Source organism: Polaromonas sp. YR568, assembly GCF_943369415.1.
In the GTDB taxonomy this organism is placed as follows: Bacteria; Pseudomonadota; Gammaproteobacteria; order Burkholderiales; family Burkholderiaceae_C; genus Polaromonas.
Genome location: NZ_CALRNF020000019.1, coordinates 55592 through 102203, shown reverse-complemented (window position 1 = coordinate 102203; position 46612 = coordinate 55592). Strand labels below are relative to the sequence as shown.

Sequence of the window (46612 nt, the reverse complement as noted above, 5' to 3'; positions counted from 1 at the left end):
CTCAGGTGCTGCTCTCGAATCATCTTGACGATCTGCACCTTGAACGCCGCATCGAACGATCGCCTGGTCTTGGCTTTGGTCATTTCTATTCCTCTCAGACATTGATTTCCCTCATCGGGATGTCTTTTGAAATTAGACCAGCACAGCTGTCAGCCCTCACCCCAACCCTCTCCCAGAGGGAGAGGGAGCGAAGAGCCAAGGATAGGACGCGGCGGATCTAAAGCGCCGCCGCTACGCGAGTCCCCTGGTCGATCGCACGCTTGGCGTCCAGCTCGCTGGCTTCGTCGGCGCCGCCTATCAGGTGGGTTTTGACGCCGGCCGCGCGCAACGGCTCCAGCAGTTCGCGCAGCGGTTCCTGCCCGGCGCACAGCACGATGTTGTCGACAGCCAGCACCGTGCCGTCCTGGCGTTTTTCGCCGAAGGTGATGAACAGGCCCAGGCCCGAATCCTGCTCGCCTATGCGTTCGTAGTTGACGCCCGAGAGCATCTCGACGTTTTTCATTTTGAGCGCGGCGCGGTGTATCCAGCCGGTGGTCTTGCCCAGGCCGGCGCCCAGCTTGCCGGGCTTGCGCTGCAGCAGCGTGACGTGGTGCGCGGGCGGTGTGGGCTGCGGGCGCACGACGCCGCCGCGCACTTCGGCCGGGTCGGCCACGCCCCATTCGGCCAGCCAGGCGGGAAGGTCCAGCGCGGTGGAATGGCCGGCGGGCGTGACCAGGAACTCGGCCACGTCAAAGCCTATGCCGCCCGCGCCTATGAGCGCCACGCGCGGGCCCACGGGCTGGCGGCCCAGTAGCACGTCGATGTAGCTGAGCACTTTGGGATGGTGTTGCCCCGGGATGCGCGGGTTGCGCGGCGTGACGCCGGTGGCGAGTACGACCTCGTCGAACTTCTGTGCAATCAGGTCTGCCGCGCTGACGCGCGTGTTCAGGTGCAGGCGCACGCCGGTGCCGCTGATGCGGTTGCCGAAGTAGCGCAGGGTTTCCTCGAACTCTTCCTTGCCGGGCACGCGCTTGGCGAGGTTGAACTGGCCGCCTATCCTGTCGGCCGCGTCGTAGAGGTCCACGCTGTGGCCGCGCAGGGCCAGCGTGGTGGCGGCGGCCAGGCCCGCCGGGCCCGCGCCTATGACGGCCACGCGCTTTTTGGCGGCAGTGATCTTGATGATGAGCTCGGTCTCATGCCCGGCACGCGGATTGACGAGGCAGCTCGCCAGTTTGGCCTTGAAGGCGTGATCCAGGCAGGCCTGGTTGCAGGCGATGCAGGTGTTGATCTCGTCGCGGCGGCCCTGGGCGGCCTTGTTGACGAATTCCGGATCGGCCAGGAAGGGGCGGGCCATGCTGACCATGTCGGCGCAGCCGTCTGCCAGTACTTGCTCGGCCACCTCTGGCATGTTCAGGCGGTTGCTGGTGACCAGCGGGATCGTGAGGCCGGCGGCGCGCAGGTCCGTGCGTAATTTTTTGGTGACCCAGGTGAAGGCGCCGCGCGGCACCGAGGTGGCGATGGTGGGCACGCGGGCTTCGTGCCAGCCTATGCCGCTGTTGATGATGGTGGCGCCGGCCGCTTCGACGGCCTTGGCCAGCAGCACGACTTCCTCCCAGCTGCTGCCGCCGGGGATCAGGTCGATCATCGAAAGGCGGTAGATGATGATGAAGTCGGGCCCCACCGCCTCGCGCGTGCGGCGCACGATCTCGACGGCCAGCCGCATGCGGTTGGCGTAGCTGCCGCCCCAGTCGTCCGTGCGCTGGTTGGTGTGGGTAACGAGGAACTGGTTGATGAAATAGCCTTCGCTGCCCATGATTTCGACGCCGTCGTAGCCGGCCTCGCGCGCCAGCAGCGCGCAGCGGATGAAAGCGCGTATCTGCCGTTCGATGCCGCCGGCGCTGAGCTCGCGCGGCGTGAAGGGCGAGATAGGGCTCTGGATGCGCGAGGGCGCGACGCACAGCGGGTGGTAGCCGTAGCGGCCGGTGTGCAGGATCTGCAGCGCGATCTTGCCGCCTTCGGCGTGCACGGCGTCGGTCACCTGTTTGTGGCGGCGCGCCGCGCCCGAGCTGGCCAGCATGCCGGCAAAGGGTTTGGTCCAGCCGGCGATGTTGGGCGCGAAGCCGCCGGTCACCATCAGGCCCACGCCGCCGCGCGCGCGCTCGGCGAAGTAGGCGGCCATGGCGGGAAAGTGCTTGCGCCCGTCTTCCAGGCCGGTGTGCATGCTGCCCATGAGCACGCGGTTCTTCAACGTGGTGAAGCCCAGGTCCAGCGGGGCGAGCAGGTGGGGGTAGGGGGAAGACCCGGAGGCCAAGGTGGAAGATGGGGTCGCGGCCAAAAGCAGGTCTCCTGTCAAAACTGCCTGCATCGTAGTCGCAAGCTGCGGCCGCTGACAGCCCGGCAGGTACTCTAGGGGACAGGCTCTATCGGGACCGGGGACTTACCCTGAAGCCCTTGCGGTGTTGTCCGACACGCGGGGCAGGGCGGTACTGCTACCTTGGAGCCATGCCTAAAAACACCAGCCCCACACGCGCCAAGACCGGCGAAGGCGCGACCGTGCCGCATCCTGCCCACACTGAACCCGACGACAAAGCCGACGGTAACGATGCCAGCACCCTGATTGAAAACCCGGTGAAGCCCGGGGAGGGCGGCGGCCTTAAACAGCACAGCTTTCCCGACGGCGGCGGCAGCGGCGGCGCTGAAGCGTTCCGGCGGACACCGCGGGGCAAACCTTCACCTGGCGTCTGAACGGCGTTTAACCGGCGTCTGATGAAACTCGCGACCTTCAACGTCAACGGCATCAAGACGCGCTTGCCGCAGTTGCTTGAATGGCTGGAGAAGGAAGCGCCCGACGTGGCCTGCCTGCAGGAGCTGAAAGCGCTGGACGGCGTGTTCCCGCACCAGGCCTTGCGCGAGGCGGGGTATGAAGCCTTGTGGAAGGGCCAGCGTTCGTGGAACGGCGTGGCGATTCTCGCCAAAGGCCAGGCGCCGGTGGAGATACGCCGCGAATTGCCCCGCGACCCGGCCGACGACCAGAGCCGCTACCTCGAAGCCGCGGTGGACGGTATCGTGGTGGCTTGCCTCTACCTTCCAAACGGCAATCCGCAGCCCGGGCCGAAATTTGACTACAAGCTCGCCTGGTTCAGCCGCCTGCATGCGCACGCCAGGGCTCTGTATGCCTCGGGCCATCCGGTGGCGCTGATGGGCGATTTCAATGTGATTCCGACAGACCTGGACGTGTACAAGCCCAAGTCATGGCAGCGCGACGCGCTGATGCAACCCGAAAGCCGCGCCGCGTACGAAACACTGCTGGCGCAGGGCTGGGCGGACAGCCTGCGCGCGCTGCACCCCGACGAGCGTATCTATACCTTCTGGGACTACTTTCGCCAGCACTGGCAGCGCAATGCGGGCCTGCGCATAGACCACATCCTGCTGAACGCGGAACTTGCGCCGCGCCTGAAGGCGGCCGGCGTGGACAGCTGGGTGCGCGGGCAGGAGCATGCCAGCGACCATGCGCCTGTGTGGGTGGAGCTGGGGGTGAATGGAAAAAAGGCGCGGGCGCCGCGCAAGGCCGCCGCCAAAAAAGCGGCGCCGAAAAAACGCGCGGCGGCGGCGAAGCCTTAACGGCTTTTCTTGATGGCCTGCGCGGCCTGGGTGACGAGTTCGGGGCCTTTGTAGATCAGCCCGGTGTAGATCTGCACCACGTCGGCACCGGCCTGGATCTTGGAGACGGCATCGGCGCCGCTCAAAATGCCGCCCACGCCGATGATGGGAAAGCCCTTGCCCAGCGCCGCGCGCAGCTGGGCGATGACGCGGTTGCTGGCTTCCAGCACAGGCGCGCCGCTCAGGCCTCCGGCTTCCTCGGCATGGCGCATGCCCTTGACGGCCTCGCGGTTCAATGTGGTGTTGGTGGCGACCACGCCGTCCATCGCGTGGCGTTGCAGTGTGGCGGCAATGACCGCGACCTGGGCCTCGTCGAGGTCGGGCGCGATCTTCACGAAAATCGGGACGCGCTTGCCGTGCTGCGCGGCCAGGGCTTCGCGGCGCTCGGCGATGCGGCCCAGCAACGCGTCCAGCGCCTCGTCGCTTTGCAGCGCGCGCAGGTTTTTGGTGTTGGGGCTGGAGATGTTGACGGTGACGTAGTCGGCATGCGGGTAGACGCCGTCCAGGCAGATCAGGTAGTCATCGACCGCGTTTTCCATCGGCGTGGCGGCGTTCTTGCCGATGTTCAGGCCCAGCAGCAGGCCGCCTTGCGCGCCCGGCTTGCGCACGCTGGAGCGCCGCACATTGGCCAGGAAGGCGTCCAGCCCTTCGTTGTTGAAGCCCAGGCGGTTGATCAGCGCGTTGGCCTCGGGCAGGCGGAACATGCGCGGCTTGGGGTTGCCGGGCTGGCCCTTGGGAGTGACGGTGCCGACTTCGACAAAACCGAAACCCATGGCGGCCAGGCCGTCTATGCAGCGGGCGTTTTTGTCCAGGCCCGCGGCCAGGCCCACGCGATTCGGAAATTTCAGGCCTGCCAGTTCGATCGGGTCGCTGACGCGGCTGGACAGGTAGGCCAGCGCCAGCGGCGTGCCCTGGGTGCGCGCCAGCGAGGCCATGGTCAGTTCGTGGGCGGTTTCAGGATCCAGTCCAAATAAAAAGGGACGGGCCAGGGCGTAGGGGAGCAGGGACATTGGATAATTCGGAGCAAGTGGCTGTGAAGGCCCGGGCAGCGCAGGCCCGGGCAAGAGCCCTGATTGTCGCAAAACCCCTGTTCACTCCTCCCGCCTCAATTCCCCCAACCTTTCCCAACACTCCCATGACCCAAGACGAACTCAAAACCCTGGTCGGCCAGGCGGCCCTGCACTACGTCGAAGAAGGCAGCATTGTCGGCGTCGGCACCGGCTCCACCGTCAACAAATTCATAGACGCGCTGGCCACCATGAAGGACCGCATCGCGGGCGCCGTGTCCAGCTCGGTCGCCTCCACCGAGCGCCTGCAGGCCCTGGGCATCAAGGTATTCGACGCGACCGACGTCGACGAACTGGGCGTCTACATCGACGGCGCCGATGAGATCGACAACGCGGGCTACATGGTCAAGGGCGGCGGCGCGGCGCTCACGCGCGAAAAAATCGTGGCCGCGCAGTCGCGCAAGTTCGTCTGCATCGCCGACGAGTCCAAGCTGGTGCCGGTGCTGGGCAACTTCCCGTTGCCGGTGGAAGTCATTCCCATGGCCGCCAAACGCATCGCGCGGCAGTTCGCGGCGCTGGGCGGGCAGGCCGTGCTGCGCCTGAAGGACGGCAAACCGCTGGTGACCGACAACGGTCAGCACATCCTGGACGTGACCGGCCTGAAGATCAGCGACCCGCTGGCCTTCGAGTCCCAGGTCAACCAGTGGCCGGGCGTGGTGACGGTGGGGGTGTTCGCCTTCCAGAAGGCCCATGTGTGCCTGCTGGGCGCGCCGGGTGGCGTGAAGACGCTGGTGTTTTAAGGCAGATCCAAGCCCGGACGGCGGAACGCCGGGTGGCTACCCGGCGTTTAAAAGAATCGAAACTGAGTTCAGAACTTGATGCCGGCCGGGTTATCCGCTGGAGGGGGCGGTGGGGCTACCGGTGTGGGCGCCGCTTCGGCTGGGCGCGCCGCGCCATTGCCCGCTACCGCGGGGGCGGTGACGCTCACCAGTGGCGCTGGAGCCGGCGGGCGGTAGTTTGCCGGCAGAACCGATGCCGCAGGATAGCCGGCGGCATTCAGGTATTGGGTCCACTCCGCGTCGGAAAAGCCCTTTAGTTGCTGGGACCCAATGGTGGCAAAGGGCACCGAGGCGTCGCCGCTGATGCGCTGGAGGGCCTTGATGTCATCGCTCGTGGTGACCGTTCTCTCGGAAAACGGGATGCCGCGGTTGATCAGCATGGCACGGGCGCCGCCGCAAGGGCCGCAGTTGGCGCCGGTGTACAGCGTCACGGGGAATTTCGTGGCGACTTGCCGCAGTTCAAAGGGGAGACCGGTGCTTGCCGGGGCGCCCCCGGAACCGGTATTGGCCGTGCTGACCCTGCCAGGAGTGGTTTGGGGCGGCGGCTGGTCGGAAAAGGTCACCTTGCCGTCGGCCCCGATGATGCGGTAGACCTGTTGGGCCTGCGAGAGGGGTGAAAAAAGACTGCCGGCGATAAGGGTGAAGGCCAGCAAGCCATTCGGCGCCAAAGATTTCACAGCGTTTGTTTTCATGGTTCCAGTCGCTCCGGTTGCAGGGATAAAAGACAAATCATCCAGAAATTGGAAGTCTGATAAGTCTACTAACGTTTTCAGGCCATGCCCTGATGACGCAACAGGGCGTCTATCGAGGGTTCACGGCCGCGAAAGGCCTTGAAAGACTCCATGGCGGGCCGGCTTCCGCCCGCCTCCAGGATGGCTTTGCGGTATTTTCTGCCGGTTTCCACGGTGACCGTGGTTTTGCCCGCATCGTCTCCCGCCGGCGAGGGGGAGGCTGTAGCCGTTTCCTCAAAGGCGGCGTAAGCGTCGGCCGACAGCACTTCGGCCCATTTGTAGCTGTAATAGCCGGCGGCATAGCCGCCCGAAAAAATGTGACTGAATGTGTGCGCCGTACGGCTATAAGCCGGCGAGGGGATTACCGCCACCTCCTTGCGCACCTCGGCCAGCAGGCCCATCAGCTCGTCGGCCGGGTTGTGCGAGGTGTGCAGCAGCATGTCGAACAGCGAAAACTCGACCTGGCGCAGCGTCTGCATGCCGCTCTGGAAGTTTTTGGCGGCCAGCATCTTGTCGAACAGCGCGCGCGGCAGCGGCGCGCCGGTGTCGACGTGCGCCGTCATGTGCTTGAGCACGTCCCATTCCCAGCAGAAGTTTTCCATGAACTGGCTGGGCAGCTCGACCGCGTCCCATTCGACGCCGCTGATGCCCGAGACATCGCGCTCGTTGACCTGCGTGAGCATGTGGTGCAGGCCGTGGCCGAATTCGTGGAACAGCGTGGTCACGTCGTCATGCGTGAGCAGCGCGGGCTTGCCGCCCACGCCGTCGGCGAAATTGCAGACCAGGTGCGCCACCGGGGTTTGCAGCTTGCCGGTGTCGGGGCGCAGCCAGCGGGCGCGCACGTCGTCCATCCAGGCGCCGCCGCGCTTGCCGGTGCGGGCCGGCTGGTCGAGGTAGAACTGGCCGACGAGTTCGCCGCCGCGTTCGATGCGGTAGAACTCCACGCCGGGCTTCCACACCGGGGCCGAGTCCTTGCGGATGGCGACTTCAAACAGGGTTTCGACGATTTTGAACAAGCCGGCCAGCACCTTGGGCGCGGTGAAGTATTGTTTGACTTCCTGCTCGCTGAAGGCGTAGCGCGCTTCCTTGAGTTTTTCGCCGACGTAGGCGTAATCCCAGGGCTGGATATCGGCCAGGTTCAGCTGGCTGGCGGCAAAGGCGCGCAGGTCGGCGACGTCTTTTTCGGCATAGGGGCGGGCGCGGCGGGCCAGGTCGCGCAAAAAGGCAATCACTTCGTCGGGCGACTTGGCCATCTTGGCCACCACCGACACTTCGCCGAAATTGTTGTAGCCCAGCAGCTTCGCTTCCTCGAGGCGCAACGCGAGGATTTCTTTCATGATCGCGCTGTTGTCGAATTTGCTGAATTCGGGCGCCGCCTGGTCGCTGGCGCGTGTCGTGTAGGCCTTGTACAGGCTTTCGCGCAGCTTGCTGCTGACGGCGAACTGCATGACGGGCAGGTAGCTCGGCATTTTGAGGCTCAGGCGGTAGCCGGCCTTGCCTTCGGCCTCGGCCTGGGTGCGCGCGGTTTGCAGCACGTCGGCCGGGATGCCGGCGATTTCGGCTTCGGTGGCGTAGTAAGCGAAGGCGTCGGTCGCGTCCAGCGCGTTTTCGCTGAACTTCTGGCTCAGCTCGGCCTGGCGTTCCTGGATTTGCGCGAAGCGTTCCCGGTCTGCGCCCTGCAATTCCGCACCCGACAGCACGAAGTTGCGGATCGCGTTTTTATGCGCCTGGCGCTGCTCGGCGTTCAGGTTGGAGACGTCGATGGCTTTGTACTTGGCATAAAGGCGTTCGTCGGCGCCCAGGCGGGTCCAGAACTCGGTCACGCGCGGCAGGGCCGCGTTGTAGGCGGCGCGCAGCTCGGGTGTATCCGCCACGCTGTTGAGGTGGCTCACGGCGCCCCAGGCGCGGCCCAGGTTTTCGGTGGCCACGTCCAGTACGCCGGAGATGCCTGTCCAGGAGGCCGGGAAGTCAGGCGCCGTGACGGTTTCGAGTGCCGTTTCGGCCTTGGCCATCAGTTCATCGACGGCGGGACCCACATGTTCGGGCTGGATCCGGTCAAACAGCGGGAGGTCGGAAAAATCGAGGAGGGGATTGGTCATGACGTATAGCTGTGGGCGGAAGTCTCGAATCTAAAGGCCTGGGGCCGCGCGGCCACAAGGAATGTGCCTGCCGGGGCCATTTGCCCGTGTTGCCATGCGGCGCCTGCGGGCGCCAGGGCAGGGCGGGCGGGTCAGCCTTGCGCGCTTTTCTTGGCGCTCTTGAGCTGGGGCTTTTTGGCGCGCTTGACGGTGCCGCCCGGCGTGAGGCGCTGGTTGCCCAGCACACGCAGGGTTTTCACCTCGGGCCGCTGGCCGTAGCGTGAGCTGTTTTTCAGCACCTTGACGTCGCGCGGGCCGGGCATGCGGTCTTCATTGACCTTTTTTTCCTTGGGCGGCATGGGGCGCCACAGCACCAGCAGCTTGCCGATGTGCTGGATGGGCGCGGCGTTGAGTTCGTCTGCCAGGGTCTGGAAGATCTCCTCGCGGCCGGCGCGGTCGTCGGACTGCACCCGCACCTTGATGAGCCCGTGGGCGTTGAGCGCGGCGTCGGTTTCCTTCTTGACGGCGGGGGTCAGGCCGTCGGAGCCGATCATCACGACCGCGTTCAGGTGGTGAGCATCGGCGCGGTGATCCTTGCGCTGGGCGGGGGTAAGTTGTATTTGAGCCATGCCCCAATTATCGGGCGAGTCGGGGAGAGGACAATAGGCCCCATGAAAGTAAATGCCAAGACCGGTTTCAAGCCCGGCGTCCAGACCGATGCCAAGGCCGCCGCCAAGGCCGCCGGTAAAACCGCAGTGAAAGCCGGCGGCAAGGGAAAAGTCAACAAGGCGTGGCTGCACGACCACATCAACGACCCTTACGTCAAACTCGCCCAGAAAGAGGGCTACCGGGCCCGCGCCGCTTACAAACTGAAGGAAATCGACGAAACCTTCGGCCTGGTGAAGCCGGGCGATTGTGTGGTCGACCTGGGCAGCACGCCCGGCGCCTGGAGCCAGTATGTGCGGCGACGCCTGTCGCCCACGGGTGCGGCGGCCGGCACGCTCAACGGCCGCATCATCGGGCTCGATTTGCTGCCCATGGAGCCTATCGAGGGCGTGACCTTCATCCAGGGCGACTTCCGCGAGGCCGAAGTGCTGCAGCAGCTCGAGCAGGCCCTGGCCACGCCCGAGGGGCAGGTCCGGGTGGACCTGGTGATTTCCGACATGGCGCCCAACCTCTCGGGCATCGAATCGGCGGACGCCGCCCGCATCGCCCATTTGATCGAGCTGGCCGTCGAATTCGCCCAGAACCGCATGAAGCCGGACGGCACGCTGGTGGTCAAACTCTTTCACGGCAGCGGCTACGACCAGCTCGTCAAACTCTTCCGGGACACCTTCAAGATCGTCAAACCCGTCAAACCCAAGGCCTCGCGGCCAGGTTCGTCGGAAACCTTTCTGGTCGGGCGGGGGCTGAAAAAGAGCGCTTAAGAACCTGGTCACGGCCTAAATGGGGTCGCGTTGGGATTTCACCCCAACCCGGAGGGCAAGCGCCTTCTCGGGCGGTCTGCGGTGTTGCGGCGCTAGCCCATAGATTACTATGGGCATCGCACCGCGCCTTGCATCCCATCCCGATAAGGGGCTTGCGCGACCCCATTTAGGCCGTGAGCAGGTTCTTTGCCCCACAATGAGTGCATCAGGGCCCATCGCGATGGCAAATGTCACGGTGTTGGCGCTCCTAATCCCGCTTTAAACCAAGGGCCGGGACCGGAAAACGCGGTTTTTGCCCTTGAAACGCCTAAAATCAGGCGCATGTGACTTTTGTTCTTACACCGGAGTAGTCCTTGAACAATCAGTGGTTTTCCAAAATTGCAATCTGGCTGGTGATCGCCATGGTGCTCTTCACCGTATTCAAGCAATTTGATACACGTGGCGGCGCCGGTTCCAACTACCTGGGTTACTCCGAGTTCCTGGAAGAAGTGCGCGGCAAGCGCATCAAGGCGGCGACCATCGCCGAAGGCCAGGGCGGCACCGAAATCTCGGCCACCACCGTGGACGACCGAAAAATCCGCACGACGGCGACTTACCTTGACCGCGGCCTGGTCGGCGACCTGATCGCCAACGACGTCAAGTTCGACGTCAAGCCTCGCGAAGAAACCTCCTTGCTCACCTCGCTGCTGATCAGCTGGGGACCCATGCTGCTGCTGATAGGCGTGTGGATCTACTTCATGCGGCAGATGCAGGGCGGCGGCAAGGGCGGGGCGTTCAGCTTCGGCAAGTCCAAGGCGCGCATGCTGGACGAATCCACCAATCCCGTCACCTTCGCCGACGTCGCGGGTTGCGACGAAGCCAAGGAAGAGGTCAAGGAAGTCGTTGATTTCCTCAAAGACCCGCAAAAATTCCAGAAACTGGGCGGGCGCATTCCGCGCGGCCTGCTGCTGGTCGGCCCTCCGGGCACCGGCAAGACCCTGCTCGCCAAGGGCATCGCCGGCGAGGCCAAAGTGCCTTTCTTCTCGATTTCCGGCTCCGACTTCGTCGAAATGTTCGTCGGCGTGGGCGCTGCCCGCGTGCGCGACATGTTTGATAACGCCAAGAAAAACGCCCCCTGCATCATCTTCATCGATGAAATCGACGCGGTCGGCCGCCAGCGCGGCGCCGGCCTGGGCGGCGGCAATGACGAACGCGAGCAGACCCTCAACCAGATGCTGGTCGAGATGGACGGCTTTGAAACCAACGTCGGCGTGATCGTGGTGGCCGCCACCAACCGTCCCGACATCCTGGATGCCGCCTTGCTGCGCCCCGGCCGTTTTGACCGCCAGGTCTATGTGACGCTGCCCGACATCCGCGGCCGCGAGCAGATCCTCAACGTGCACATGCGCAAGGTTCCGCTGGGCCAGGACGTGAACCCGAGCGTGATCGCCCGCGGCACGCCCGGCATGTCCGGCGCAGACCTCGCCAACCTCTGCAACGAAGCCGCCCTGATGGCCGCCCGCCGCAACGCGCGCACCGTCGAGATGCAGGACTTCGAAAAAGCCAAGGACAAGATCCTCATGGGTCCCGAGCGCAAGAGCATGGTCATGCCCGAGGAAGAGCGCCGCAACACGGCTTACCACGAGTCCGGCCATGCGCTGCTCGGCAAGATGCTGCCCAAGTGCGACCCGGTCCACAAGGTCACCATCATCCCGCGCGGCCGCGCACTCGGCGTGACCATGAGCCTGCCCGCGCAGGACCGCTACAGCTACGACCGTGAATACATGCTGAGCCAGATCAGCATGCTGTTCGGCGGCCGCATCGCCGAGGAAGTCTTCATGAACCAGATGACGACCGGCGCCAGCAACGACTTTGAACGCGCCACCGCGCTGGCCCGCGACATGGTCACGCGCTACGGCATGACGGAAGCCCTGGGCCCCATGGTTTACGCCGAAAACGAAGGCGAAGTCTTCCTGGGCCGTTCGGTCACCAAGACCAACAACATGAGCGAGTCGACCCTGCAAAAGGTCGACGGCGAAGTGCGCCGCATCATCGACCAGCAATACGCCCTGGCGCGCAAGCTGATCGAAGAGAACCAGGACAAGATGCACGCCATGGCCAAGGCCCTGCTCGAATGGGAAACCATCGACATGGACCAGCTTGACGACATCATGGCCGGCAAGGAGCCGCGCCCGCCCAAGGACTGGACGCCGCGCAACTCTTCCGTCGGCGGTGGCGGCGGCCCCACGGGCGGCACGCCCGCGGTCAGCACCGACCCGGCGCCTACCGTGGCCTGAGGCCGAGGCCGGTGAGCAACCAGGATTGACTGCCAGGCAGTCGGGAAAACCGGGGCGAGTCCCCGGTTTTTTTCATTTCAGACCGATCCGATGGCTGCGGTAACGCGCGGCACCAAGCTTTATCCTCAACCTGCCCAGCGGACTCACCACCATGATCTGGCAAACCTCCCGCTTCCAAATTGATTTGTCCAGGCCCCGCGTCATGGGCATCGTCAACGTCACGCCCGACTCCTTCTCGGACGGCGGCAAGTACTTCACCGAAGGCAGCGGCTTTGCCAGCGTGTTCGCCCACTGCGACAAGCTGCTCAAGGACGGCGCCGACCTGCTGGACATAGGCGGTGAATCCACCCGCCCCGGTGCGCCGCCGGTGCCGCTGGACGAAGAACTCGCGCGCGTGCTGCCCGTGGTGCGCCACGCGGCCAGGCTGGGCGTGCCGCTCTCCATCGACACCTACAAACCCGAAGTGATGCAGGCCGTGCTTGATCTCGGCGCTGACGTCATCAACGACATCTGGGCCCTGCGCAAGCCGGGCGCGGCCGAAGTGGTGGCCAGACACCCCAGCTGCGGCGTCTGCCTGATGCACATGCACCGCGAGCCGCAGACCATGCAGGTCGCGCCCATGGAGGGCGACGTGGTGCCGCAGGTGCTGGCATTCCTTGAAGCCGCCGCGGCCGGTTTGCAGGCCGCCGGTGTCGATAAATCCCGCATCGTGCTCGACGTAGGTGTGGGCTTCGGCAAAACCGTCGCGCAAAACTTCGCGCTGCTGGCGCACCAGCGGGAGTTTCTTGCGCCCGGCTACCCGTTGCTGGCCGCCTGGTCGCGCAAGTCCTCATTGGCCGCCGTCACCGCCACCTCGCTGGCCTCCGTGGCCCAGCTCGACGTGGCCGACCGCATGGTGCCCAGCGTCGCGGCGGCCCTGCTGGCCGTGGACCGCGGTGCGCGCATCGTGCGCGTGCATGACGTGAAAGAAACTGTTCAGGCGCTCAAAGTCTGGATGGCCGCAAGCTGAGTTTCCAGGTTTTGGCTGACAGGCGGGCAGGGCGGCGCGCCCTAAAATAGCCCCAGATTCTTCAGAACAACATTCACAACAACAAGCTCCACAGGGACAAAACTCCATGACCAGAAAATACTTCGGCACAGACGGCATTCGCGGCACGGTGGGCCAGCCGCCCATCACCCCCGACTTCGTGCTGCGCCTGGCGCACGCCGTGGGCCGCGTGTTGCGCCGCACCGAATCCCGCCCCACGGTGCTGATCGGCAAGGACACCCGCATCTCCGGCTACATGCTCGAAAGCGCGCTCGAGTCGGGCTTCAATTCCGCCGGCGTCGACGTCGTGCTGCTGGGGCCCCTGCCCACGCCGGGCGTGGCCTACCTCACGCGGGCCCAGCGCGCCAGCCTGGGCGTGGTCATCAGTGCCAGCCACAATGCCTATCCCGACAACGGTATCAAGTTTTTCAGCGCCCAGGGCACCAAGCTCGACGACGCCTGGGAACTCGCCGTGGAGGCCGCGCTTGAAGAGCCGCCCGTCTGGGCCGATTCGGCCTCCCTCGGCAAGGCGCGCCGCCTTGACGACGCGGCGGGCCGCTACATTGAATTCTGCAAAAGTACTTTTGCCAACGACCTCACCCTCAAGGGCCTGAAGATCGTGGTCGACGGCGCCCACGGCGCTGCGTACCACATCGCACCCATGGTCTTCCATGAACTGGGCGCCGAAGTCATCGCCATAGGCTGCGCGCCTGACGGCCTCAACATCAACCACGAAGTCGGTGCCACGCACCCCGACGCGCTGATCAAGGCCGTCAAGGCCAACAAGGCCCACTACGGCATCGCGCTCGACGGCGACGCCGACCGCCTGCAGATGGTGGACGCCGACGGCCGCCTCTTCAACGGCGACGAGGTGCTCTTCCTCATGGTCAACGAGCGCCTGGCGCGCGGCGAAAAAGTCCCCGGCACGGTCGGCACGCTGATGACCAACATGGCCGTCGAAGTCGCGCTCAAGAAAAAAGGCGTCGAGTTCGTGCGCGCCAAGGTCGGCGACCGCTACGTGCTCGAAGAACTCGACAAGCGCGGCTGGCTGCTGGGCGGCGAAGGCTCGGGCCATTTGCTTGCGCTCGACAAGCACACCACCGGCGACGGCCTCATCAGCGCGCTGCAGGTGCTGCAGGCCTGCGTGCGCAGCGGCAAGACCATTGCCGAACTGCTGGGCGAAGTCGTGCTGTTCCCGCAAACCCTCATCAACGTGCGCCTCAAGCCCGGCCAGGACTGGAAGAGCAGCAAGGAACTGGCCGCCATGAGCAAAACCGTGGAAGCCGAACTCGGCGACTCCGGCCGCCTGTTGATACGCGCCAGCGGCACCGAGCCGCTGCTGCGCGTGATGGTCGAGGCGCGTGATGCGGCCCAGGCGAAGAGCTGCGCCGAGCGGGTGGCGGATACGGTGCGCAGCTAGCCCGTTCACAAGCCAGATGGCACCCGGACCGCGCAGGCCTGCGCGGATGAGTTTCGCGTTGCGGCCGAAGCGACCTGGGTGATGGCCGATCCCGGCTGAGAATCCGCAAAAATCCCACAACGATTGTCGACCGCAAGACAATTTGCAAATGGATGCCTGAACGGCACTGATAGCCTGAGCACCAGCTTCGGGCCGGCTGCGATTTTCCAGAACTCCGGCCCGCAAGGCCCGGCCTCCCGGCCGTGCAAAAACCGCTCAAGCCCGTTCATGCCATGAAACCCACGATCCGTGCTCGCCCTGGTGCGGGCCACAAGAAGCCCGAAACGCCAAAACCTCCACAGGCGCCGCGGCGCCGCTACCTGTTTGTCCACCAGAACTTCCCGGGGCAGTTTGTCCATGTGGCCAAGGCCCTTGCGGCCCAGGGGCACCAGGTCCTGGGGCTGGGCATCACGCCGCGGCCGGTGGACGGTGTGCAACTTGTGCGCTACCAGCTTCCCACCTTCAAGACGCCCAGCCAGCTGGCGTTGGTCCGCAATTTTGAGGTCAAGGCCTTGCACGGCCAGGTATGCGCACAGGCCATGCAACAGCTTGCCGACCAGGGATTCAGTCCCGACCTTGTCGTGGCGCATCCCGGCTGGGGCGAGGCGCTTTTCTGCAAGGATGTCTGGCCGGGCGCCAGGCTCATGGTGTTTTCCGAGTTTTACTATTCCGCGCGGGGCCGCGATTATGGGTTTGACCCGGAGTTTTGCCGTGAAAGCCTGTTGGCACATTGCGCTTTGCGCTTGAAGAACACCGCCCTGCTGCATGCCTTGAGCACGGCGGATACCGCGTACGCGCCCACCGAGTGGCAGCGCCGGCAGGTGCCGGAGGAATACCGCGGCAAAGTCCGGGTCATCCACGACGGCATAGACACCAACGTGGCCAGACCCGATCCGGGCGCCCGGTTTTCCGTGGCCGGCACAGGCCTGGAATTCAAACCCGGCGACGAAGTCCTGACCTACATCAACCGCAACCTGGAGCCCTACCGCGGCTTTCACATCTTCATGCGGGCTTTGCCGGCCATCCTGAAAGCACGTCCGCATGCGCATTGTGTGCTGGTGGGCGGCGACGAAGTGAGCTACGGCACCAGGCCTGCGGGCGGCGGCACATGGCGCGAAGTCCTGCTCAAGGAGGTCGGCGGGCAGCTGCCGATGGACCGCGTGCATTTCGTCGGGACACTGCCTTATGCGCGCTACCTCGAGCTGCTGCAGGTGTCACGCTGCCACGTGTACCTGACCTATCCCTTTGTCCTTTCATGGAGTTGCCTGGAGGCCATGAGCGCGGGCTGTGTGGTGGTCGCCAGCCGTACCGCGCCTGTCGAGGAGGTCATGGCACACGGCGTCAACGGCCTGCTGTTTGATTTTTTCGACGTGCGGGCGCTGGCCGATACCGTTGTGGACGTTCTTGCCGACCCGGCCGCCCATGCGCACCTGGGGCATACGGCACGCCAGGCCATGCTGGCGCGTTTTGACCTTGCCACCCGCTGCCTGCCTGAATTGCTGGCGCTGGTGGAGGAGGCATTGAAGGTCTAAACGGCCTGCATCAAGCGTGCCCGCTCATCCGGCGTGAGCACCCTGGGCGATACACGCGATGTCCCAGTCTGCGGGTCAAAGAACGGCGTGTTCTTGTAGCTGCCGTCCAGCCTTGCGCGTATCAGCCTGGCCATGAAGCGCAGGATGGACACGGTGGTGCTCGCCGCCATGGCCTTGGGTGTGCCCTTGGCACTCTTCATGCCGACCCGCATGCGCACGGGGCCGAAGGCGCTGTCCAGGCTGGCGGATGGATCTTGCAGGCAGTTGTGCAGCAGGCCGACGTGCGAAACCTTGAAGTCGCGCGAGGTATTGCCGATGGGCGTGTTGCAGCAGCTGGCGTACCAGCGCAGCATGCCCTTGTCGCTGAGGGACATGCAGGCCAGTTTCTCCACACCCTGGATGAAACTCACGTATTGGGGCAGCGTGGCAACCACGTCCGATCCGCCCATCTCATCCAGAATCTCATCGGCCTTGCCCAGGAAGTGCGCATAGGCCTGGCAGTCCTTGCAGTAGCAGACGCCGCGGCATACGGATTCGGTATGGCTGACGTGGCCTTGTAGAGTGCCGCATTGGCAGCGCAGGGGGTGGTTCATGGGGAGAGCTTACACACGAATCCGGTCTTCAGGCCAGCCATCGACAGACGCAACTTCTTCCGTCTTGAAGTCCCCGGGCAGCACGATCTCCAGCATTTCAATGTCCGCGCTGTGGCCGACTTCCCGGTGGCGGATCTCAGGCGGCTGGTGCACGCAGGAGCCGGCTTCGAGCCGGACTATGCCCTGGCCCTCGTATTCGAATTCGATCCATCCCTTGAGCACGTAGACGAGCTGGAAAACCGTCTTGTGAATATGTGCCTGGCCCGAAAAATCGGTGCCCGCCGCCGCGCGTATGACATGGGCCTCAACCCGCCCCTCGGTGGCCTGTTTGATTCCCAGGTCGCGATACTCAAAAAATGAACGAAGCCCGCGCTCGAAGGTCGCGCCATCGGCGTGGGAGACGACAAATCCTTGGGTGCTCATGGGTTCTCCTGTCCGGTGAGGGTGAGACCTGTATCAGCCGGTGGGGCTTTTCGTGCTGCGGAGCATGTGCAACGCCAGCAAGCACAGCACCACCGCCAGCAAAAGGGCGGCGGCAAACACTTCCGAAAGAATGGTGACGTTGGCCATCAGGGGGTGCAGTTCGATGGGCGCCAGCGCATAGTGGCCCAAACCGTCAAAGCCCAGCGCGGCGTAAACGGCCACCAGCAACAGGCCCGTCGCCACGTATCTCTTGTGCATCAGCAGCAAACCCGTCACGCCCACGGATGTGATGGCAGCCCACACCGCATACACCTGCGCACGCGTGAGCCATGCCGGCAGGTTCGGGTATTGACAGATGAACTCGGCGTTGTGGCTGAAGTGGCCGAGGCTGGCGAGAAAATAGGTCGCCGTCAGCGCCAGGAGAACTTTCGGCAGCCCCCGCATCGTCCCCGCCATGCTCAAGCCAGCGTATACGCCGTCTTCACCGTCGTGAAAAACTCCTGCGCATACTTGCCCTGCTCGCGCGGGCCGTAGCTCGATCCCTTGCGGCCGCCGAACGGCACGTGGTAGTCCACGCCGGCGGTGGGCAGGTTCACCATGACCATGCCGGCCTGGCTGTGGCGCTTGAAGTGGGTGGCGTATTTGAGGCTGGTGGTGGCGATGCCGGCCGACAGACCGAAGGGCGTGTCGTTGGCGGTGGCCAGGGCCGCCTCGTAGTCTTTCACGCGGATGATGCTGGCGACCGGGCCGAAGATTTCCTCGCGGTTGATGCGCATGCCGGCCGTGCTTTCGCTGAAGAGGGCCGGCTGCATGTAAAAACCTTCGGCGCCGCTGCCCGTGTGGCAGGGGATGCGCGCGCCGCCGAAGGCCAGCGTGGCACCTTCGGCCTTGCCGATTTCGATGTAGCTCAAGTCCTGCTCGAGTTGCGCCAGCGAGGACACCGGGCCCACGTCGGTGCCGGCCGTGAGGGCGTCGCCCACCTTGATGCGTGCCATGCGTGCCTGCAGCGCTTCGACGAAGGCCGGGTAGATGCCGTCGGTCACGATGAGGCGGCTGGACGCCGTGCAGCGCTGGCCGGTCGAATAGAAGGCGCTCTGCGCGCTGAGTTCAACGGCTTGCGTGAGGTCCGCGTCGTCGAGGATGACCTGCGGGTTCTTGCCGCCCATTTCGAGCTGCACTTTTTTGAGGTTCTTCGCGCAGGCCTCGGCGATGCGGCCGCCCACGCCGACCGAGCCGGTGAAGCTGATGGCGTTGACACCCGGGTGGTTGACCAGCGCGTCGCCGATCACGCGGCCCGGGCCCATGACCAGGTTGAACACGCCGGCCGGAATGCCGGAGCGCGAGATGATTTCGGCCAATGCCCAGGCGCTGCCGGGCACCAGGTCGGCGGGCTTCAAGACCACGCAGTTGCCAAAGGCCAGCGCGGGGGCGATTTTCCAGGCCGGAATGGCGATGGGGAAATTCCAGGGCGTGATCAGGCCGACCACTCCCACGGGCTCGCGCGTGATCTCGACGCCTATGCCGGGGCGCACTGAGGGCAAGGTCTCGCCCGACAGGCGCAGGCATTCACCCGCGAAGAACTTGAAGATGTGGCCGGCGCGTGTGGCCTCGCCTATGCCTTCGGGTTTGGTCTTGCCTTCCTCGCGCGAGAGCAGGGTGCCAAGTTCTTCGCGGCGCGCGAGGATCTCGGTGCCGATTTTGTCCAGCGCGTCCGAGCGCGCCTGTATGCCCGAGGTAGCCCAGGCCGGGAAGGCCGCCTGCGCCGCCTGCACCGCCGCGTCCAGCCCGGCCGCATCGGCCTGCGCGTACTGGCCTATCACGTCCGACAGATTCGAGGGATTGAGGTTGGGGCTGGCGCTTGTGCCTTCGACCCATTTGCCGTTGATGAGGTTGCGGTGCAGCGTGTCGGTGGAGGGGGTCGAGGTGGTCATGGATGTCCTGAAGGGCGTGTCGGTTTTAGCGGGCCCATCGCAGGACCAGGGGGTCCAGCCGGCGGGCGGTTTCAAGGAGGCCGGCGCGCACCGCTGGGTGCATTTTGGGGAAGGGGTGGCGCGGCGCTTCAGACGCAATGATGCCACCTTCTTTCATCAGCGCCTTGGCCGTGAGGATTCCCCCCTGGCGGTTCTCGTAATTGATCAGCGGCAGCCAGCGTGTGTATTCAGCGACGGCCTCCTCGCGTTGGCCGGCCGTCCAGGCGTCCATGATGCGGCGTATGCCGTCCGGGTAGCCGCCGCCCGTCATCGCGCCTGTCGCGCCGGCCTCCAGGTCGGGCAGCAGGGTGATGGCTTCCTCGCCGTCCCAAGGGCCTTCAATCGCGTCGCCGCCCAGGCGTATCAGCTCGCGCAGCTTGGAGGCCGCGCCCGGCGTCTCGATCTTGAAGTAGGCGACGTTGCGTATCTCCTTGGCCATGCGCGCGAGGAAGGCGGCCGAAAGCGTCGTGCCGCTGACGGGCGCGTCCTGGATCATGATGGGAATGTCGATGGCGGCCGACAGCGTGGCGAAGAATTCGTGGATCTTTTCTTCCGTCACGCGAATCGTCGCGCCATGGTAGGGCGGCATCACCATGACCATGGCCGCGCCCAGGTCCTGCGCGCGCCGGCTGCGTTCGGCGCAGACCCTGGTGCCGAAGTGCGTGGTGGTCACGATCACCGGCACGCGGCCCGCCACGTGCTGGAGGATGGTCGCGGTCAGGACTTCGCGCTCTTCGTCCGAGAGCACAAACTGTTCGGAGAAGTTTGCGAGTATGCACAGGCCCGTTGATCCGGCATCAATCATGAAATCGACGCAGCGCTTCTGGCTGGCAAGGTCCAGCTCGCCCGCGTCGGTGAAGGTGGTGGGCACCACCGGAAACACGCCCTGGTACCTGGCCGTCATGGTGTTCACTTGATGTTTATTCGACGATGTTGAAGTCTTTGAGGAACTCGGTCTTCATGGTCAGGCCCAGGCCGGGCTTGTTGTCGTCAAGCTGCAGGAAACCGTTTTCGGCCACCGGCTCGCCGTCGAAGATGTAATAGAACAGTTCGTTGCCGACTTCCACGTCGAACATCGGGAAGTATTCGCTCATGGGCGAGGCGATGGTGCTCATGGTCAGGTGGTAGTTGTGCATCTGGCCGGCGTGCGGCACCACCGGAACGCTGTAGGCCTCGCACAGCGCGTTGATCTTGTGCGCGGCCGTGATGCCGCCCACGCGGTTGGTGTCGTACTGCACGACCGATACGGCTTTTTTGTCCAGCAGCTGCTTGAAGCCGTAGAGGCTGAACTCATGCTCGCCGCCCGAGATAGGGATGCTGGTGAGCTGGTTCAGTTCGGCATAGCCGTCGATGTCGTCGGCGATCACCGGCTCCTCGACCCAGCGCGGCTGGAACTTCTCCAGCTTGGGCAACATGCGTTTGGCGTATTCCAGGTTCCAGCCCATGTAGCACTCAAGCATGAGGTCGTTGTCGTAGCCGATGACTTCGCGCAGCGCCTCCACGGCCTTGAGGTTTTCCGCCACGCCCTTGGTGCCGTGCGCCGGGCCGTAGCCGAAGCGCGACTTGAACATGGTGAAGCCCTGGTCCAGGTAGGTTTGCGCCTCGTCCTGCATGGCCTTGATGTCGGTGCGGTAGAGCTTGGAGTAGTAGCAGGGAATCTTCTCCTTGGTGCGGCCGCCCAGCAGCTTGAACACCGGCTTGTTGACCGACTTGCCCAGGATGTCCCAGATGGCGATGTCGATCGCCGAGATCGCGGCCATGGTGACGCCCTTGCGGCCCCAGGCATGCGTGCCGCGGTACATGCGCTGCCACAGGTATTCATAGTCCCAGGGGTCCTGGCCCAGCACCAGCGGCGTGAGGTACTGGTCGATGATGGCTTTGGCGATGTGCGGCGCCAGCGCCACGTTGCCCAGGCCGACGATGCCGTCATCGGTTTCAATCTCCACCACCGTCCAGGAATGGAAACGGAAGGTGCTCATGGATTCGGTGTTGGAGTACACCAGGTCCATCGCGTTGGAGCAGAAATTGCCCTGCGGTGGGACGGTCTTGCCTTTCCATTCGAACACGCGGGCGCGCACTGATTTGATTTTCATGATGGTTTCCTTGGAGAACTGAATAAACGGGTAGTCAGGTAACCGTTCGCACTGAGCTTGTCGAAGTGCATGCAGGCTTCGACAGGCTCAGCCCGAACGGCCGGGTTAACGGGAGAGGGCTGCTTGCCCCATGCGGCAGGCAATCCTGAAAGCGTTGAGCGTGGCGTTCACGTCGGCCACGCCCTGGCCGGCAATGTCATAGGCCGTGCCGTGCGCCGGCGTGGTGATGGGCACCGGCAGGCCGCCCTGCACCGTCACGCCCTTGCTGAAGCCCATGAGCTTGATCGCGATCTGGCCCTGGTCGTGGTACATGGTGACGATGGCCTGGTAGAGGCCGTCGCGCGCCTTCAGGAAGATGGTGTCGGCGGGGAAGGGCCCGTCCACCGGCACGCCGGCGGCGCGCAGTTCGGCCACGGCCGGCGCGATGATGTCGATCTCTTCTCGCCCGCAGACGCCGCCGTCGCCGCCATGCGGGTTGAAGGCCGCCACCGCCACCTTCGGTTGTGCCGTGCCGCTGGCTTGCAGCGAGGCGTAGATCAGCCGCGCCGCATCGACGATGCGCTCTTTGCTCAGCATGGCCGCCGCGTCTTTCAGCGGAATGTGCGACGACACGCGCGAGGTCCACAAATCGCCCAGGGTGTTGAACTCGCAGAAGTAGCCCGTCACACCCAGGTATTCGGCGAAGTGGTGCAACTCGTCCTCGTGCTTCAGGCCGCCCAGCTTCATGGCCTGCTTGTTCAGGGGCGCGAAGCAGATCGCGTCGACCTCGCCGCGCTTGGCGCCGTCCATGCAGAGGTTGAGCACCTGCAGCACGGCCGCCCCGCAGGCGGCCTGCGCCTGGCCGCGTTGCACCTGAACGGATTGAATCGTGTGTGTCGCGAGGAAGGCCGGCAGGCGGGTGTCGGCGCGGCCGCGCACCTCGGCCAGGCTGGTGACGGCCTGTGTGGCCACCACCCGTTTGGCCGTGAGCTGGCCTTGCTGCCACAGCCAGGCATCGCCCACCAGCACGACGTTGGCGCCGGTCGTGATGTCGGGCTCGCTCAGCAGCCGGGCGACCAGCTCGGGGCCTATGCCGGCCGCGTCGCCCAGTGTGAGGGCGATCACGGGCAGGGCTGCGGGCTTGTGTGTGTTGCTCATGGCGTCTGTCCAGTCAGTCAATCGTTGCGCTCAATCGAGTTTGATGTTTTTCCGGGCAATCAGCTCGCCATAACGCTTGTTTTCGTCGGCGTGGAACTGCGCGAACTGGGCCTGCGTCATCGGCGTCAAATCCGCGCCTATCGCGCCCAGGCGGGTTTGCGTTTCGGGCATGGCCAGCACCTTGGTCACTTCGGTGTAGACGCGCTCCTGCACCGCCTTGGGCGTGGAAGACGGCATGTAGATGCCGTACCAGGCGCTCATCTCCACGCCCTTGAGGCCGGCCTCGGCCATGGTCGGCACATTGGGCAGTTGCGGGTTGCGTTTGGCGCTGGCCACGGCCAGCGGCTTGATGCGGCCGTTCTTGATCTGGCCTATCACCGAGGGCATGGTGTCAAAGCTCAGCTGCACCTGGCCGCCGACCAGGTCTATCAGCGCCGGGCCGCTGCCGCGGTAAGGGATGTGGGTGATGAACACGCCGGCCTGGTCCTTGAACAGCTCGGCCGCGATGTGCTGCGTGCTGCCCGAGCCGCTGGTGGCGTAGTTGAGCTGGCCGGGCTTGCTTTTGGCCAGCTTGATCAGCGACTGCACCGAATCGACCGGCAGCGCGTTGTTGACCACCAGCACATTGGGCACCGCGCCGACGAAGACCACGGGCACCAGGTCCTTGTTGTTGTCATAACCGAGCTTGAGCAGGTGCGGCGCGATCGCATGCGCGGTCGACACGCCCATCAGCAGGGTGTGGCCGTCGGTGGACTTGGCGGTCAGGTCGGCCGCCAGGGTGTTGGAGGCGCCGGGGCGGTTTTCCACCACCACGGGCTGCTTGAGCAGTGGGCCCAGCCGGTCGGCCACGGCGCGCGCCATGGCGTCGGTGCCGCCGCCCGGGGCCGAGCCCACGAGGATGCGCACGGATTTGGTCGGCCACTCCTGCGCGAGGGCAGGGGAGGCGGCGCTGAAGGCGCAGGCGGCCGCCAGCAGGGCGGGCAGAAATTTGAGGGATTTCAGGTGGCGCATTGTCTTTGTCTCCGGGTCATTGTTTTAAGGAAAGGCACAAGAAATCTTGAACCGATGCCCAGATGGTAGAGACGCCGACACTTAACGTAAATTGAAAATCCCTGATTATTTGATAACCTAGGGTGATCAATTGACATCAGCACCCGGAAAGGCACTCTCATGCCCGCCACACCCCGTACCTCCTCCATCCCCCAATTGCTCAACCGCCTGCGCATGCGCCAGGTCGCTCTCATCCTGGCCGTGGGCGAACACGGCACGCTGCGCAAGGCCTCGGCCGATCTCGGAATGACGCAGCCGGCCGCCACCAAGATGATCCAGGAGTTGGAGTCGGCGCTGGGCCAGCGCCTGTTCGAGCGCGTGGGCCGCGGGCAAAAACTCACGCCGGCCGGCGCCAGCGTGCTGCGCTACTTCCGCGGCATGCGCGGCTCGGTCGAATCGATGACGCGCGAACTCGCCGAGCTGGAGCAGGGCGGCTCCGGCCGGGTCTCGGTCGGCAGCATCATGGCGCCGTCGCCCAATTTGCTCACGCAGGCCATCATCGCGCTCAAGAAGGCCTACCCGCTTCTGTCCGTCGACGTCACCATGGACACCAGCGACCGGTTGTTTGAACTGCTGCGCGAAGGCGTGCTCGACGTCGCCATAGGCCGCATACGCGACGAGCACCGCGCCGACTATGCTTTCACGCCACTGGAGAATGAGGCCCTGGCCCTGGTCGTGGGCGTGAAGCACCCGCTGGCCAAAAAGAAAACCGTCAAGTTCGCCGACCTGCTGGGCTACGGCTGGATCCTGCAACCCCACGGCAGCCCCATGCGCGAGGTGCTGGAGCAGGAGTTCCGCATGCTGCAGGCGCCCTCGCCCAAGGGCCTGATCGAAACCGCCTCCATCCTCACCACCACCAACCTGATCGCCGAGACCGACATGGTCGGCGTCATGCCGCAGTCGATTGCCGGCACTTATGCGCAGCACGGCATGCTGGTGATCCTGCCCTGCTTTATCCGCCACAAGATGGAAGCCTTCGGCAGCATCACGCGCAAAGACAGGCCGCTGAGCGAGGCGGCGCGGTTTTTTCTGGCGGCCTTGCACCGCAAGTAGCTACCGGGGGCCTGAGGGGTGCGGCGCCGGGTTGCCACGGTGAATGCGCTTTCCATGACGTGGATCAAGTCTTTTTACCGCACCCTTGTTTACGCTTGTGCATTGCCAACGCCGGAAGCAAACACATGCACATGCCGAATCTTCAATGGTCTGACGCCCTCGTGCTCGGACTGCCCCAGATGGATGACACGCACCGGGAGTTCGTCGAATTGCTGGCGCAGGCGGAAAACGCTTCGGACGATGCGCTGCCGGGTCACTGGCGCACGCTGGTGGAGCACACCGACGACCACTTCAGCCGTGAAGACCGCTGGATGCTGGACACGCGGTTTTCCTCTTCCAATTGCCATACCGTGCAGCACAAAGTGGTGCTGCAGGTCATGCGCGAAGGCCTTGTGATGGCCGAGGCCGGGGACTTCACGTCCTTGCGCCATATGGCCAGGGAGCTGGCCCTGTGGTTTCCGCAGCATGCGCAGACCATGGACGCCGCGCTGGCCCTGCACCTGCGCGGCATAGGCTACGACCCGGTGACGGGTGTGGTGGGCATGCCGCAGGCTTTGCCCGCGGACGTCATTCAGGGTTGTGGCGGTCTCGGTTGTTCCCCCGAGCGCCCGGTGCTAGAGCCCAGCGCATAAAAATAAACGCGGCTTCCCGTTTGAGCCCGCGGTGAAGGCGGTCTGTGGCTTGGCCCAGGCAGCCGCCACCCAGCGACTGGATCAGCGCCACGGCAGTCACCCGGCGATCGGCCGTGGCCTGGGCGGTGATGACTTCGGTCTAGCGACCTGGCCGCTGCGGTAGCGGTTCAGGACTTGCTGCTCGACCTGGTCGGCCGCCACCAGTAGTCTCGCGCTTGCGCGGGCGACTGAAGACGACAAATCCCACAAAAAACATCCGCGCGCGGACATTTGCGTGGCATGCCCGCCGTGAACTCGCATATGGTGCGGTGAACTCACAGGAGCAGCCATGCGCAATTTCATTTCCGGCAGCAAGTTCAACGACAGCCTTCCGGGCAGCACCGGCGAGGATTGGTTTTATGGCAGCCCGGGCAACGATACCTTTGACGGCGGAGGCGGCATCGACACCGTGGACTACAGCACCCTGCAGGGCAAAACCTGGCCGGACTACACCCTGATGTCGGGGATAGAAGCCAACCTGGACGTCGGCAGGGTCAAGAAATTCTTCGTCTCCTATGCCACCGGTTCCACGAAATTTTTCACTTTCACCGATGTGCTGCGCAACATCGAGAACCTCGTGGGCACCGGATTGAGCGACGTGATCACCGGCAGTAGCGGCAACAACATGCTGGATGGCGGAGGCGGAAGCGACACGGTGTTCGCCGGCGCGGGCAACGACAACCTGCTGGGCCAGTTGGGGGACGATGTGCTCTACGGGGAGGGCGGCGACGACAGGCTGGACGGCGGCCCCGACAACGACACGATATGGGGTCAAGACGGAAACGACACGCTGGACGGAGGAGACGGCAATGACCAACTGTCCGGCGGCCCAAGCATTGACATGCTCAAGGGCGGCAAAGGCAACGACACTTACCAGTTCTGCACGATGACTTTGTCGCCGGTGCCCATGATGCTGATCCGCAGATCGTTGCCCGTGACGCTCACCTTTTGCGCCGTGTCCACCCTGCTGAACCATAGCTGGTTGGCCTTGATATCTCCCGTGAACAGCAGCACGTCGGTGTTGCCTTGCGTGGCATCGTTTTCCACTATCGTGTCGGTGGCATCGTTACGCTTGAAAAGGTACGGGCTGAATGCTTTAATGGAGATGAGTGACGGCTGGCAGGCGGCGAAACAAACCAGCAGAAGAAAAGCGGAAAAAAGCCCGCCGCGCAATCAGCGCGGCGGGCTGGCAAGGCTGCATGAAGCGTTGCCCATCTATGCCGACCTCCGTTTGGGCGTGGTGAACAAATATCGCGAGTCCGGGGGGCCTGCAGAAAGTACAGACAGCATGGCGTCTGTGGAAGTGGTGAGTGGCTCGATGGCTGCCGATACGATGATCGGCAACTCCGCTGGCAACTTCCTGGTTGGTGGAGGAGGCAATGACGTGGTGCAGGGCCTTGGCGGCAATGACAGGCTGGAAGGCGGGTTTGGCAATGACACCCTGGACGGTGGGGCCGATAACAACAAGTTGTACGGGAATGAGGACGACGACATCCTGTACTCCGGTTTGGGCATCAACATGCTGGATGGTGGAGCCGGGGTAGATACCGTGGACTACAGCCGCGCTGGCCTGGCCCGCATCAATGCCAACCTGCTGACTGGCAAGGTGCAGAAATTCCCTGTGGCTGGCGGCAACGCCATAGTAGACACGGTAGTGGGCATCGAAAACGTGGTGGGTACCGCGGGGGACGACACCATCACCGGTGATGCCAGTGCCAATAGCCTGTCTGGCCTGGGTGGCAGCGACAAACTGGACGGCGGGGCCGGCAACGACACGCTGGACGGGGAAGACGGTAATGACCAACTGTCCGGCGGGCTGAACAATGACGTTCTCAAGGGCGGCAAAGGCAACGACACCTACTTCTTCAAGCGTGGCGATGCCGCCGATAGCATCGTGGAAAACGATGCCACACAAGGCAACACCGACGTGCTGCAGTTCACAGATGTCAAGTCCGCTCAGCTGTGGTTCAGCAGGGTGGACAAGGCGGGCAAGGCAGACAAGGCGGGCTCTAGCCTGCAAGTCAGCATCTTGGGCAGCACCACCGACAAAGTCATCATGCAGAACTGGTATCTGGGCAATGCTTATCACGTGGAGCAGATCAAGTCCAGCGACGGCAAGACACTGCTGGACATGAAGACGGGTAAGGGCGCGAACACGGATCTGGAACTGCTGGTGCAGGCCATGGCCACCTTTGGCGCCGCGCCAAGCGCAGCCATCAACACGCTGCCACACAACGCCAAGAACGACGCACTCATGAATGCACTGGCTGCCAATTGGCATTGAGGGTGGTTTGGCCGCCGCGAAGGCGCAGCGACGCGGTAAGCCCGGCTCCCATTGCCTGGCGTCGCCATCCTTGTTTAGGCCTGCCGCGCTTGATTGCGTGGCGGGCTTTTTTTCGCTTTTCTTCTGGTTGTTTATTTCCCCGCCTGCCAGCCGCCACCCAGCGACTGGATCAGCGCCACGGCCGTGGTCTGGCGGTCGGCCATGGCCTGCACCAGGGCGCGGCGCGCGCTGAGAGCCGTGGCCTGGGCGGTGATGACTTCCGTGTAGCCGACCTGGCCGCTGCGGTAGCGGTTGAGCACTTGCTGCTCGACCTGGTCTGCCGCCTCCGAGGCCTGGCGGCGTAGCTCCTGCTGGGTCAACAGCACGCGGGTGGCGGCGAGCTGGTCTTCCACGTCCTGGAAGGCAACCAGCACGGTCTGGCGGTAGCGGGCCACGGCCTGTTCGTGCGCGGCGCGTGCGCCGTCCACGCGAGCGCCGGTGGCGCCGGCATCAAAAATCAGCTGCGCGGCCGACAGGCCCAGGGACCAGACGCTGCTTGAGGCCTTGAACAAATCGGCCACGCGACTGGCGCCTGTGCCGGCCGAGGCATTGAGCGACAGGCTGGGGTAGTAGGCGCTTTTGGCGATGCCGATCTGCTCGTTCGCGGACGCCACGCTGCGCTCGGCGGCGGCGATGTCGGGCCGGCGCTGCAGCAGGTCCGATGGCACGCCGATCGGCACCTCGGGCACCAGCGGGTTCCACGCCACGGGCGGCAGGCTGAAATTGCCGGGCGCTTCGCCGACCAGCACGGCGATGGCGTGCTCAAGCTGGGCACGTGTGCGCACCAGGCCGGCGTTGTCGGCCTGGGCGTTGGCAAGCTGGGTTTGCGCTTGCAGCACGTCGGTCTTGGCGGCGATGCCGGCGGTGTAGCGGTTTTGCGTGATCTCCAGCGCGCGCTGGTAGCCCGTCAGCGTGCTTTCGAGCAGCGCCTTTTGCGCATCGGTCTGGCGCAGCGAAAAGTAATTGGCGGCGAGTTCGCCCTGCGCCGAGAGCTTGGCCGAGGCCAGGTCGGCGGCGCTGGCCTGTTCGCCGGCCGTGGCGCTGCTGACCGCGCGGCCCAGCCGGCCCCAGACGTCGGGCTCCCAGCTGCCGCCTATGCTGAGCTGGTAGTTGTTGCCGACGCGGCCCGTGGTGCCGGTGGTGACGTTGCCGCTGGAGCGCGAACGCGTGGCGCCGCCGTCCAGCGAGACCGAGGGAAACAGCGAGGCGCGCTGTTCGCGCACCAGCGCGCGCGCCTGCGCATAGGAAGCCACGGCCAGCGCGACGTTCTGGTTGGAGACGTCGACGCGCGACTGCAACTGGTCCAGCACCGGGTCCTTGAAGAGGCTCCACCAGGGGCCACGCTCCAGCGCGTCGGCCGGCACGGCGGGCATCCAGCCTTCGGCCTCCTTGAAGCGGGTCGCCTCGGCAGTGGCGGGTACCTTGTAGTCGGGGCCGACGGCGCAGCCGGTGGCGAGCAGGGCGAGTATGGCCGCGAGGATATAGCGATGGGATTTCAGTGGGTGGTGCATAACTTGTTGACCTTCTCAGTCATTCTTGCTCCTTCCCCCGCTGGGGGAAGGTTGGGATGGGGGCCAGTGGCGCTTGATGGTGCGGCCGGGATTGGATTGAGGGCGGGGTGGCCCCCATCCCTGCCTTCCCCCAGAGGGGGAAGGAGTCAGAGGAAGAGCAGGGGCGCGCCTTGCCCATCATGGCTGCTCTTGCTCCTTCCCCCGTTGGGGGAAGGTTGGGATGGGGGCCGCCGCTGCCAGTTCGGCCAAACGGTTGTGTATTGCCTGGACCATCGACGTCAAATCAGAAAATGGCACATTGGCCGGAAAGAGCAGCACGTCAAAACCGAGAGACTTGAAATAAGCATCGCGCTTCATGTCGTAGGCCTGTTGGCCCGCATGCTGCGACCCATCAACTTCCACAATCAGTTGGGGATCCAGGCAGGCAAAGTCAGCCACATACGGGCCGACCGGATGCTGGCGCCTGAACTTGACGCCTAGTTGCTCTGTACGCAATCGCTGCCATAGCAGCCGCTCGCCGTCGGTCATTTCCCGGCGTAGGGACCTGGCGAAGGTCCTGGCGTTAGAGGTGGCCTGGTGTTGCATGTTGTGGCGGGGGATTCACTCCTTCCCCCAGAGGGGGAAGGAGTAAGAGGAGATGCGGCTTGTCCATCATTGCGCTTGCGGCGTCGCATCAAGCTCGCCGGGATGGCGGCTGAGCTGGCGCTCCAGGGGGCTGCGGCGGCGCAGCTTGTCCATCAGCACGTAGACCACGGGCGTGGTCAGCAGCGTCAGCACCTGGCTGGCGATCAACCCGCCGATGATGGCGATGCCCAGCGGGCGGCGCAGTTCGGCGCCTTCGCCGAAACCGATCGCCAGCGGCAGCGCGCCCAGGATGGCGGCCAGCGTGGTCATGAGGATGGGGCGAAAGCGCAGCAAACAGGCTTCACGCACCGCCTCTATCGCCGAAAGGCCGCGCGCTCGCTCGGCCTCCAGCGCGAAGTCGATGATCAGGATGGCGTTTTTCTTGACGATGCCTATCAGCAGGAACACGCCTATCAGCGCGATGATGGAAAAGTCGAGCTTGAACATCAGCAGCGCCAGCACCGCGCCCACGCCGGCCGAGGGCAGGGTGGAGAGCACGGTGATGGGGTGGATCAGGCTTTCATACAGGATGCCCAGCACGATGTAGATCACCACCAGCGCGGCCAGGATCAGCAGCGGCTGCTGGCCTTGCGATTCCTGCGCGCTGCGCGCCGTGCCGGCGAAACTGCCGCGCACATTGCTGGGCAGGTGGATGTCGGCCTCGGCCTGGCGCACAGCCGCTTCGCCGTCGCTCAGCGTGGAGCCGTCGGCCAGGTTGTAGGAGATGGTGGTCGAGAGTTCGCCGTCTTCATGGGCGATGGAGGCGGCCGTCGGGTTCTCCGTGAAACGCGCGATGGCCGACAGCGGCACCATGGTGGTGGCGGCGGTACTGAGCACATTGCCGCTCGAGGAGTCGCGCAGGCCCGGGTTGGCGCTGCTGGTGCTTGTGCTGACCGTGGTTCCGGTTGTAGTCGTCGTACCCGAAGTACCCGTCGTGGCGGTACTGGATGAGGTGCTTGCAGCGCTCGTGGTGGTGGCGGTGCTCGCGCCGCCCCCGCCCTTGGCCGGCACATAGATGTCCTTGAGCGACTCGGGGCTGCGCGTATAGCGCGGCGCGACCTCCATGATCACGTGGTACTGGTTGAGCTCGGCGTAGATGGTGGCCACCTGGCGCTGGCCGAAGCCGTTGTAGAGCGCGTTGTCCACGTCGCGGGAGCTGATGCCCAGGCGCGCGGCGCTTTCCTTGTCGACGGTGACCATGGTTTCCACGCCGTTTTCCTGTTGGTCGGTGTCCACGTCGGTCAGCGCGTCCTGGGTCTTCATGCGTTCGGCCAGGCGCGTGGCCCACAGGCTCAGGTCGGCGGCGTTGTCGCTTTTCAGCGTGTACTGGTAGGTCGAGTTGGTCTGGCGCCCGCCGCCGCGCAAATCCTGCACGGTGTTGAGGAAGAGGCTGATGCCCGTCACCTGCGCCAGCTGCGGCCGCAGCCGCGCGATCACGGCCTGGCCGCCGTCCTTGCGCTGGCCGACCGGCTTGAGGTTGATGAACATGAAGCCGCCGCCGGCGCGCGAGCCGCCGGTAAAGCCGACCACGGTGTCCACCGCCGGGTCGGCGCGGATGATGTCGACCAGCTGTTTCAGTTTGGCCTGCATCGCCTGGAAGGAAATGCTGCGGTCGGCGCGCAGGCCACCGTTGATCTGGCCGGTGTCCTGCTGCGGGAAGAAGCCCTTGGGCGCCTTCACATAGAGGTAGACGTTCAGGCCCACCACGGCCGCCAGGATCAGCATCACCAGCAGCTTGCTGTGCAGCGCCCAGTCCAGGCTGGTTTCATAGCTGCGGTGCACGCGGTTGAAGCCCCGTTCAAACCAGCGCGCAACGCGGCCGGGCGGCTTGTCGTGCGCATCGGGCTTGAGCAGCCAGGCGCACATCATGGGTGTGGTCGTCAATGAGATGACAAGAGAAATCAGCACCGCCGCCGACAGCGTGACGGCGAACTCGCGGAACAGCCGGCCGGTTTGCCCGCCCATGAAGAGCAGCGGGATGAACACCGCCACCAGCGACAGGCTGATGGACAGCACGGTAAAGCCGACTTCGCGCGCACCCAGCAGCGCGGCCTTGAAGCGGTCCATGCCGGCCTCGATGTGGCGGCTGGTGTTTTCGAGCACGACGATGGCGTCGTCGACCACAAAGCCGGTCGCTACCGTGAGCGCCATCAGGCTCAGGTTGTTGAGTGAAAACCCCATCAGGTACATCACGCCGAAGGTACCCAGCAGCGAAGCCACCGTGGCCACCGCCGGGATGATGGTGGCGCGCGCGCTGCGCAAAAACGCGCTGACCACCAGCACCACCAGCACGATGGAGATGATCAGCGTGATCTCGATCTCATGCAGCGAGGCGCGTATCGAGTTGGTGCTGTCGGAGGCGACCTCCAGCTTGACGTCCTGCGGCAACTGCGCCTGCAGCTCGGGCAGCAGGTCGCGCACGCCGTTGACGGTTTCGATCACGTTGGCCGCCGGCTGGCGCGTGACCAGCACGATCACGGCCGGCTCGCCGTTGAACAGGCCCAGCGTGTTGACGTTCTCCACGCCGTCCTGCACCTCGGCCACGTCGCGCAGGCGTATCGCCGCGTTGTTGCGCCAGGCGACGATCAGGTCCTGGTAATCGGCCGCGCGCCGCCCGCCGCTGGCGGTGCTGGAGCCGGTGTAGATCTGGAAGCGCTGGCCGTTGCCCTCGATGGCACCGCGCGGCCGGTTGGCGTTGGAGGCCTGCAAGGCCGCGCGCACGTCTTCCGAACTCACGCCGTAGCGGTTCAGCGCAAAGGGGTTGAGTTCCACCCGCACGGCAGGCAGCGAACCACCGCCCAGCTCCACGTCGCCCACGCCCGGGACCTGGGCGATTTTTTGCTGGATGAGGTTGGAGACCTCGTCATAAATCTGCCCCGGCGAACGCGTCTTCGACGTGAGTGCCAGGATGATGACGGGCGCCGAGGCCGGGTTGGCCTTGCGGTAGGTCGGGTTGCTGCGCAGGGTGGCCGGCAGGTCGGCCCGCGAGGCATTGATCGCCGCCTGCACTTCGCGCGCGGCCGAGTCGATCTTGCGGTTGAGGTCGAACTGCAGGCTGATGCGCGTCGAGCCGCTGCCGCTCGAAGACGTCATCTCATTGACCCCCGCGATCACCCCCAGGCGCCGCTCCAGCGGCGTGGCCACACTGCTGGCCATGGTCGCGGGGCTGGCGCCCGGCAGCGAAGCGCTGACCGAGATCACCGGGAAGTCGACTTGCGGAAGTGGCGACACCGGCAGGACGAAGAAGGCGCCTATGCCGGCGAGGCACAGGCCTATGGTTAGGAGGACGGTGGCTACCGGGCGGCGGACGAAGGGCTCGGAGAGGTTCATGGGGTGGTTCCTCCCCCGCCCTTGCTGAGCTTGCTTTTGCCGGTTCTTGCCCCGGCGGACGCTTCCTCTGCATAGGCTTGCTGGCCGGGAGTGGCCCGGCGGCCAGTAACTTTCTTTTGCTTCGCCAAAAGAAAGTCACCAAAGAAAAGGCGACCCTGGTTGCTGCGTCCCTCCGCTTCGCTGCGGGCAACCTGCGGTGCTCGGTTCAGGCGGGGTCTCGCTAAACTCGCTTCGCTCAAACAACGCGATCCCTGATCCGCCTGAACCTGCGCTCCTCGGCGCATCCACAAGGGGCAATCGGGATCGGGCGCGGGGACAGAAGAAAAATACCAAGACAAACAAGGACACGCCAAGGCGTGTCCTTGTTTCTTCAGGTATTCGGTACTGGTATTCGGCTGTTGGGTATTTGGCTGTTCGGTATTCCTGCTCCCACCCCTTGTGGATGCGCCGAGGAGCGGAGGGCCAGACGGATAAGGGCAAAAACTTGTTTGAGCGAAGCGAGTTGTTTTTGACCCCGTCTGGACCGAGCACCGCAGGTTGCCCCGGAGCGAAGCGCAGGGGACGCAGCAACCAGGGTCGCCTTTTCTTTTGCTTACTTTTCTTTTGGCGAAGCAAAAGAAAAGTGAGTTGCCGCCGGGCAATCCCCGGCCAGCCACCCTCAGACGAGGGCTCCCTGCTGGAAAGCAAAAAGAGGCCTTCACGCAAGAACCTCCTTCTTGCGTCGGAATCTCCGTCCCAACCGGTCAAACCCCAAATAAATCACCGGCGTCGTAAACAAAGTGAGCATCTGGCTGACGATCAAGCCGCCAAAAATCGACAAACCCAGCGGCTGCCGCAACTCGGCGCCTTCGCCAAATCCCAGCATCAGCGGCACCGCGGCAAACAGGGCTGCCAGTGTCGTCATGAGAATGGGCCGGAAGCGCAGCAGCGCCGCCTGGTGAATCGCCTCCTGCGGGGATTTGCCTTCGTTGCGTTCGGCGTCGATGGCGAAGTCGATCATCATGATGGCGTTTTTCTTCACGATGCCTATCAGCAGGATGATGCCGATGATGCCGATTACCCCGAGGTCGGAGCCGCTGATCATCAGGGCCAGCAGCGCGCCCACGCCAGCCGAGGGCAGGGTGGAGAGAATCGTCAGCGGGTGGATGTAGCTTTCATACAGCACGCCCAGCACGATGTAGACGCAGACCACGGCCGCAAGGATCAGCCACAGCTGGTTGGAGAGCGAGGATTGGTAGGCGCCGGCCGCGCCCAGGAAGGTCAGGGTCACGCTGCCGGGCAGGGCGATGTCCTTGGCGGCCTGGCGGATCTGGTCGACCGACGTGCCCAGCGAGACGCCGGGCGCGGTGTCGAAACCCAGGGTGGTGGCCGGGTACTGGGCCACACGGGTGATCTGCAGCGGCGCGGGTTGCTCACTGATGGTGGCGATGGCCGACAGCGGCGTGGTGGTGCCGCCGCCGGTCTTGAGTTGCAGCGCGCCCAGCGATGCCGGCGTGGCCAGCGGGTCGGGCATGGCTTCGAGGATCACGCGGTACTGGTTGGTCTCCGTGAAGATGGTGGAGACGATGCGCTGGCCGAAGGCGCTGTAGAGCGCGTCGTCGATCGATGAGGTGGTGACCGACAGGCGCGAGGCGGTGTCGCGGTCGACGTTGATGTACGCCGAGGCGCCGCTCGATCCCGCGTCGGACGCCACGTTGCGCACGCCGGGCAACTGCCGCATGCGTTCGCTGAGCTTGTTGGCCCACAGCACCACGGTGGCGTTGTCGGAGCCTTCGAGCGAGACGCGGAACTGCGTCGGGCCGGTCTCGGCGTCAATCGTCAAGTCCTGCGTCGGCTGAAGGTACAGCGTGACGCCTGCGACCTTGCCGACGCGCTCCTTGAGCCTGTCCATGGTTTCCTGCTGGCTGCCGGTGCGGCTGGACTTCAGGTTGATCAGCATGCGGCCGGTGTGCAGCATGGTGTTGTTGGCGGCGTCCACGCCGATGAAGGAGCTCAGCGTTTCAACGTCGGGGTCTTCGAGGATGGCCTTGGCGGCCGCCTGCTGCAGGCCGGCCATGCGGGCGTACGAGACCGACTGCGCGGTCTCGATGCGCGCCTGCAGCTGGCCGGTGTCTTGCGTCGGGAACAGGCCCTTGGGAATCAATACATAGAGCAGTACCGTGAGCAGCAGCGTGCCCAGCGCCACCAGCAGCGTCAGGCCCTGGCGCTTGAGCACCCAGGTGAGCCAGCGGTCGTAGTGGACGATGACCTCGTCGAAAAATGCCTGCATGCGCTTGCCGAATTTGCCGCCTTCTGGTTCGTTCTCGGGGTGGCGCGTGAGCCAGCGCGCCGACATCATGGGCACCAGGGTGAGCGACACGACGGCGGAGATCAGGATGGTGATGGCCAGCGTGATGGCGAATTCGCGGAACAGCCGTCCCACCACGTCGCCCATGAAGAGCAGCGGAATCAGCACGGCGATCAGCGACACCGTCAGCGAGATGATGGTGAAGCCGATCTGCGTCGCGCCCTTGAGGGCGGCGGCCATGGGTTCTTCGCCTTTTTCGATGTAGCGCGAGATGTTCTCGATCATCACGATGGCATCGTCGACGACGAAGCCGGTGGCGATCGTCAGCGCCATCAGGCTCAGGTTGTTGAGGCTGTAGCCCAGCAGGTACATGGCGCCGCAGGTGCCTATCAGCGAGATCGGCACGGCCAGGCTGGCGATCACGGTGGCGCGCACGCTGTGCAGAAACGCAAAAATCACCAGCACCACCAGCAGCACGGCCAGCACCAGTTCGATCTCGACGTGCAGCACCGAGGCGCGTATGCCCGTGGTGCGGTCGCTCAGCACGTCGACCTTGAGCGAGGTGGGCAGGCCGGCCTGCAGCTCGGGCAGGCGCGCCTTGATGGCGTCCACCGTGGCGATCACGTTGGCGCCGGGCTGGCGCTGTACGTTGAGGATGATGGCGGGCTTCAGGCCGCTCCAGGCGCCCAGCTTGATGTTCTCTGCGCTGTCGATCACCTGCGCCACGTCGGACACGCGGATGGCCGCGCCGTTGCGGTAGGCAATGATGAGGCGCTGGTAGTCGGCCGCGGCAACGAGCTGGTCGTTGGAATTGATGGAGTAGGAACGCGTCGGCCCGTCAATGCTGCCCTTGGCGCCGTTGGCGTTGGCGGCGGTGATGGCGGTGCGCAGCGAATCCAGGCCCAGGCCGAAAGAGGCGAGGGCGCGTGTGTCGGCCTGTATGCGCACGGCGGGGCGCTGCCCGCCGCTCAGCGACACCAGGCCCACGCCGTTGACCTGGCTGATCTTCAGCGCCAGGCGGGTGTTGACGATGTTCTGCACTTCGGTGAGCGGCAGCGTGTCGGAGGTGATGGCCAGCGTGAGCACGGGTGCATCGGCCGGGTTGACCTTGGCGTACACGGGCGGCGCGGGCAGGTCGGCGGGCAGCAGCGAGCCGCCGGCGTTGATGGCGGCCTGCACTTCCTGCTCTGCCACGTCCAGCGTGATGCCCAGCCCGAACTGCAGCGTGACGATGGACACGCCGGCCGCGCTGGTGGAGCTCAAGCGTTGCAGGCCGGACATCTGGCCGAACTGGCGCTCCAGCGGGGCGGTGACGGTCTGGGCCATGACCTCGGGGCTGGCGCCGGGGTAGAGCGTCTGTACCTGGATGGTCGGGTAATCGACCTGCGGCAGGGCCGACAGCGGCAGGAATTTGAAACCCACCAGGCCGGCCAGCACGATGGCCACCATCAGCAAAGAGGTGGCGACCGGGCGCAGGATAAAAGGACGTGAGGGGCTCATTCAATAACCTTCGTGCTTCGCACTTCGATGCTATTCGCCTGGGGAACGGCCCGGCGGCTCATGCGCGAGGATCCTGCCGTGCGGTCATTGCGCCGGCCGTTCGCGGCGCTGGTCCTTCATGCCTTGCCAGCGTGCCAGCGCGGCGGGGTCGCCCTTGTCGATTTGTTCCAGAAAGCGTTTGCGGCGTTCCAGCGCGGCCGGGTCGTCCCTGGCCTGGTCCAGCATGCGCTGGCGCTGCTCGGCGGTGGGGCCGGCGATGGACGGCGGTGCGGCATTGGGCTGCAGCGCTGCCGCAGGTGCGGGACCCGAAGATGCCGGCGCCGGGACGGCAACCGGTGCCGAGGCCGGTGTCCCCGCAGCCGCGTCGGACGCCGCACGGTGGCGCCCCGCCGCGGAAGCGCCGGCGCCCGGTGCGCTGGCGCCGCGGCGCCTGCCGCCGGCACCCGCGCCCGCACCGGGCGCGTCGCCCGGCAGCACCACGCTGGCGCCGTCCTTGAGGCGGTCGGCGCCTTCGGTGATGACGCGCTCGCCCGCTTCCAGGCCGGAGGTGATCACGATTTTTTCGACGGTGGCCTGGCCGCGCTTGACCAGCCTGAGCGAGACGGTGCGGTCCTTGTTGACCACATAGACGTAGTCGCCGGTGCTGCCCAGGCGCAGGGCCGTGACGGGCACGACCACGGCGTTTTCAATGGTGCGCACCTGCAGGCGGACGTTGACGAACTGGCTGGGGTAGAGGTTGAGCTGGCTGTTGTTGAAGCGGGCCTTGGCCTTCACGGTGCCGGTGGTGATGTCGACCTGGTTGTCCAGCGAGGCGAATGTGCCGGTGTCCAGCGTGACGGCGCGGGTGCGGTCCAGCGCGACGACCTGCATCACCTGGCCTTTGGCGGCGTTTTGCTGCAGCTCGCCGACCTGGTCCTGCGGGATCGCGAAGACGACGTCGATGGGCGTGATCTGGGTGATCACGGCGATGCCGTTGGCGTCGCCGTTGCTCACCACATTGCCCACGTCCACGGTGCGCAGGCCGACGCGGCCGCTCACGGGCGCGACCACGCGGGTATAGCCCAGGTTCAGGCGCGCCGTGCCTTCGGAAGCCTTGTCGACGACGACCGTGCCTTCCAGCTGCTTGACCAGCGCGGCCTGGGTGTCGACTTCCTGGCGCGCGATGGAGTCCTGTTCCAGCAGGGTCTTGAAGCGCTGCAAGGTGACGCGCGCGCTGTCGAGCTGGGCTTCGTCGCGCTGGCGCTGGCCGCTGGCCTGCATCAGGGCCATTTCAAACTGGCGCGGGTCTATGGTGGCCAGCAGCTCGCCGGCCTTGACCATCTGGCCTTCCTTGAAGAGGACTTTTTCCATCACGCCGGAGACCTGCGGCCTTACACGGACGGTGGCCTGCGGGGTGACGGTGCCCAGGGCATCCAGCACGATGGGGATGTTGGCCCGCTCGGCAGTGGCAACGCCGACCGTGGTGGACGGCGGGCCGCGCCTGCCCGCGGCAAATCCGCCGGGGCCGCCGGCCGCGTCGGTGGAAGGATGGGTCAGGTGCCAGGCCAGCCAGCCCAGGCCGGCCAGCGCGATCAGGGCGATCACGCTGCCGATGATGGACGCGCGGCGGCTGATGCGTTTGCGGGGGAGGGTTTCGGCTTTCGGGTCCATCGGCTGTCCTTGGGGTGCCCGCCGCGTCAACCAGGCGGCGCTGCATTTTTTTGTGTGGGATCGCCGCTGTTTGCTCCAGACCCTGGGGGCCTGCTCCAACAGCGCTCAATAATTATCACTGCAAGCCTGTGGGCGCAGGTATAGCGCCCGATAGAGGCGCGTAAATATCCTGTAAAGCGGCGCTCGGCCTACACCCCGGCGGGAAATTACGCCGTTGCGGTCTCTGCAGCTACGGTTTTGATAGCGATCCGGGCTTGCCGCGGCTCAGGCCATGAGCGCCGCCACATCCGCAAGGCGCGGAATGCCGTCTATGGCGCCGTGCCGCGTGACCGACAGCGCGGCCGCCGCGTTGGCCCACTGCATGGCGCCGGCCAGGGGCTCGCCGCGCGCCAGGGCGGCGGCCAGCGCGCCGGTGAAGGTGTCGCCCGCGCCTATGGTGTCGCGCACGGCCATGGCGCGGCCCGGGATCGCAACCGGCGGCTGGCCCGCCTGGTAGAGGCGGCAGCCGGCCGCGCCCAATGTGACCAGCACCGCGCGGGCGCCGCGGGCCAGAAGTTGGGCGGCCGCCTGGTCGGCCGAGCCGCCATGTGCCGCGCCGGCCAGCAAATACAGTTCGCTTTCGTTGGGCGTCAGCACGTCGACCAGCGCGATCAGTTCGTCACTGAGCGGCCGCGCGGGTGCGGGATTGAGCAGCGTGAGCGCACCGGCTGCGCGGGCCAGCCGGAAGGCTTCCAGCGTGGCTTCAGCCGGCACCTCGCAGGAGGCCATCACGACGCGGCAGCCCGCCAGCAGCGTTGCCGCGGCCTGCGCATGGCGCGCGCCCAGGCCGGTGCCGGCGCCGGGGTAGACGGCGATGCTGTTGTCGCCGTCTTCATAAACCAGGATTTGCGCGACGCCGCTGCGCTCGCCGGCGACCTGCTCGACGTGCGAAGCGTCGATGCCTTCCTCATGCCACAGCGCCATGCCCATGCGGCCGAAGTCGTCGTCGCCTATGCGGGCGAGCAGCGCCACGCGCGCGCCCTGGCGCGCGGCGGCCACGGCGGCATTGCTGCCCTTGCCGCCCGGGCTGATGCTGAAATCGCTGGCCATCAGCGTCTCGCCACGGGCAACCGGCCGAGCTACCTTGGAAATCAGGTCGGCGTTCCAGCTCGCGACGCAGACGACGTCGGCGGCCGTCATTTATTTGGCGCCGTAGCCCATGGTCTGAGGCAACCAGAGCACGATCTGCGGGAAGAAGGTCATGGCCAGCAGCAACAACAGCAGCATGACCAGGAAGGGCCAGCCTTCCTTCATCATCTCGCCGATGGGAATGCCGGTCAGCGCCTTGGTCACGAAGAGCAGCATGCCGAAAGGCGGGTGGATCAGGCCGATCATCATGTTGAGCACCACCAGCACGCCGAAGTGCACTAGGTCCACGCCCAGCAGCTTGGCCGCCGGCAGCAGCATGGGCACAAAGACCAGCAGCAGCACCGAGACGTCCAGGAAGCAGCCCAGCACCAGGAACATGACGTTCACCATCAGCAAAAAGCCGATCTGCGAAAAATGCATGCCGTCGACCCAGGCCGCCATGGCCTGCGGCACGCCTTCGGCGGTGAAGGCGTAGTTGAGCATGAAGGAGCCGGCCAGGATCATGGTGATCACGGCGCTGCCGCGCGTCGATTCCATCACCACGCCCCAGAAGCTGCGCCAGGTGAGCGCCCGGAACACCAGCGCCGCGAGGATGAGCGCATGCAGCGCGGCCACGGCGGCGGCTTCGGTCGGCGTGAAGATGCCGGAGTAAATGCCGCCCAGCAGCACGATGGGCATGGACAGCGGCAGGGCGCCGCGAAAGATCAGGCCGGCCCATTCCGAGCGCGGCACGGGTTCGTCGCGCGGCATGTTGCGTTTTTTGGCGATGATGGCGACCACGCCCATCATGAGGCCGGCCATCAGGAAGCCCGGCACCACGCCGCCCAGGAACAGCGCGCCCACCGAGGCGCCGGAGACCAGCGCGTAGATCACCATGGGAATCGACGGCGGGATGATGGGGCCCAGCGTGGCGCTGGCCACCACCACGGCACCGGCGAAGCCGCGGGAATACTCGGGCTTCTTGAGCATCTGGCGAATCGTGACCAGGCCGGGGCCGGCCGCGTCGGCGATCGCGCTGCCGCTCATGCCCGAGAAGATCACGCTGACAAGAATGTCCACCTGCGCCAGCCCGCCGCGCATGCGGCCGACCAGGATGCGGCAGAAGTCAAAGATGCGTTCGCTGACCGTGCCCGCGTTCATGATGTTGGCGGCGAACACAAACAGCGGCACGGCCAGCAGCACATAGCTGTTGTAGAGGCCGTTGCCGATCTGCTCGGCCACCAGGCCTATGTCCTGTCCCTTGGCCGCGAGGTAGCCTATGCCTGCCGCGATCATCGAAAACCCGATGGGCATGCGCAGCAGCATCCCGGCCACCAGCACCCCGACCAATACCCAGATACCGTGTGTCATATGCGCAGCTCCGCTTCAAGACCCTTGCCGCGGATCGCGTTCCAGATCGCCCAGGCCGAGCGCAGCGCCAAAGCGGCGAGCAGCAGCACAAAAGGCATGAAAACCCATTGGAAAGACAGGCCCAGCACGGGCGTTCCTTCGCGGGCCATGAAGTGCACGTAGTCCCAGCAGCCCGGGATGCCCCAGAGCGCCAGGCCGCCCACCAGCAGGTTGCCGGCAATCGCCATGACCTGGCGCGCGCGGTAAGGCACGCTGTTCCAGACCAGGTCGAACACCACGTGCTCGCGCTCGGGCACGACGACGGCGGCGGCCCACAGGATCACCCAGACATAGAGGACCACGGCCATCTCATCCGTCCAGGCCAGGGGCTTGTTGAAGAAAAAGCGTGCCGTGATCTGGATCACGAACACGACGAACAGGGTCAGGAAGAGTCCGCCGCCAATCACATTGGCGGCCTTTTGGGGCCAGCTTTTCATGGGCGTTGTTGTGGTGCTTGCCGCCGGACTTACTTCGTCGCGTTGATGCGCTCAAGCAGGCCCTTGGGCCAGACCTTGGCGTAGTCGGAGTTCAGGTAGGTTGCCTGCACCGTCTTGCGGAACGCGTCCACGTCCGGCGTGGTCACTGTCAGGCCTTCCTTCTTGAAGAAGTCGACCAGCTGGCCTTCTTCCTTGATGCGGTTTTCGTTGTTGTAGACGGCCGCGGCCTGCGCCGCCGCCTGGACCTTGGTCTTCTGCGCGGCGCTCATGGCGTTCCAGGCCTTGTTGGAAATGGCGATGAAGATACCGTCCACCAGGTGGCTGGTCATGACGATCTGCTTGGTCACCTCATAGAACTTGGCGGCGCGCACGGAGGGCAGGGGGTTGTCCTGGCCGTCTATGGTGCCGGTCTTCAGGCCCAGGTAGACCTCGCCGAAGGCCAGCGGCGTGGGCGTGGCGCCCAGCGCTTCACCGAGGAACAGCCATTCCTTGGAGCCGGGCATGCGCAGCTTGATGCCCTTGAGATCGGCCGGCACCTTGACGTTGCGGGCTTCGCGCAGGTTGACCTGGCGCGTGCCGAGGTAGACGGTGGACAGCGGCGTGACTTCCATCTTCTCAGCCACGGACTTGAACATCTCGGTGCCGATCGGGCCGGAGAACACCTTTTGCTGGTGGTCCGGGTCGCGCACGATGTAGCCGGCGGTGAAGATGGAGAACTCGGGCACCAGCTTGGCGATGTCGAAGGCCGAAATGGAAGAGAGCTCCAGGTTGCCGCGCGCCATGGCGGCGGGTTCGGTGCCCTGCTTGAACAGCGTGGCGTTCAGGTTGATCTGCACGTCGAATTCGCCGGGCGCGCTTTTTTCGAGGTTGTCCTTGAAGACCGTCCACATCTTGGCGTGCCAGTCGTCGGGCACGGCGGGCGTCGAGACGCGCAGCACCATCTTGTTCTGGGCCTGGGCCGCGGGCACGAAAGCGCCCATCAACAGCGTGGCGGAAGCGGCGGCCAGCAGGCTGCGGCGCAGGGTGGACGAGAGGGAAGTCTTCATGGTTGTCTCCTTTTTTGGGTCAATCGTTTGGGGCTGGGGCCCCGGGTCAGCGTTCAGCAGTCATTCAACAATCACTCGGATTTTGTATCAATCCCGAAGGCGGTGATGGTTTTTTCCAGCGCCTTGTATTCTTCGGCCGTCAACGCCACCAGCGGCGCGCGCACGCGCAGCCAGGCGGCGTCGCCGCTCAGCATCGCCATGATGCCCTTGAGGGCGGGCATCAGCGAGTAGCCGTCCAGCAGGCCGATCAGCTTGACGACGCGCTCGCGTTCAGCGGGTGTGGCCGCGGCGCCGGGCTCGGTCACCAGGCGTTTGACGAGGCGCGGCATGAAGTTGGCCAGGCCGCTGATGGCGCCCGTGCTGCCGCGTTTGCCCATCTCGGGAAGGTCGGGCTCAAAGCCGACGTAGACCGTCATGTCCTTCATGAAGGCATTGGCCAGGCCCACCGAATGCTCGGTGTTGCAGGCGCTGTCCTTGATGCCGACGATGGTGTCCGGGTACTGATTCTTGAGCGTGGCGATCACGTGGTGCGACAGCGGCACGCCCGTGACCTGGGGGATGTGGTACAGGTAGAGCTTGAAGGGCGTGCCGGCCATGCCGTCGATCACGTAGCGGTAGCTGTCGATGATGCCCTGGTCGGACACGCCCTTGAGGAAAAACGGCGGCAGCATCAGGCAGCCGTGCACGCCGGCTTTCACCGCGTGGCGCGTCAGCTCCAGCGTTTCGGGCAGGGCGGCGCAGCTGGTGGACACCATGATCTGCGCGGCGGGAATGCCGTTCTTGATGAGCTGTTCAATGGCTTCCTTGCGCTCGGCCAGCGAGAACGAGGGGCCTTCGCCCGTGGTGCCGAAGGCCGTCACGCCGGGGCAGCCGCTGGCGATCAGCGCCTTGCAGTGGGCGGCGAATTTGGCGTGGTCAATGTCCAGGCCGGCCGTGAGCGGCGTCAGCAGGGCGGGCCAGATGCCGCGAAAGGATTTGTCGGCGGCGGGAAAGGAACTCGTCATTCAGGGATCTCCAAAGACCACGGCATCTCGGGCCGCGGCAGTCCGAGCACGCGGCGGTGCGCGCTCTCGATGTGATGGCCCAGGCGGTCGACCACGGCTTGTGCGTCGCGCCGCTTGAGGGCATCGATGAACCAGAGGTGCTCTTCCATCGCGGGAATCAGCACCTCCGGGGAAAGGGATGAGGCTTCGAGCTTGATCAGCCGCACCCGCAGGCTGTTGATGCGGTAGACCTCGGAAATCAGCTCGTTGCCCAGCGTGTCGATCATGAGGTCGTGCAGGCCCCAGTCCACCGTGGTGGCGTCTTCCAGCAGCGCGTCGTCGATGGCTTTTTTGCGCGCACGCCGCACGATGCTCAGGTGGGCCTGCTCGATGGCGGCCAGGTCGGCGTCGGACACCGTGGTGACGAAACGGCTGGCGGCCTCGCGCTCGAGCAGGCCGCGCAGCTGGAAGGCGTTGTTGATCAGCTTGAGGTCGACGTGGGCCACCTGCAGGCCGCGCTGCGGCACGGTCTTGACCAGGCCCTCGGCCTCCAGGCGCGGGATCAGCTCGCGCACCGCGCCCAGCGGCATGCCCAGCAGCTGCATCAACTCGCGCTGCGAGACGAATTGCCCGGGCCGTATGTTGGCTTCCACGATTTGCTGCTGGAAGCTTTCATAGGCCTGCGCGCGCAGGCTGATGGGGGCGGAAGGGACGGCCGTGCTCATGGGTTCAAGCGTGGTCGCTGGCAATGACGCCCTTGCGCAGCAGGATGTTGCCGTACTTGCGCTGCTCGCCGGTCTGCAGGATCAGGAAGGCGGCCTGGGCACGCGCATAAAAATCAAAACGCTCCAGCGAAACGGCGGGGCGCTCGCCCGCCTGGTGCAGCACGGTGGCGAATTCGGCGACCGGCGCCGGGACGGCCGCGGCGTCGCCCACCACCTGCATGGTCCAGGCGGCATCGGGCACAAAATCGTCCAGCGGCAGCAGCCGCAGCACGGCCGCCAGCGCCTGCGGCGCGGTGGCGCCCGCCAGCTGCACCAGCACGGCGCCGCTTTTGCGCGCCACGTGCGCTGCCGGGAAGTTCGCATCGACGATCGCCACGTCGTCGCCATGGCCCATGCTGGCCAGGGCGTGCAGGGCGTCGGGTGTCAGCAGGGGCGGAATGTTTTTGAGCATTGATAAAAGGGGGGCAGTTGGGGAACCGTGGTTTTCACAAAACCTCGGGATTTCCCGCTGTCAATGACTGACATGTTAGTCATAACATGACTGAACTTTTATCGGGACTAACCCTGAAACCGCAACTGAATATCGAAGCTGACTATGACGACTCTGGACATGGCGCCTGTTTTTTCCGCCTGTGAAGGCAGCGGCCTGCGGCTGGGCCTGGGTGGCGCGCCGCTGGGCAACCTGTTTTCGGCCGTCAGCGATGCCGACGCGCGGGCCCTGGTGGACGCCGCCTGGGCCGACGGCTGCCGCACGTTCGACACCGCGCCGCACTACGGCCACGGCCTGTCGGAGCGGCGACTGGGCGACGCGCTGCGCGGCCACCCGCGAGGCGGCTACGTGCTGTCCAGCAAGGTGGGGCGGCTGCTGGTGCCCGATGCGAACGCGGCGCGCGCCCAGAACGGTTATGTGGACATACTGCCGTTCAACCAGGTCTGGGACTTCAGCGCCGCCGGCACGCGCCGCAGCGTGGAAGAAAGCCTGCAGCGCCTGGGCCTGCCGCGGCTGGACGTGGTCTACGTGCACGACCCGGACGCCGCCTCTCACGGCGAGCGCGCGCCCGCCGTGCTGCGCCGGGTGCTGGACGAGACCCTGCCCACGCTGCAGGCCATGAAGCGCGAGGGCCTGATACGCGCCGCAGGCCTGGGCACCAACGACGTGGACGTGGTGTTGCAGGTATTGCGTGAAAGCGAACTGGACGTTCTGATGCTGGCCGGGCGCTACAGCCTGCTGGACCACAGCGCGCTGCACGCGCTGCTGCCGCAGTGCGAGGCGCGCGGCGTGCGCATCGCGCTGGGCGGCGTGTTCAATTCGGGCATCCTGGCGACGGGCGCGCGCGGCGGCACGGCCAGCTTCAACTACGCGCCGGCCGCCCGTGAATGGCTGGAGCGCACGGCCCGCATCGAATCGGTTTGCGAAACGCACGGCGTGCCGCTGCGCGCGGCCGCCTTGCAGTTTCCGCTGGCGCATCCGGCGGTGGACATCGTGATGCTGGGCGCGCGCCAGGTCGCCGAATGGGCCGACGCGGTGGCGATGATGCAGTACCCGATTTCACAGGCTTTCTGGGCGGACCTGCGCGCCCATGGCCTGCTGCCCGTGGCCGCGCCCACACCTTGCCCATGACATTGCCCATGACATCGCCCGTGACCCGCATCGACGCGCACTTCCATTGCTGGCAACTGGCGCGCGGCGACTACGGCTGGCTCACGCCGGCGCTGGCGCCCATCTACCGTGACGTGGCCGTGGCCGACTGGCAGGCGCAAGCCGAGCCGCTGGGCATCACCGGCGGCGTGCTGGTGCAAGCCGCGCCCACCGATGCCGAAACGCAGTTCCTGCTGGCGCAAGCCGACGCCAATCCGGCGGTACTGGGCGTGGTCGGCTGGGTTGACATGCTGGCCTCCGATGCGCCCGCCCGCATAGAGGCGCTGGCCCGCCACCCGCGCCTCAAAGGCTTGCGGCCCATGCTGCAGGACATCCCCGATATCGAATGGATATTGCAGCCCGCGCTGGAACCGGCGCTGCGCGCCATGGCAGCTTGCGGCCTGGTGTTCGACGCGCTCATCAAGTCCGCGCACCTGCCGCACATCCTGACGCTGGCCGGCCGCCACCCGGAGCTGCGCATGGTGATAGACCATTGCGCCAAGCCCGACATCGCGGCCGGCGAGTGGCAGCCCTGGGCTGATGGCATTTCACGCATCGCCAATGAAACCCGGGCGATGTGCAAACTCTCGGGCTTGATGACTGAAGCCGGGCCGCGTCCGCCGCCGGGCGCGGTGCGGCGCTGGGGCGCGCACGTGCTGCAAAGCTTTGGCGCAAGCCGCGTCGTCTGGGGCAGCGACTGGCCGGTGCTGGAGCTGGCCGCGCCTTACCCCCTGTGGTGGGCCGCGTCGCGGCAGCTGGTGGAAGGGCTGGACGCGCAGGGCCAGGCGGCGGTGATGGGCGGTAATGCGGTGGGGCTTTACCGGCTGTAGCAGTCCTCACGCAAGGGCGTCTTTAGAATCACCCGATGACCGAATCAGCATCCACTTCTTCTACTTCTTCTTCCGTGCGCGTCTGCCGCGCCGACTATGCCAACCCCGTGCACGCGCGCGCCCTGGTACAACTGCTCGACAGCTATGCGCAAGACCCGGCCGGCGGCGGCAAGCCGCTCAGCGACTTCGCCAAAACCCACCTCGT

General features: G+C 65.3%; 40 protein-coding genes (1 of these 40 only partly in view). 15 read left to right on the top strand and 25 right to left on the bottom strand.

What is annotated here, in order from left to right:
* The coding region (locus ACLV74_RS13720) for a hypothetical protein (protein WP_411879948.1) at positions 1–221 on the top strand (221 nt) is incomplete at its 5' end.
* On the opposite strand, the gene ACLV74_RS13715 is transcribed toward ACLV74_RS13720, so the two are convergent.
* Entirely contained in the window at positions 218–2344 is a 2127-nt protein-coding gene (locus ACLV74_RS13715) for an FAD-dependent oxidoreductase (RefSeq protein ID WP_411879947.1), read from the bottom strand. The two genes, ACLV74_RS13720 and ACLV74_RS13715, sit on opposite strands and share 4 nt — an antisense overlap.
* Positions 2345–2481: 137 nt before the next feature.
* Between ACLV74_RS13715 and ACLV74_RS13710 the strand changes: the two genes are divergently transcribed.
* Together ACLV74_RS13710 and xth are read left to right on the top strand one after the other, a co-directional pair.
* The gene (locus tag ACLV74_RS13710; protein ID WP_411879946.1) at positions 2482–2724 is read left to right on the top strand and encodes a hypothetical protein; all 243 of its coding nucleotides are present in this window, start codon (positions 2482–2484) and stop codon (positions 2722–2724) included.
* A 21-nt stretch (positions 2725–2745) separates the two neighbouring features.
* Positions 2746–3600: an exodeoxyribonuclease III gene (xth, locus tag ACLV74_RS13705; RefSeq protein WP_411879945.1), complete on the top strand. Its 855-nt coding sequence runs from the start codon at positions 2746–2748 to the stop codon at positions 3598–3600.
* On the opposite strand, the gene ACLV74_RS13700 is transcribed toward xth, so the two are convergent.
* Positions 3597–4649, bottom strand: a complete 1053-nt coding sequence (locus ACLV74_RS13700; RefSeq protein WP_411879944.1) for a quinone-dependent dihydroorotate dehydrogenase — start codon at positions 4647–4649, stop codon at positions 3597–3599. The two genes, xth and ACLV74_RS13700, sit on opposite strands and share 4 nt — an antisense overlap.
* A gap of 125 nt (positions 4650–4774) precedes the next feature.
* Here ACLV74_RS13700 and rpiA point away from each other — a divergent pair, with 125 nt between their 5' ends.
* Positions 4775–5446 carry a ribose-5-phosphate isomerase RpiA gene (gene rpiA / locus ACLV74_RS13695; protein ID WP_411879943.1) on the top strand — a complete coding sequence of 224 codons (672 nt, stop codon included), beginning with the start codon at positions 4775–4777 and terminating at the stop codon, positions 5444–5446.
* Positions 5447–5514: 68 nt separating this feature from the next.
* Here rpiA and ACLV74_RS13690 read toward each other — a convergent pair whose 3' ends face one another.
* From ACLV74_RS13690 to ACLV74_RS13680, 3 genes are all read right to left on the bottom strand, one after another.
* Positions 5515–6177, bottom strand: coding sequence for a glutaredoxin family protein (locus ACLV74_RS13690; RefSeq protein WP_411879950.1), 663 nt, complete (start codon positions 6175–6177; stop codon positions 5515–5517).
* A 77-nt stretch (positions 6178–6254) separates the two neighbouring features.
* Complete coding sequence (locus ACLV74_RS13685) at positions 6255–8315, bottom strand: M3 family metallopeptidase (protein WP_411879942.1); 2061 nt, start codon at positions 8313–8315, stop codon at positions 6255–6257.
* Positions 8316–8446: 131 nt separating this feature from the next.
* Positions 8447–8923, bottom strand: coding sequence for a YhbY family RNA-binding protein (locus tag ACLV74_RS13680; protein WP_411879941.1), 477 nt, complete (start codon positions 8921–8923; stop codon positions 8447–8449).
* Positions 8924–8965: 42 nt separating this feature from the next.
* On the opposite strand from ACLV74_RS13680, the gene ACLV74_RS13675 reads away from it, so the two are divergent.
* The 5 genes from ACLV74_RS13675 to ACLV74_RS13655 all read left to right on the top strand — a co-directional run bounded on the left by ACLV74_RS13675 (position 8966) and on the right by ACLV74_RS13655 (position 16015).
* On the top strand, positions 8966–9721 hold the full coding sequence (locus ACLV74_RS13675; RefSeq protein ID WP_411879940.1) for an RlmE family RNA methyltransferase: 756 nt from the start codon (positions 8966–8968) through the stop codon (positions 9719–9721).
* 353 nt (positions 9722–10074) lie between these two features.
* Positions 10075–11997 carry an ATP-dependent zinc metalloprotease FtsH gene (gene ftsH, locus ACLV74_RS13670; RefSeq protein WP_411879939.1) on the top strand — a complete coding sequence of 641 codons (1923 nt, stop codon included), beginning with the start codon at positions 10075–10077 and terminating at the stop codon, positions 11995–11997.
* Positions 11998–12148: 151 nt separating this feature from the next.
* Positions 12149–13006 carry a dihydropteroate synthase gene (folP, locus tag ACLV74_RS13665; protein ID WP_411879938.1) on the top strand — a complete coding sequence of 286 codons (858 nt, stop codon included), beginning with the start codon at positions 12149–12151 and terminating at the stop codon, positions 13004–13006.
* A 106-nt stretch (positions 13007–13112) separates the two neighbouring features.
* Positions 13113–14444 carry a phosphoglucosamine mutase gene (glmM, locus tag ACLV74_RS13660; RefSeq protein ID WP_411879937.1) on the top strand — a complete coding sequence of 444 codons (1332 nt, stop codon included), beginning with the start codon at positions 13113–13115 and terminating at the stop codon, positions 14442–14444.
* Positions 14445–14716: 272 nt separating this feature from the next.
* On the top strand, positions 14717–16015 hold the full coding sequence (locus ACLV74_RS13655) for a glycosyltransferase (RefSeq protein WP_411879936.1): 1299 nt from the start codon (positions 14717–14719) through the stop codon (positions 16013–16015).
* Here ACLV74_RS13655 and ACLV74_RS13650 read toward each other — a convergent pair.
* The 8 genes from ACLV74_RS13650 to ACLV74_RS13615 all read right to left on the bottom strand — a co-directional run bounded on the left by ACLV74_RS13650 (position 16012) and on the right by ACLV74_RS13615 (position 23242).
* Positions 16012–16608: a DUF6151 family protein gene (locus ACLV74_RS13650; protein ID WP_411879935.1), complete on the bottom strand. Its 597-nt coding sequence runs from the start codon at positions 16606–16608 to the stop codon at positions 16012–16014. The genes ACLV74_RS13655 and ACLV74_RS13650 overlap by 4 nt on opposite strands.
* Positions 16609–16617: 9 nt before the next feature.
* Complete coding sequence (locus ACLV74_RS13645; protein ID WP_411879934.1) at positions 16618–17031, bottom strand: cupin domain-containing protein; 414 nt, start codon at positions 17029–17031, stop codon at positions 16618–16620.
* A gap of 33 nt (positions 17032–17064) precedes the next feature.
* Complete coding sequence (locus ACLV74_RS13640; RefSeq protein ID WP_411879933.1) at positions 17065–17475, bottom strand: hypothetical protein; 411 nt, start codon at positions 17473–17475, stop codon at positions 17065–17067.
* A 14-nt stretch (positions 17476–17489) separates the two neighbouring features.
* Complete coding sequence (locus ACLV74_RS13635) at positions 17490–18962, bottom strand: aldehyde dehydrogenase family protein (protein WP_411879932.1); 1473 nt, start codon at positions 18960–18962, stop codon at positions 17490–17492.
* 25 nt (positions 18963–18987) lie between these two features.
* Complete coding sequence (locus ACLV74_RS13630; protein WP_411879931.1) at positions 18988–19905, bottom strand: dihydrodipicolinate synthase family protein; 918 nt, start codon at positions 19903–19905, stop codon at positions 18988–18990.
* Between the two features lie 16 nt (positions 19906–19921).
* Positions 19922–21094, bottom strand: a complete 1173-nt coding sequence (locus tag ACLV74_RS13625; RefSeq protein WP_411879930.1) for an L-rhamnonate dehydratase — start codon at positions 21092–21094, stop codon at positions 19922–19924.
* Between the two features lie 105 nt (positions 21095–21199).
* Positions 21200–22231 (bottom strand): 4-hydroxythreonine-4-phosphate dehydrogenase PdxA, encoded by a 1032-nt coding sequence (locus ACLV74_RS13620; RefSeq protein ID WP_411879929.1) that lies wholly within the window; start codon positions 22229–22231, stop codon positions 21200–21202.
* A gap of 30 nt (positions 22232–22261) precedes the next feature.
* Positions 22262–23242 carry a Bug family tripartite tricarboxylate transporter substrate binding protein gene (locus tag ACLV74_RS13615; protein ID WP_411879928.1) on the bottom strand — a complete coding sequence of 327 codons (981 nt, stop codon included), beginning with the start codon at positions 23240–23242 and terminating at the stop codon, positions 22262–22264.
* Between the two features lie 159 nt (positions 23243–23401).
* Here ACLV74_RS13615 and ACLV74_RS13610 point away from each other — a divergent pair, with 159 nt between their 5' ends.
* From ACLV74_RS13610 to ACLV74_RS13600, 3 genes are all read left to right on the top strand, one after another.
* Complete coding sequence (locus ACLV74_RS13610) at positions 23402–24334, top strand: LysR family transcriptional regulator (RefSeq protein WP_411879927.1); 933 nt, start codon at positions 23402–23404, stop codon at positions 24332–24334.
* Between the two features lie 131 nt (positions 24335–24465).
* Positions 24466–24966, top strand: coding sequence for a hemerythrin domain-containing protein (locus tag ACLV74_RS13605; protein WP_411879926.1), 501 nt, complete (start codon positions 24466–24468; stop codon positions 24964–24966).
* A 328-nt stretch (positions 24967–25294) separates the two neighbouring features.
* Positions 25295–27289, top strand: a complete 1995-nt coding sequence (locus tag ACLV74_RS13600; RefSeq protein WP_411879925.1) for a calcium-binding protein — start codon at positions 25295–25297, stop codon at positions 27287–27289.
* Positions 27290–27420: 131 nt separating this feature from the next.
* Here ACLV74_RS13600 and ACLV74_RS13595 read toward each other — a convergent pair whose 3' ends face one another.
* From ACLV74_RS13595 to ACLV74_RS13540, 12 genes are all read right to left on the bottom strand, one after another.
* Positions 27421–28839: an efflux transporter outer membrane subunit gene (locus ACLV74_RS13595; protein WP_411879924.1), complete on the bottom strand. Its 1419-nt coding sequence runs from the start codon at positions 28837–28839 to the stop codon at positions 27421–27423.
* 177 nt (positions 28840–29016) lie between these two features.
* On the bottom strand, positions 29017–29367 hold the full coding sequence (locus ACLV74_RS13590; protein ID WP_411879923.1) for an endonuclease domain-containing protein: 351 nt from the start codon (positions 29365–29367) through the stop codon (positions 29017–29019).
* A 123-nt stretch (positions 29368–29490) separates the two neighbouring features.
* A complete protein-coding gene (locus ACLV74_RS13585) occupies positions 29491–32793 on the bottom strand; it encodes an efflux RND transporter permease subunit (RefSeq protein WP_411879922.1) in 3303 nt (1100 codons plus the stop codon).
* 697 nt (positions 32794–33490) lie between these two features.
* On the bottom strand, positions 33491–36580 hold the full coding sequence (locus ACLV74_RS13580) for an efflux RND transporter permease subunit (protein WP_411879921.1): 3090 nt from the start codon (positions 36578–36580) through the stop codon (positions 33491–33493).
* A gap of 84 nt (positions 36581–36664) precedes the next feature.
* Positions 36665–38230: an efflux RND transporter periplasmic adaptor subunit gene (locus ACLV74_RS13575; RefSeq protein WP_411879920.1), complete on the bottom strand. Its 1566-nt coding sequence runs from the start codon at positions 38228–38230 to the stop codon at positions 36665–36667.
* Between the two features lie 264 nt (positions 38231–38494).
* Entirely contained in the window at positions 38495–39409 is a 915-nt protein-coding gene (locus tag ACLV74_RS13570; RefSeq protein WP_411879919.1) for a ribokinase, read from the bottom strand.
* The gene (locus ACLV74_RS13565) at positions 39410–40708 is read right to left on the bottom strand and encodes a TRAP transporter large permease (RefSeq protein ID WP_411879918.1); all 1299 of its coding nucleotides are present in this window, start codon (positions 40706–40708) and stop codon (positions 39410–39412) included.
* Complete coding sequence (locus ACLV74_RS13560) at positions 40705–41184, bottom strand: TRAP transporter small permease (RefSeq protein ID WP_411879917.1); 480 nt, start codon at positions 41182–41184, stop codon at positions 40705–40707. Before ACLV74_RS13560 ends, ACLV74_RS13565 begins: the two co-directional genes overlap by 4 nt.
* 29 nt (positions 41185–41213) lie before the next feature.
* A complete protein-coding gene (locus tag ACLV74_RS13555; RefSeq protein WP_411879916.1) occupies positions 41214–42230 on the bottom strand; it encodes a sialic acid TRAP transporter substrate-binding protein SiaP in 1017 nt (338 codons plus the stop codon).
* A gap of 71 nt (positions 42231–42301) precedes the next feature.
* On the bottom strand, positions 42302–43234 hold the full coding sequence (locus ACLV74_RS13550; RefSeq protein WP_411879915.1) for a dihydrodipicolinate synthase family protein: 933 nt from the start codon (positions 43232–43234) through the stop codon (positions 42302–42304).
* Positions 43231–43938 carry a GntR family transcriptional regulator gene (locus ACLV74_RS13545; RefSeq protein WP_411879914.1) on the bottom strand — a complete coding sequence of 236 codons (708 nt, stop codon included), beginning with the start codon at positions 43936–43938 and terminating at the stop codon, positions 43231–43233. The genes ACLV74_RS13550 and ACLV74_RS13545 overlap by 4 nt, the downstream gene beginning before the upstream one ends.
* Positions 43939–43942: 4 nt before the next feature.
* Positions 43943–44389: an RbsD/FucU family protein gene (locus tag ACLV74_RS13540; RefSeq protein WP_411879913.1), complete on the bottom strand. Its 447-nt coding sequence runs from the start codon at positions 44387–44389 to the stop codon at positions 43943–43945.
* A 144-nt stretch (positions 44390–44533) separates the two neighbouring features.
* Here ACLV74_RS13540 and ACLV74_RS13535 point away from each other — a divergent pair, with 144 nt between their 5' ends.
* The 3 genes in view from ACLV74_RS13535 to ACLV74_RS13525 are tightly spaced (at most 35 nt apart) and all read left to right on the top strand, a layout consistent with a single transcriptional unit that may run on beyond the window.
* Positions 44534–45559 (top strand): aldo/keto reductase, encoded by a 1026-nt coding sequence (locus ACLV74_RS13535; protein WP_411879912.1) that lies wholly within the window; start codon positions 44534–44536, stop codon positions 45557–45559.
* 8 nt (positions 45560–45567) lie between these two features.
* Positions 45568–46407, top strand: a complete 840-nt coding sequence (locus ACLV74_RS13530; RefSeq protein WP_411879911.1) for an amidohydrolase family protein — start codon at positions 45568–45570, stop codon at positions 46405–46407.
* 35 nt (positions 46408–46442) lie between these two features.
* On the top strand, positions 46443–46612 hold the 5' end (the start) of the coding sequence (locus ACLV74_RS13525) for a GNAT family N-acetyltransferase (protein ID WP_411879910.1). It continues 349 nt past the right edge of the window; the window shows 170 of its 519 coding nt (coding positions 1–170); the start codon lies at positions 46443–46445; its stop codon lies beyond the right edge, outside the window.

Coding starts and splice junctions, on each gene's coding strand:
- ACLV74_RS13715 (WP_411879947.1), bottom strand. CDS start 2,344: ATGCAGGCAGTTTTGACAGGAGACCTGCTTTTGGCCGCGACCCCATCT.
- ACLV74_RS13710 (WP_411879946.1), top strand. CDS start 2,482: ATGCCTAAAAACACCAGCCCCACACGCGCCAAGACCGGCGAAGGCGCG.
- xth (WP_411879945.1), top strand. CDS start 2,746: ATGAAACTCGCGACCTTCAACGTCAACGGCATCAAGACGCGCTTGCCG.
- ACLV74_RS13700 (WP_411879944.1), bottom strand. CDS start 4,649: ATGTCCCTGCTCCCCTACGCCCTGGCCCGTCCCTTTTTATTTGGACTG.
- rpiA (WP_411879943.1), top strand. CDS start 4,775: ATGACCCAAGACGAACTCAAAACCCTGGTCGGCCAGGCGGCCCTGCAC.
- ACLV74_RS13690 (WP_411879950.1), bottom strand. CDS start 6,177: ATGAAAACAAACGCTGTGAAATCTTTGGCGCCGAATGGCTTGCTGGCC.
- ACLV74_RS13685 (WP_411879942.1), bottom strand. CDS start 8,315: ATGACCAATCCCCTCCTCGATTTTTCCGACCTCCCGCTGTTTGACCGG.
- ACLV74_RS13680 (WP_411879941.1), bottom strand. CDS start 8,923: ATGGCTCAAATACAACTTACCCCCGCCCAGCGCAAGGATCACCGCGCC.
- ACLV74_RS13675 (WP_411879940.1), top strand. CDS start 8,966: ATGAAAGTAAATGCCAAGACCGGTTTCAAGCCCGGCGTCCAGACCGAT.
- folP (WP_411879938.1), top strand. CDS start 12,149: ATGATCTGGCAAACCTCCCGCTTCCAAATTGATTTGTCCAGGCCCCGC.
- glmM (WP_411879937.1), top strand. CDS start 13,113: ATGACCAGAAAATACTTCGGCACAGACGGCATTCGCGGCACGGTGGGC.
- ACLV74_RS13655 (WP_411879936.1), top strand. CDS start 14,717: ATGAAACCCACGATCCGTGCTCGCCCTGGTGCGGGCCACAAGAAGCCC.
- ACLV74_RS13650 (WP_411879935.1), bottom strand. CDS start 16,608: ATGAACCACCCCCTGCGCTGCCAATGCGGCACTCTACAAGGCCACGTC.
- ACLV74_RS13645 (WP_411879934.1), bottom strand. CDS start 17,031: ATGAGCACCCAAGGATTTGTCGTCTCCCACGCCGATGGCGCGACCTTC.
- ACLV74_RS13640 (WP_411879933.1), bottom strand. CDS start 17,475: ATGCGGGGGCTGCCGAAAGTTCTCCTGGCGCTGACGGCGACCTATTTT.
- ACLV74_RS13635 (WP_411879932.1), bottom strand. CDS start 18,962: ATGACCACCTCGACCCCCTCCACCGACACGCTGCACCGCAACCTCATC.
- ACLV74_RS13630 (WP_411879931.1), bottom strand. CDS start 19,905: ATGACGGCCAGGTACCAGGGCGTGTTTCCGGTGGTGCCCACCACCTTC.
- ACLV74_RS13625 (WP_411879930.1), bottom strand. CDS start 21,094: ATGAAAATCAAATCAGTGCGCGCCCGCGTGTTCGAATGGAAAGGCAAG.
- ACLV74_RS13620 (WP_411879929.1), bottom strand. CDS start 22,231: ATGAGCAACACACACAAGCCCGCAGCCCTGCCCGTGATCGCCCTCACA.
- ACLV74_RS13615 (WP_411879928.1), bottom strand. CDS start 23,242: ATGCGCCACCTGAAATCCCTCAAATTTCTGCCCGCCCTGCTGGCGGCC.
- ACLV74_RS13610 (WP_411879927.1), top strand. CDS start 23,402: ATGCCCGCCACACCCCGTACCTCCTCCATCCCCCAATTGCTCAACCGC.
- ACLV74_RS13605 (WP_411879926.1), top strand. CDS start 24,466: ATGCCGAATCTTCAATGGTCTGACGCCCTCGTGCTCGGACTGCCCCAG.
- ACLV74_RS13600 (WP_411879925.1), top strand. CDS start 25,295: ATGCGCAATTTCATTTCCGGCAGCAAGTTCAACGACAGCCTTCCGGGC.
- ACLV74_RS13595 (WP_411879924.1), bottom strand. CDS start 28,839: ATGCACCACCCACTGAAATCCCATCGCTATATCCTCGCGGCCATACTC.
- ACLV74_RS13590 (WP_411879923.1), bottom strand. CDS start 29,367: ATGACCGACGGCGAGCGGCTGCTATGGCAGCGATTGCGTACAGAGCAA.
- ACLV74_RS13585 (WP_411879922.1), bottom strand. CDS start 32,793: ATGAACCTCTCCGAGCCCTTCGTCCGCCGCCCGGTAGCCACCGTCCTC.
- ACLV74_RS13580 (WP_411879921.1), bottom strand. CDS start 36,580: ATGAGCCCCTCACGTCCTTTTATCCTGCGCCCGGTCGCCACCTCTTTG.
- ACLV74_RS13575 (WP_411879920.1), bottom strand. CDS start 38,230: ATGGACCCGAAAGCCGAAACCCTCCCCCGCAAACGCATCAGCCGCCGC.
- ACLV74_RS13570 (WP_411879919.1), bottom strand. CDS start 39,409: ATGACGGCCGCCGACGTCGTCTGCGTCGCGAGCTGGAACGCCGACCTG.
- ACLV74_RS13565 (WP_411879918.1), bottom strand. CDS start 40,708: ATGACACACGGTATCTGGGTATTGGTCGGGGTGCTGGTGGCCGGGATG.
- ACLV74_RS13560 (WP_411879917.1), bottom strand. CDS start 41,184: ATGAAAAGCTGGCCCCAAAAGGCCGCCAATGTGATTGGCGGCGGACTC.
- ACLV74_RS13555 (WP_411879916.1), bottom strand. CDS start 42,230: ATGAAGACTTCCCTCTCGTCCACCCTGCGCCGCAGCCTGCTGGCCGCC.
- ACLV74_RS13550 (WP_411879915.1), bottom strand. CDS start 43,234: ATGACGAGTTCCTTTCCCGCCGCCGACAAATCCTTTCGCGGCATCTGG.
- ACLV74_RS13545 (WP_411879914.1), bottom strand. CDS start 43,938: ATGAGCACGGCCGTCCCTTCCGCCCCCATCAGCCTGCGCGCGCAGGCC.
- ACLV74_RS13540 (WP_411879913.1), bottom strand. CDS start 44,389: ATGCTCAAAAACATTCCGCCCCTGCTGACACCCGACGCCCTGCACGCC.
- ACLV74_RS13535 (WP_411879912.1), top strand. CDS start 44,534: ATGACGACTCTGGACATGGCGCCTGTTTTTTCCGCCTGTGAAGGCAGC.
- ACLV74_RS13530 (WP_411879911.1), top strand. CDS start 45,568: ATGACATCGCCCGTGACCCGCATCGACGCGCACTTCCATTGCTGGCAA.